Raw genomic sequence first — 55,947 nt, forward strand, 5'->3', positions numbered from 1 at the left:
CGACCGGCAGGCGCAGCTGGCAGCGGCGGCCTACGCGGACCGCATCCGAGACCTCGGTGTCTCGCCGGAGGACGCCGTGGCGCTCGTGGAGGCCGCGCTCCGCGCCTGAGCCGCCGGGCTCAGATGACGCTCTGGGACCAGGGGTCGGGGTTGCCGAACCGGTGCGCGGTGATCGAGATCGCCTGTTCGCGGAGGAAGGGCAGCAGCTCCACCCGTCCGGCCTGCGTGACCGGTCCCGCCCAGATCGCGATCTCGGGATCGCCGCCGAGCGCCTCTGCGAGTCGCTTCGCGAGCGGCTCAGGCTCGGAGGCCTCCGTTCCGGGTTCCGCTTCCGCGACCGTCTCGGGACGCGGACCGACGATCCGCACCCGGGTCGCGACCGGCGGCTCCTGGCCCAGCTCGCCCGTGTCGATCGACCCGCGGGCCGCCATCCGGGTCAGCCACTGCTCGTCGGTCTCCAGCGAGACGGGGATGCTCAGCTCGGACAACCAGTCGCGGACCTCGCGCGGCAGCCGCCCACCGAGGCTGACGGTGAACCGCGACCGCGACCGCACCGCGGCGATGAGGACCCGCAGCGCATCGCCCAGGTCGGCCCCCGACGCGACGCGTACCGCGACCGGAACCGGCCGGTAGCGCAGGAGGTTCCGTTCCACGCCGAGCTGCGAGACGTCCTTCACCTCGCCGAACTCGTTCCCCCACGCGATCGCGTCACTGAGCGCCGACCGTCGCAGCACGTCGAAGGCCTCGTAGGTGAGCGACGGCTGGGCCGCCTCGATGAGCTTCACGATGCGGGTGTCGAGCCCGCGGAGGTGCAGGCTGCGGCTCGCCGATCCCGGATCCGGTCGCCACTCGCCGAGCCCGAACAGGTAGTTGGGGCCGCCGGCCTTCGTGCCGGTCCCGACCGACGAACGCTTCCACCCGCCGAAGGGCTGGCGCTGCACGATCGCACCGGTGATGCCCCGGTTGACGTACAGGTTGCCCGCCTCGACGGTGTCGAGCCATTCCCCGAGATCGACCGGGTCGAGGGTGTGCAGGCCCGCGGTCAGTCCGTAGGGGGTCGCGTTCTGCAGGGCGATCGCCTCGGTGAGGTTCGCGGCCTGCATGACACCGAGGACCGGCCCGAAGTACTCGGTCACGTGGAAGGGCGAGCCCGGCTGGACACCGGTGCGGACCCCCGGCGACCAGAGGCGCTCGCTCGGCTGGCCGAAGTTGACCGAGGAGTCGTCGAGCAGCTTCGGCTCGACGAGCCACTTCTCGCCGAGGCGCAGCTCGGTGAGCCCGGCGAGGAGCTTCTCCCCCGCCGGCTCGACGATCGGCCCCATCTGCGTCCGCGCATCGGACGGCCAGCCGACCCGGAGCGAGCGGACGGCGTCCTCGAGCTGTCGCAGGAAGCGGTCGGACCGTGCCACCGAGCCGACGAGGATCACGAGCGACGCGGCCGAGCACTTCTGCCCCGCGTGCCCGAAGGCGCTCTTCACGATGTCGGCGACGGCGAGGTCGAGGTCGGCACTGGGCGTGACGATGATCGCGTTCTTCCCGCTCGTCTCCGCCAGCAGCGGCAGGTCGGCACGCCACCCACGGAACAGCTGCGCCGTTTCGAAGGAGCCGGTCAGGATCACCCGGTCGACGGCCGGATGGGACACGAGCCGACGTCCGAGGTCGCCCTCCGCCACATCGGCGAGCACGAGGAGGTCGCGCGGCACCCCGGCGTCCCACAGTGCCTCGACGACCACGGCTGCGCACCGCTTCGCCTGTGGAGCGGGCTTGATGATCACGCCGCTGCCGGCGGCGAGCGCCGCGAGGACGCCTCCGGCCGGGATGGCGACGGGGAAGTTCCAGGGCGGCGTCACGACCGTGAGCGCGGAGGGGACGAAGCTCGCGCCGTGCACACTCTCGAGCAGGGGCGCGTTGGCCGCGTAGTAGTGCGCGAAGTCGACGGCCTCGCTCACCTCGGGATCGGCCTCGGCGATCGTCTTGCCGGTCTCGCTCGCCATGACCTCGATGAGGTCTGCCCGACGGGAGGCGAGGACCCGAGCTGCAGCGTGCAGGACGGCGGCCCGTTCGGCGGCGGGGCGGGCTCCCCATCGCTCACCGGCGGCGCGGACCATCGTGATCGTGCGTTCGAGGACGCGTGGGTCGTCGATGGCCGCGGCCGCGACCGCTGCGCCACCGAGGGTCGACTGCGGGACGCGCGCCAGGATCGACGCTCCCCACACCCGGTTCGCCGCGAGCGAGGGGTCGGTGTCGGCGGCGTTCTCGAAGCCCGGGGCGCCGTCGACGACACCACCGCGCTCCGAGCGGGAGAAGACCGCCGTCTCGACGTACGCCGAGGACGGATCGGCGTGGAAGCGGTCCTCGCCACCGCTCGATCCGCGTTCCAGCCCGAGGACCTGCTGCGTGAGTCCCGCGTCGGGCGCCTGTGCGGGATCGCGGAAGCGGTCGTCCCCGTCGTTGTCAGGCAGCGGTGCCTCCGGGCCCTCCGCGGCGCGGTCCTGCGTCCGGTTGGGGGTGGGCACCTGCCCGGCGGTCTCTCCGAGGGCGTCGACCGACGCGAGGAACCGGCGTCGCTCGCGCGCGAACAGGGTCGGCTTCTCGGCGAGCTCGAACACCGCCGACATGAAGTTCTCCTCGCTGGCGTTCTCCTCCAGACGGCGGACGAGGTAGGAGATCGCGACGTCGAACTCCTTCGGGTTCACGACGGGCGTGTACAGCAGCACCGTCCCGACGTCCCGCTTGATGGCTTCGACCTGACCGGTCGCCATCCCCAGCAGCATCTCGAAGTCCACCCGCTCGCGGACACCGCGGTCGCCCGCGAGGAGCCATGCGTAGGCGATGTCGAAGAGGTTGTGCCCGGCGACCCCGACCCGCACGACGTCCGTGTGCGCCGGCGTGAGCGCCCAGTCGAGCACGCGCTTGTAGTTGGTGTCGGTCTCGCGCTTCGATCCGGTCGTCGCGAGCGGCCAGCCGTGGATCGCCGCGTCGACCCGCTCCATCGCGAGGTTCGCGCCTTTCACCAGCCGCACCTTGATGGGCGCGCCACCGGCGGCCACGCGCTGCTTCGACCAGGCGGTGAGCTGCATCATCGCCTCGAGGGCGTCGGGCAGGTAGGCCTGGATGACGATGCCGGCCTGGTACTGCAGCAGCTGCGGCTGGTCGAGGAGTCGGGTGAAGACCGCGATGGTGAGGTCGAGGTCGCGGTACTCCTCCATGTCGAGGTTGATGAAGGTGCCGGTCGCGAGCCCCTCCTCGTAGAGCGGCGCGAGGCGACGGACGATGCGGTCGACGACCTGCTCGAACGACCACATGGAGAGTTGGCTGGCGATCGACGAGACCTTGATGGACACGTAGTCGACGTCGGGGCGTTGCAGGAGCTCGCGGGTGCCGGCGAGCCGTTTCGCCGCCTCGCCCTCGCCGAGGACGGCCTCCCCGAGGAGGTTCAGGTTGAGCCGTGAACCGTCGGCGCGCAGCTTCGCGATCGCGTTGCCGAGCTCACGAGGACGGCTGTCGACGATGAGGTGGCCGACCATGCCCCGGAGGACGCGGCGTGCGGCGGGGACGACGACCCAGGGCAGGACCGGACCGACCAGACCGCCCGTGCGGACGGCGGCCTGCTCGTACCAGGGCAGGAACCGCGGCGTCCGACCGGCGAGGGCGGCGAGGGCGTTCCCGGCGACGAGCGGGTCCTCCGGGCGCATGACGCCGTCGACGAACCCGACGGTGAATTCGAGACCGTTGGGATCGCGCAGCACGCCGGCGAGCCGCTCGGCGGCGGGATCGGTCGGAGCTTCCGCCCCTTCGTCGACCCATTTCGACGCGAGGGCGATCGCACGATCCGCGAGTCCGACCGGTTCGGTGGGACCCTCGTTCGCAACGTTCGCCATGCTGCTCAGCCTATGCTCCGATCCGGTGATCCCAGCTGAGGCTCGCGAGTACACGCCCGGCGGCTGAGCACCCCGGTCGGTCACCGCCCTTCGACAAGCTCAGGGACCGGAGGACCACGTCGCTGGTGCAGCCTCCCCGGTCACTGAGCACCCCACCCCCGGTCACTGAGCCTGTCGAAGTGCGCCTGCGAATAGGGTGTGGTCATGCACTCCGTCGAGCAGTACGACGCCGTCATCGTCGGCGGCGGGCACAACGGCCTCACCGCCGCCGCCTACCTCGCACGCGCGGGCAAGCGCGTCCTCCTCCTCGAGCGCCTCGACCATACGGGTGGAGCAGCCGTCTCGGAACGTCCGTTCCCCGGCGTGGACGCACGTCTGTCCCGGTACTCGTACCTCGTCAGCCTGCTGCCCCAGCAGATCATCGACGACCTCGGGCTCGACGTCCGGCTCGTCCGGCGCCGCTTCTCCTCGTACACGCCCGACCCCGACGAACCCGGGCACGGGGCTCCTGATCGACAACCGTGACGACGACGCCACCGTCGCGTCGTTCGCGTCGATCGGGTATCCGGAGGACGCCGCGGGCATCGCCGAACTGCACCGTCGGATCGGTCACCTGGCCTCGGTGCTCTGGCCGACGGTGCTCGAGCCGCTCCGCAGCCGTTCCGATGCGCGTGACGCGGCGATCGCCGCCGCCGCGGACCTCGGGGTGCCGGCCGCGGAGGTCGCGTCGATCTGGTCGGCGGTGTTCGATGAGCCGATCGGCCGTGCCATCGAGGACGCCGCGCGTTCCGACCTCGTCCGCGGTGTCGTCTTCACGGATGCGCTCATCGGCACCTTCGCCCGCGCCGACGACCCGACCTTGCAGCAGAACATCTGCTTCCTCTACCACCTGATCGGCGGCGGGACCGGCGACTGGGACGTCCCGGTCGGCGGCATGGGCGCGGTCACGGACGCGCTGCGCCGCGCGGCCGAGGAGGCCGGTGCCGAGATCCGGACGCTCGCCGAGGTGACGTCCATCCAGCCGGAGCACGGGCTCGTCGCCTACGTGGACCTCGCCGCGGAAGCGGAGCTCGAGGCGACCGAACCGATGGCGACGCTGGACCGGTTCCGGCCTCGTCCCGGGGTCGTCGTCCGCGGCGAGTGGATCCTGTCGGGTGCGGCTCCGGCGGTGCTGGAGCGCCTCCTCGACCCGGCGGCGGAGCAACGGGCGGCCGCGGCCGCGTACGCCGCGTGGTCGGCAGCGCGGGGGACGCCGGTGCAGTGGAGTGATGCCGACGCGATCCTCGGCACGGCGCCAGCGCCGGAGGACGGTGTCCCGCATCCCGAGGGCGCCCAGGTGAAGGTGAACCTGTTGCTGCGGCGGCTCCCCGAGCTCCTCGACCCGGCCGTCGATCCGGCGGCAGCCTTCGGCGGCACCTTCCACATCAACGAGGGCTGGGCGCAGCTGGAGCACGCCTACCTCGAGGCGGAGGCCGGCCGGATCCCCGACCCGCTACCCTGCGAGATCTACTGCCACACGCTGAGCGACCCCAGCATCCTCTCGCCGGAGCTGCAGGCCTCGGGGGCGCAGACGCTCACCGTGTTCGGGCTCCATGTGCCGCATCGGCTCGCGGTCGCTGCGGACGCGATCCCCGGCGGCCACGACGCCTTCCGCGACGCACTGCAGGCCGCGGTACTGCGATCGTTGGACTCGGTGATCGCGGAACCCATCGAGGACCTGCTGCTGCTCGACGCCGAGGGGCGGCCCTGCATCGAGACGCGGACGACGCTCGACCTCGAGCGCTCGCTGGCGATGCCGGGCGGGAACATCTTCCACGGCCCGCTGTCGTGGCCGTTCCTGGAGGACGACGCCCCACGGACGACAGCGGCCGAGCGGTGGGGGGTCGCGACGGCGCACCCGCGCGTCCTGCTCTGCGGCGCCGGGGCCCGACGCGGTGGCGCGGTCAGCGGACTCGGAGGGCACAACGCCGCGATGGCCGTCCTGGACGCCTGACCTGCACGCCGCAGAACGCGTCGCCGCGCTCAGTGGTGGCGGTGGTCCTGGATGGTGATCTTCGGGCCACGACGTGGCTTGTGGATGCCACTCCGGCCGATGAGCCGCAGCACCCGCTGCCGGTGACCAGCCCAAGGAGCGAGCAGCTCGAGCATGCCGTCGTCGTCCACGGGTGAGCCGGTGAGCGCCTGACCCACCGAGGCCGCGAGGTGGTAGTCGCCGACACTCACGGCGTCGGGATCGCCGTGAGCTCGGAGCGTCACCTCGGCGGCCGTCCACACGCCGATGCCCGGCAGGCTCTGGAGGCGCCGCGACGCGTCGTCGGGGTGCTCGTCGATCGTCCGCTCGATCGCGGAGGCGAGTCGTGACGACCGCACGACCGTCTCCGAGCGCTGCGGCCCGACACCCGCCGTATGCCACTCCCAGCTCGGGATCATCCGCCAGGTCTCGGCGGACGGCGCGACGACCATGCCCTCCGGTGCTGGACCGGGGGCGGCATCGCCATGTCGGCGCACGAGCAACCGCCACGCACGCCACGCTTCGAGTGCGGTCACCTTCTGCTCGAGGATCGACGGCACGAGCATCTCGAACACGAGCCGGTTGCGGCTCAACCGCAGTCCCGGGTTCCGCCGGGACACCTCGGTGAGGAGCGGGCTCCGGCTCACGTCGAGTTCCGACCAGTCGTCGTCCCGACCGAGCAGCTCCGGCACTCCGGCGATCATCCACTCGGCACCCGGACCCCAGGCGGCCGCCTCGACCTCGCCGTCGCGGACCGTCGAGACGTACAGGGTCGCGCCGCCCTGTGGGGTGCGTGCCGTCAGCCAGACCCCGCCAGGCGTGCGGCGGTAGCAGGGGCCGTCGCCTCCCCGGGCGATGAGGCGCAGGGTGCTGTGGACGTCGAGTGGACCGCTCGGGCGGTACACCGTCCGCATCGGTTCCGCCTCGCGCGGCACCGGTCCGGTCGGCTGCAGCGCGGCCTCGACGGACGACAGCGATGGAGCGGCGAACGATGTGGAGGCGGACATGGTGGTCACCCTACGTGGTGACCACCGACATCCGGCGACGCCGACGACGGTCGAGGATCGCGAAGACGCCCCGACCGCCGCCGATCCGCTATCGCACCAGGCGGAAGTCATACCCGGCCTGATCGATGAACGTTCCGTTCACGCGTTGCTCGACGCGTCCGCCCTGGTAGCGGCCCGGGAGGTAGTCCCGACTCCATTCGACGGTCCACGAGCCCGAGGAATCGGCCTTCGTCGTCCCGAGTCGGGTGCCCCAGGCTCCGATGATCTCGATGTCGGCCAGCGGTGTCGCCGTGCCGGTGAACACCGGCCGCGTACCGGTGAGGGTGTCGCCGATCCTCGGCGACGTCACCCTGAGGACGGATGCGACGGTGAAGTCGTAGACGGAGCGGTGCGTCTCGACGCCGCCGACGATCTGTCGGACGGTGCCACCCGCGTACCGGGCGGGGAGCAGCGACTTGTTCCAGCTGATCGTCCAGCGTCCACTCGCAGCGACGGCCTCGGTGGTGCCGACGAGATCGCCCCAGGCGCTCCAGATCTCGAGCCTCGCGCCAGGCTGTGCCGTGCCGCTGAACTCGGGCACCGACGAGGAGATGACGCCACCGCTCGCGGGCGACTCCACGACGAGCGGTGCGACGCCCGCGCGGGCGGCCACGGTGAAGTCGTACGGCGCGCGAGACTGCTCGACGCCGTCGATCTCCTGGCGCACGGAGCCGCCGCTGTACCGACCGGGGGTCAGGCTCTTGTTGATCGGCGCCACCCAGCGACGGTCGTCTCCGACCTCGGCTGCAGCGATCTCCGTACCCCAGGCACCGATCACCCGGATGGTCGCGCCCGGCTCTCCACGACCGCTGAACACCGGGTCTGCGGTCTCGACGGTCTCCCCGATGGCGGGCGAGAGCAGGGTGACGTCCTCGACCGGGCCCGGCTCGGGCGCGGGCTCCCGATAGGTGAACCGGAGCGGTGCCGTGGTGCGCTGTTCCCCGAAGACCTGCGTCGCGGTCGCGGTGTACGCGCGCGGCTCGAGCGTCCGGAGTGACTGCTGACTCCAGGCGCCGGTGTCATCCACCTCGACGTCGACCAGTGTCACACCCGTCGCGTCGTCGAGGACGGTCACCCGCGCGCCCGGTTCTCCGAGACCGGAGAACACCGGACGCGGATCGTCCACCGTGGCGTCGAGTGCGGGCGTTCGGACCGTCACCGCTGTGACGACGCGGTAGGTCAGCGACCAGTTCGCGGTCGAGTCGTCAGAGCGTTGACGAACGGTGCCGGACTGCGCTCCGGGCGCGAGATCGCGGGTCGGAACGGGCAGACCAGGTGCCCGCTGCGGTGACGGTCGCCGTGGCGAGTGGTCCGCCGGACGAGTCGAGGACCTCGACGACCGCATCGGGCGTGCCTCGCCCGCTGAACACGGGACGTGGCTCCCGGACGACGGAACCGGGCGTCGGCGCTTCGAGGGTGACCGGGATGGCGACGGGGACGGGATCGAGTCCCTCCGGGGTGACCCGGTCGGCATCCACGACCGAGCCGAAGCCGCCCACGGCCAGCCTGCCGTCGAACTGACGGAGGAAGCCACCTGCTCCGCCGTTCGAGACGAGGCCGTATCCGCTGACACGGTCGTTCGCGAACTCCTCCCAGCCCCATTGCTGCGCGGTCGAGCCGGTGCAGACCGCCGGGTACACGTACTTGTAGGCCTGCGACGGATCAGGCTGGAGGCACCTCGTGACGCCTCCGACCGTGGTCGTGACCGGACCGGACGCGTCCACCGACGGGAACGTCCAGCGGCCGGATGCGGCGAGCGCCTGGTCGAGCGTGGCGTGCAGCGTCACCCTGGCCGGGTTCAGGACGTCCGTCGAGCCACCGACCGCGAAGAAGGCGTCCGAACCGGAGGGGAACGCCTGGCCGACGAACCTGCCCTCGACCGAGGACACCGCCGGGGTCGTGTCAGGCGCCGGCCCGGCGGCTCGGGCGGCCGGACCGGTGAGCAGACTCACCGTCATGCCGAGCAGACTCACGATGGCGATGGGGATGGGGAGTTTCATGGGCGATGGGCGACCTTTCGCAAGGGTGCGCCCGAGACGACCCGAGGGAGAGCCGTCCGGACGCACCGGCGGAGCGTTCGCGAACGAACGCGGTCAGCCTACAAGTATTCCAGTTGCTTAATCCAGTATGTCGACCGACTCTTCCGGTTCACCAGTCGCTCGGAGCCGACGCCTTCGTGGGCGGCAGGGCGACATCCCTCGCCCACTGCGCCTGCCACGCAGGGAGGTCGGTTGGAGCCGGGCCGGTGAGCTCGATGAGCTCCGAGAGCGCCACCACGCCGCCCGAGCGCTTGAGGAACCGACCTCGCACGAGGGCCTGGGTGTAGATCTCCCCGCCCACGACCACCCGGTGTTCGATGAACACACCCTTGTCGTCATAGCCCGTGACCCGGGTCTCGACGGCGAAACGCTGCCAGGGCTGCAGCGACTTCCGGAAGGTGATGCTCTCGCTCGACACCACCGGGTACCAGCCCAGGTGCTTGAAGCGATCCCAGAGTCCGTTCCGGATCAGGAGGTCGAACCGGCCGAGGTCGAAGATCGACAGGTAGACACCGTTGTTCATGTGGCCGAGGACGTCGAGGTCGGTCGGCAGCACGCGCAACCGGATCCGACCGACGTCCCAGGTGTCGAGGCGCTCGCCTCGGCGGGCTCGACGGCGGGACTGCAGGAACATGGCGATGGTGCGGAAGATGAGGTGCACGGATGCGACCGTATCCCGCCGGCGCGGCGTCGTACACCATGGTTGTCCCGACTCGACAACACCCGGGTCCTGGGACGCCTGGCGACGTGTGGCGTCCGACACACCTGGACCGGATCGCCGACGGTCAGTCAGCGGCGACGGTGTTGCCCTCCCCACTGTCGGTGACCACCGGCGCCGACGAGGTCGCGACCTTGTTGCCGTTGGCTCCCTCGACGAACGTGACGTTGTCGACGGTCGAGACGTTCACGAGGGTGATGGAGCTGTTGAACGAGAGGTTCACGACGGCTCCCGTCACGGTCACGATGCTGTTGGAGGCCTCCACGACGACGTTCTCGCAGTCGCCGTCGATGGTCACGTTCGAGCTGTCGTCGACGATGGTCGCCGTGCCGTCGACGCACTCACCGGTGACGTCGGGGATCGTGTACTCGGAACCGGTGGTGGATTCGGCGGCAGCCGTCGGTGACGCGCTCGTCGTCGACGTCGCATCCGCGTCGGTGCATCCGGCGAGGGCGATGACGGCGAGGCCCGCGGCGGCGAGGAGGGTGGGTTGCTTGGACATGGGTGCTCCTTCGGAGGCTCGGTAGGGGGAGGCAGGAGCCGCCGGCCCGGTGCAGTGACACCGGGCCAGGCGGCCCGATGGTCAGCTCACTGGGTGAGGGTGAAGTCGTACCCGGACGAGGCGATGACCTTGCCGCCGACGGTCTCGGTCACCGTGCCGCCGGAAGTAGCGCGCCGGGAGATAGTCACGCGGCCAGGTGATGGTCCACTCCCCGGTCCGCGGGTCGGCGATCGCGGAGCCGAGGTCGGTGCCCCACGCGCCCGTGATCTGCACCCGCGCCCCGGGGTTCGCCGCACCGGTGAACACCGGCCTGGTGCCGGTGAGGGTGTCGCCGACTCTCGGCGAGGTGACGACGAGTCGGGGCTGGACGATCGTGAAGTCGTAGACGAAGGTGTGCGTCGGCACCCCGTCCACGAACTGCTTCACGGTGCCTCCGGCATACCGGCTCGGCAGGAGGCTCTTGTTCCAGGTGATCGACCAAGCACCGCTCGCGTCGACCCGCTCCACTGAGCCGAGGACGTCGCCCCACGCGCCACGGATCTCGATGCGCGACCCCGGCTCGCCGGTCCCACGGAACACTGGGGTCGTCTCACTGATCGTCTCGCCGCGCCTCGGCGACTCGACCACCAGAGGGGGCGATCGGCTCGTCCGGCGCCCGGACGATGTTCGCCGTGAAGTCGGCGATCGTGATGCGGGAGGAACCGTAGGTGACCTTGCCGCCCGTGGCCTCGCCGACGGGAGCGTCGTCGTTCGCCCGCAGCGTGAACCTCAGCGTGGTCGTGCCGACCGGCAAGACACCCCCGAAGCCCAACGCGTCGAGCGTGAAGGCCGGGTGGTCGACCGCGGTGATCCGCGTGTACACCGGGTGGTAGACGTCGATACGCTGACCACCGGCATCGGCGTTGAACGTCGCCGCCACCTCCACGGACTGACCGGGGGCGAGCGTCGGCGTGGGGATCGAGGCGCCGGGCGCGAGCGGCGACGGGACCGTGAAGTCGAAACGCACCTGGACATCCGACCCGGTCCCGCTCTGGGTCGCGGTTCCCGTGTAGCGGCCGGGCTCGAGCTGGATCGACGGAACCGACCAGGAGGTCGAGTCCAGGGGGACGTTCGTGCTCGCGAGCAGGGCCTGCGCGTCGGTGCGGATCGAGATGGACGATCCGGGCTGCCCGATACCGCTGAACGTGGGGGTCGGCGTGTCCACCGTGGCGCCGATCGCCGGGGTCCGCAGTTCGAACGGCTCGATCGGGGCCAGCTGCGACTCCACGACGACATCGGTGAGCGCGTCCATCGTGAGCTCGACGAAGGTGTCGTTGTCCGTCCCGCCCAAGGAGTACGGACTCGACACCGGGTACAGGGCGTAGCCGGCCACCCACGTGTTCGAGACGTACCGCCACTCGAAGTCCTGCGACGGGGAACCGGTGCACGTCCGGGCTGCGACGAGCGCGCGGGAGCCGTCGCCGGCGGGCGTCAGGCAGAGCGTCGAGGACGTTCCCGTGCCGGTGATCGGCCCGGCCGCACCGACGGCAGGGAGGGAATACGTCCCCGCGAGCGACGCTGCTCCGCCCACCGAGGACGAGTACAGCCGCTGGACGTTGCGACCCGACTCCGGCGAGGAGAGCCCGACGTACGCCGAGGATCCGCTGGAACGGTTCTGCAGGACGAGCTTGCCGATCACCCTCGACGTGCCTGCCGAAGGGGCCACGGCGTCCGACGCACCGGGGGCATCCCCGGTGCCGAACGCGTCACCGGGTGCGTCGTCGTGCTCCTGCGGGTCCGCGATGGACCCGACGGGCGGAGCAGCGGACGCCGGACCCGGGAGTCCCACCGCGGTGAGCAGGATGGTCGCGGCGGCCAGGGCCGAGAGCGTGGAGCGCCGGAGTAGGGAGCGCGGAGCACGGATCAGAGCAGTCACGAGGACCGAGGCTACTCATCTGGAATATCGCCGTGGGGGCTGCCGCCGAATCTGTGGAGAACTCGTCCTCAGTCGGTCGGCACGTGCCGCTCGTCTGGCCCGACGTACTCGGACAGCGGACGGATGAGCGCGTTCGACGCCAGCTGCTCGGCGATGTGCGCCGTCCACCCGACGATCCGAGCGGCGACGAACAGCGGCGTGAACGTGGCCGTGTCGAACCCGATCAGGTTGTACGCCGGGCCCGAGGGGTAGTCGAGGTTCGGCTTGATGTTCTTCCGCGCGACCATGTCCGCTTCGAGCGTCGTGTACAGCTCGAGGATCTCGGGCTTGCCGTAGTGCTCGGCGAGCCGCTCGAGCGCCTTGAGCATCGTCGGCACGCGCGAGTCGCCGTTCTTGTAGACCCGGTGTCCGAAGCCCATGATCTTGCGCTTCTCGGCGAGCGCCGCGTCGAGCCAGGCGCTGGCCTGGTCAGCCGTCCCGATCTCGTCGAAGACGTGCATGACGGCCTCGTTCGCCCCACCGTGCAGGGCGCCCTTGAGCGCGCCGATCGCACCGGTGACCGCCGAGTACAGGTCGCTGAGGGTCGAGGTGATGACCCGGGCGGTGAACGTCGACGCGTTGAAGGAGTGCTCCGCGTAGAGGATCATCGAGACGTCGAACGCCTCGACGACGACCGGATCGGCCTCTTCGCCGAAGGTCATGAAGAGGAAGTTCGCGCTGTAGCCGAGGTCGTCGCGCGGCGGGACGAGCTCGAGGCCGTGGCGGCGGCGCTGGTCGTAGGCGACGATCGCCGGCAGCTTCGCGTACAGGCTCGCGGCCTTCACCGCGTTGGCCTCGGGGGTGTTGGTCTCGGCGGTCGGGTCGTTCGCGCCGATCACGCTGACGGCCGTGCGGAGGGCGTCCATCGGGTGGCTCTCGGTCGGGAGGAGGTCGATGGCCGCCTTGACGTTGTCGTCGAGCGCGCGCTGGCCCCGCTCCAACGCCGTGAACTCCGCGAGTTCGGCGTCCGTGGGCAGTTCACCGTTCCAGAGCAGGTACGCGACCTGCTCGAAGCTGCAGTGCTCGGCGAGTTCCTGGACCGGATACCCGCGGTAGAGCAGGGAGTTCGTCTCCGGGTTCACCTTCGAGACGCTCGTCACGTCGACGACGACGCCGGCGAGACCCTTCTTGATGTCGCTGGTCGCTTCGGTCATGCGTTGCTCCTTTGCGTACTGCCTGCGCGCGTCCTGCGCGCGTCGGTCGAGCTTGGCACCCGGCTCGCCCCTCGACAAGCTCGGGGAGCGGAGACCCAGGTGGTGTTCACCGGTGCGGGGACGCCTACCGGTCGATGGTGAAGTTGAAGACCGAGGTGTCGAAGCGGTTGTAGCCCTCGTAGTCGATCAGTTCGTAGAGGTCGGCACGGTGCTGCATCTCACCGAGCTTGCTCGTGAGCGAGCCCTCGTCGTTCAGCGTGTCGAGCGCGCGACCGGCGGCGCCCATCGCGATGCGGAGGAGCGACACCGGCCAGATGACGAGGTTCACGCCCACATCGGCGAGCTGCTGAGTCGTGAACAGCTCGCTCTTGCCGAACTCCGTCATGTTGGCGAGGATCGGCACGTCGACCGCGTCGCGGACGGCGGCGAACTCCTCGAGCGACCGCATCGCCTCGGGGAAGATCGCGTCGGCTCCGGCGTCGACGAGCTGCTTGGCCCGGTCGATCGCGGCGTCGAGCCCGTCGACGGCGGCGATGTCGGTGCGCGCCATGATGAGCAGGTTCGGGTCTCGCCGGGCGTCCACGGCGGCACGGATCCGGCCGAGCGCAGTGGAGGTGTCGACGACCTGCTTGCCGTCGAGGTGGCCGCAGCGCTTCGGGTTGACCTGGTCCTCGATGTGGAGCCCGGCGAGCCCGGCGTCCTCGATCTCCTGGACGGTGCGTGCGACGTTCATCGGCTCCCCGAAGCCGGTGTCGGCGTCGACGATCGCGGGCAGCTCGGTCATCCGGGCGATCTGCTTGGCGCGACCGGCGACCTCGGTGAGGGTCGTCAGTCCGATGTCGGGCAGCCCGAGGTCGGCGGAGAGCACCGCGCCGGAGATGTAGACGCCGTCGAAGCCCTTCTGTTCGATGAGCCTCGCCGAGAGCGGGTTGAACGCGCCCGGGAAGCGCAGCAGCTCACCGGTGGCGAGTCGCTCGCGGAACAGCCGGCGCTTCTCGGCCGGCGTGGTCTCGCTGTACAGCATCAGCGCAGTCCCTTCTGGAGGTCGGCCGGCATCAGAACAGGCCGGTCGGGTGGGGTGCCGAGGCGAGGACCCCGGAGGCGGCCTGGATGCTCAGCTGCTTGACCTCGTCGGCGTCGAGTTCCGGGAGACGTTCGGCGAGCGCGAGGAAACGCTCGATCTCCTCCGGGTCGAGGACGTCGGCGGCGAGCGTGCGGAACTTGTGGACGTAGTCGGCGCGCGCGAACGGCCGGGCGCCGAGCGGGTGGGCGTCGGCGACGGCGATCTCGTCGACGATGGTCGACCCGTCCGTGAGCGTGATCTCGATGCGCCCGCCGAACGCCTGTTCCGCCGGGTCCAGCGAGTGGTAGCGGCGCGTCCACTCAGCGTCCTCCGCCGTCGAGATCCGGTGCCACAGCTCGACGGTGTCGGCGCGGGTGGCGCGCTCGGGACGGTAGGAGTCGACGTGGTGCCACGCGCCGTCCTGCAGCGCCACCGCGACGATGTAGGGGATGGAGTGGTCGAGCGTCTCGCGCGACGCCGTCGGGTCGTACTTCTGCGGGTCGTTCGCGCCGGAGCCGATGACGTAGTGCGTGTGGTGCGAGGTGTGGAGGACGATGCGGTCCACGGCTCCGGGGGCGAGGACTTCCGGGTGCTCGTGGTGCAGCTTGCGGGCGAGGTCGATCCACGCCTGCGCCTGGTACTCCGCCGAGTGCTCCTTCGTGAAGGAGTCGAGGATCGCGAGCTTCGGCTCACCGGCGCCGGGCAACGGGACGTCGTACGAGGCGTCGGGGCCGTCGAGCAGCCAGGCGACCACGCCGTCCTCGCCCTCGTAGATCGGCGACGGGCTGGTCTCGCCGCGCATCGCCCGGTCGACGGCCTCGACCGCCATCTTGCCGGCGAACGCGGGAGCGTGCGCCTTCCAGGTGGAGATCTCGCCCTTGCGCGACTGGCGGGTGGCCGTCGTGGTGTGGAGTGCCTGGCCGATCGCCTGGTGGATGGTGGCCTGATCGAGGCCGAGCATCGTGCCGATGCCGGCCGCGGCGCTCGGGCCGAGGTGTGCGACGTGGTCGATCTTGTGTCGGTGCAGGCTGATCGCCTTCGCGAGGTCGATCTGGATCTCGTAGCCGGTCGCGATCCCGCGGACGAGGTCGGCGCCCGTGCAGCCGACGTGCTGGGCCACCGCGACGATGGGCGGGATGTTGTCGCCCGGGTGCGAGTACTCGGCGGCGAGGAAGGTGTCGTGGAAGTCGAGCTCGCGCACGGCGACGCCGTTGGCCCAGGCCGCCCATTCCGGGGAGACGCGGCGGGCGAGGTCGGGCCCGAACACGGTGGCACCGTCGCCGCCGGTGCTGACGGGGTGGCTGAGCGCCTGGGCGCGAGCCGAGGAGACGGGCCGGCGCGTGAGCGAGGCGGCTGCGACGGCGGCGTTGTCGATCACGCGGTTGATGATCATGTCGACGACCTCGGGCGTCACCTCCACCGGATCGGTCGCGACGCGGGCGAGCTGCCAGGCGAGCTGTCCTTCGCGGGCGAGGTTCTCGTCACTGCGGTGGACGCGCAAGTGGTGCTGGATCACGGGTGTTCCTTTCGGGTGCGGCCCGTCCGAGTGTGCTGCGGGGCGTCGCGTCCTCCAGCCTACGCCCGCGGGTCCGTGGCGCCGCAGCAGGAGAACCGCCCGGGAACAGGACATTTCGCGTGGAACGGTCCTGCTGTCGCGCTGTTCTCCTGGCACCGTGGAATACCAGCTTCGTTCTCCGCATCCACCCAGCCCGCGTACACCGCGCATACGGCGGCCACGGACAGAGTGACACGCGTACCGACCCCTCACGAACCGAAGGAGACGACCGTGCCGATGCACACCCCTGGGGCACCGCAGACCCCGCACCTGTTCGGCGACGTGATCCGAGCCGAGGCGCTCCACTACACCGAACTGTTCGCGGAGAAGCCGTTCGTGCCGGCCCTGCTGCTCTACTGCTCGAACGGTGCGTACCGCATCCTGTCGCCGGGCGAGGACCACCCCGGCAGTTACGTCGCCGAAGGGCCGCTGTCCGCGGAGCGGGTGCGCGTGAACTTCATCTCGTGGCCGTCCGAGGACTGGAACCGGAACGTCGCCTTCCACGTGCTCGACTTCGACCGGACGACCGGAGGGTTCACCCAGCGACTGCGGCTCCCGGGCGATCCCGAGCCGAAGCACCAGGCCGGCCGCCACACCGAGGTCACCGACCTCGGTGCCTGGGACGCGGACACGACGTGGGAGACGGCCGAGCCGCTCCTCCACGAGACCTTCGAGGCACTCGCCCGCGGCTGACGGAGCGAGCGGTGGGCCGAGCGAGCGGCTGGCCGTCACCGGACGGGACGAACCAGCGTGTCCGGACGATCGCCGACGGTCGGGGTCAGGCGGCGAGCAGCTGCGGGTCGGCAGCGGGGCGCAGCGGGGTGATCGTCGCGTCGGCGAGCGCGTCCTCGGCGAGGGGCAGCTCGACGACGATCGGAGCCGCCGCGGTCTCGAAGCGGTCGGCGATGTCGAACATGAGCGCGTCGAGGCGGGTGCGGAGCGCGTCGGCGATGGTCACCACCACCTCGGAGGAGGCGTCCTTCCGGCCGCGTTCGATCTCCGACAGGTAGGGCGTCGAGACGGCTGCGGCGGTCGCGACGTCCTGCAGGGTGCGCCCCTGTTCGAGTCGACGCGTGCGCAGGGCCGCGCCGAGGGCTTCGCGGTACAACATGGCGACTCCTTCCGGCTGCGGGCGCGGGCTCCGTGACCGCGTGCTCTCACTGTAGGCGCGGCTCGGCCAGGCTCGGGGAGCCCGCGTTCTGCCGTCAGCGGACAGGGCGGGCCGGCCGCTACAGGAAGATGTCGGGGTAGAGCTCCGACTCGTCGACGCCCGGCGAGTACTTCGCGAGGTCGGTGACCCCGGCCTCCGCGAGGACGTCCTCCACGATGAGCGACCGACCCGTGAGCTCACGCGCCGACGCCGTCAGGACCTCGTAGGCCGCGTCGGCGTAGATCTCCGGGGTGCGACTCTTCGCCAGGAGGGCCTCGCCGCCGAGGATGTTGCCGACCGCCGCCGTCTTGATCGTCGTCTTCGGCCAGAGCGTGTTCGCGGCGATGCCGTCGCGTCCGAACTCGGCCGCGAGACCGAGCGTCACCATCGACATGCCGTACTTCGCGAGCGTGTAGCCGGTGTGCGCGCCGAGCCACTTCGGGTCGAGGTTGAGCGGCGGCGACAGCGACAGGATGTGCGGGTTCTCCGCGTCCTTCAGCATGGGGATGGCCGCCCGCGACAGCATGAACGTGCCACGCACGTTCACGTCCTGCATGAGGTCGTACCGCTTCGCATCGAGGTCGAGGGTCCGCGCGAGGCTGATGACGCTCGCGTTGTTGACGACGATGTCGATGCCGCCGAACTCACCGGCCGTCTCGAACACGGCCCGGGTGATGTCGTCGTCGTTCCGGACGTCGCCGAGGATCGGGAGCGCCTGCCCACCGGCCTCGCGGATCGCGTCCGCTGCGGTGTGGATCGTCCCCTCGAGGCGGGGATCGGGGGTGTCGGTCTTGGCGAGGATCGCGACGTTCGCGCCGTCGCGGGCCGCACGCAGGGCGATCGCGAGGCCGATGCCGCGGCTGCCGCCCGACATGAGGATGGTCTTGCCGGCGAGGGTGGTCATGCGGTGGGCTCCTTCGGGGTGGTGGTGGTCGACGCGGCGGCGCGCTTCGCCGACGCGGCGGCGAACGCCGCGACGCGCGCGACCGACTCGGGCGTCTCGATCGCCGCGCCGATCGTGCGGGCTTCGTCGTCGAGGGCGTCCTGGTAGCCGCGGCCGACGCTCTCGCGCAGCAGCCGCCGCGCCTGACCGAACGCGGCCGTGGCTCCGGCCAACCAGAACGCGGCCACCTCGCGTGCACGGGCGTCGAGCTGCTCGGCGGGGACCACCTCGGTCACGAGCCCCCAGTCGAGCGCCTCCTCGGCGCTCAGCATCCGCGGGCCGAGGGTGAGCTCGAGCGCCCGACGCATCCCGACCGCCTCGGGCAGCAGGGTGCTCACGCCGCAGTCCGGAGTGAGGCCGATGTCGGCGTACTTGCTGACGAACTTCGCCCGGTCGGACGCGATGATCACGTCGGCGACGAGCATGAACCCCAGCCCACCGCCCGCGACAGCCCCCTGGACGGCGGCGACGATCGGCTTCGCGACCGACTGCAGCGTCCGGTGGCCCTCGTGGATGATGTCGGCGAGCTCGGTGACGAAGGCGCCCGTCGATCCCTGCGCTGCCGTCACCCATCCGCGACATCGCGAGGACGTCGCCACCCGCGCAGAACGCCGGACCGTTGGCGTCGAACAGGACCGCCCGGACGTCGTCGCGCTCCGCGATCTCGAGGGCGAGGTCGCGCCACCGTCTGGCCGCACGGTCGTCGATCGCGTTGAGGCTCGCGGGCCGGTTGAGCGTGAGGTGCGCGAGGCCGTCGCTCACCTCGAAGAGGATGGTGTCGTCGCTGGTCACGGAGTGGCTCCCTGGTCGGTGGATGGGTTCGTCGGCATCGGAGAGCCGGTCATTTCGGCGCCATCCGGATCGCGCCGTCGAGGCGGATCGTCTCACCGTTGAGGTAGCCGTTCTCGACGATGTGCAGCGCGAGCGCGGCGTACTCGTCGGGGCGGCCGAGGCGGGCCGGGTACGGCACCTGGTGCCCGAGCGACTCCTGCGCCGCCTCGGGCAGTCCGGCGAGCATGGGCGTCTCCATGATGCCGGGCGCGATCGTCACGACCCGGATCCCGAAACGCGCCAGCTCGCGGGCGATCGGCAGCGTCATCGAGTGCACCGCCCCCTTGGACGCGGCGTAGGCGGGCTGGCCGATCTGTCCGTCGAAGGCGGCGACGGACGCGGTGTTGATGATGACGCCGCGGTCTCCTGCGCCGTCGACGGGATCACCGTCCGGATCGTTGTGCTGCATCGCGTCGGCGGTCAGCCGGATGACGTTGAAGGTGCCGAGGACGTTGACGCGCAGGACGCGTTCGAAGGCACCGAGGTCCGCCGGGCCGTCGCGGCCGAGCACCTTCGCCGGTGGTGCGATGCCGGCGCAGTTCACGACGACCCGCAGCGGTCCACGCGACACCGCCGCTTCGACCGCCGCCTGCACCTGCTCACCGTCGGTGACGTCGGCGGGCACGAAGGTCGCGAACCCGCCGAGCTCCTCGGCCCGCTCCGCCCCGGGTGAACCGGGGAGGTCGACGAGCACGACGCGCGCGCCGGCACCGGCCAGCCGCGTCGCGGTCGCGAATCCGAGTCCCGAGGCGCCGCCGGTGACGATCGCCGAACTGCCGGTCACATCCATGTGCGTGGTTCCCTTCACGTGGTGGGCGCGCCCATCAGAGGCGCTCGATGATCGTCGCGTTGGCCATACCGCCGCCCTCGCACATCGTCTGCAGCCCGTAGCGGCCGCCGGTCGCCTCGAGCTGGCCGAGGAGGGTGGCGAGGAGCTTCGTCCCGGAGGCGCCGAGCGGGTGCCCGAGGGCGATCGCCCCACCCCGCGGATTGAGCCGGTCGTCGTCCACCCCGAACTCGCGTTGCCACGCGAGCGGGACGGACGCGAACGCCTCGTTGACCTCGAACGCGTCGATGTCGTCGATGCCGAGCCCGCTGCGCTCCAGGATGCGGCGGGTGGCGGGGAGGATGCCGGTGAGCATCTCGATCGGGTCGCTCCCGACCGCGGCGAAGGAGACGAAGCGCGCACGCGGCGTCAGCCCCAGCTCGAGCGCCCGGACCTCGCTCATGATGAGCGCGGCGGAGGCGCCGTCGGTGAGCGGTGAGGCGTTCCCCGGGGTGATCCGCCAGGCGATCTCGGGGAAGCGCGCCGCGAGCCGCTCGTCGCGGAAGACGGCGGGGAGTCCGGCGAGCGCCTCGGGGGTCGTCCCGGCACGGACCGTCTCGTCGGTCGTGACGACGGAACCGTCGGGGAGGGTGACGGCGACGACCTCGCCGTCGAACCCGCCGGACGCCCAGGTCGCGGCGGCGCGCTCGTGGGAGCGGGCGGCGAAGGCGTCGAGCTCCTCGCGGCTGAGGTTCCAGCGGGCGGCGATGAGTTCGGCGGAGACACCCTGGCCGACGAGGCCATCGGGGAAGCGGGCTCGGAGGGCGGAGCCGAAGGGGTCTGCCCCCTGCACGTTGGAGCCCATCGGCGCCCGACTCATCGATTCGACACCGCAGGCGATGACGACGTCGTTGCCGGCCGACATGACGCTCTGCGCGGCGAAGGTGGTGGCCTGCTGGCTGGAGCCGCACTGCCGGTCGATGGTGGTGCCGGGCGTCTCCTGCGGGAGGCCTGCGGCGAGCGCCGCGTTCCGCGCGATGTTCTGCCCCTGCTCGCCGGACTGGGTGACGCAGCCGGCGTAGACGTCCTCGACGACCGCGGGATCGATGCCGGTCCGCTCCACGAGCGCACGGATCGTGCCGGCGAGGAGGTCCGTCGGGTGCACGGCGTTCAGCGCACCGCCCGGTTTGCCCCGGCCGGACGGCGTCCGGATCGCGTCGACGATCACTGCAGTGCGCATAGCCATCTCCTTCGAGGTCTGCGTCCACCCTAGGCCTGGCGCCTGCGCGGACGGCGGCGGTTGTGGCCCTTCGACAAGCGAGGGGCCGGAACGTCCGTGTCCGCTGGACCGGCCCGACGATCCGCGGTCGGCGCCACGTACGATTGAGCGGTGGCCGACCCGAAGATCCTCCTGTACTACGCGTTCGCTCCCCTGGCGGACCCGGAGGCGATCCGGCTGTGGCAGCGCGACCTCTGCGAGTCACTCGGTCTCCGTGGCCGCATCCTCATCTCGAAGGACGGCATCAACGGCACCGTCGGCGGCGAGCTCGACGCCTGCAAGCTCTACGTCCGGAAGACGAAGGAGCACCCCGCGTTCCGCGACCTCGACGTGAAGTGGAGCGACGGCTCCGGCTTCGACGAGGACGACCCCGTGCGCACGGCCAGGCACCGACCCGCGCCCTGGCGTCGGAGTAGCGACTTCCCGAAGCTCAGCGTGAAGGTGCGCGAGGAGATCGTGTCCTTCGGCGCCCCCGGTGAGCTCGTGGTGGACGAGCACGGCGTCACCGGCGGCGGGGTGCACCTGCAGCCGACGGAACTGCACGAGCTCGTCGCGGAGCGCGGCGACGACGTCGTGTTCTTCGACGGCCGGAACGCCTTCGAGGCCGAGATCGGGCGGTTCGCCGGTGCGGTCGTGCCCGACGTCGCGACCACCCGGGACTTCGTCGCCGAACTCGACAGCGGCAAGTACGACCACCTGAAGGACAAGCCGGTCGTCACCTACTGCACGGGCGGCATCCGCTGCGAGGTGCTCTCGGGACTCATGCGCTCTCGCGGCTTCGGCGAGGTGTACCAGCTCGACGGCGGCATCGTCCGGTACGGCGAGCAGTTCGGCGACGACGGCCTGTGGGAGGGATCCCTGTACGTGTTCGACAAGCGGGGCTCGCTCGAGTTCAGTGATCATGCGGCCGTCATCGGGCACTGCGTCGTCTGCGACGCGTCGACGAAGCACCTGCAGAACTGCGCGGACCCCTCCTGCAAGACGCAGTTGGTCGTGTGCGAGGCGCACGCGGACGGGCCCGACGGCGGCCCGCGATGCGCCGTGCACACCGGGGCCGACGTCTCCACCGATGCTCGCACCGGCCGGCCCGCCTGAGCCGCCACCGTCATGACCGCCCACTTCCGCCTCCGCACCGAGCTCGCCGGGACGATGCAGCAGGCCTTCGACCTCTCGCGGTCGATCGACGCCCACCTCGGCTCGATGGCGGACACCGGTGAACGGGCGGTCGGCGGCGTGACCTCCGGGCTGATCGGCCTCGGTGAGACCGTCACCTGGCGGGCGAAGCACTTCGGTGTGCCGTGGACGATGACGAGTCGGATCACCGCGTTCGAGGAACCCCACCGGTTCACCGATGAACAGGTGTCCGGTCCGTTCCGGACGTTCCGCCACGTCCACCTCTTCGAACCGCTCGAGCGCCCGATGGGGACGGCGCGGACCATCATGCTCGACGACGTCACGTTCTCGGCGCCGTTCGGTCCGCTCGGGGTCGTGGCCGAACACGTCGCGCTCACCCGGCACCTGCGACGGCTCATCGAGTCGCGGAACCGGTGGTTGGCTGAGGCACTTCGACAAGCTCAGTGACCGATAGGTGCGGCTCAGTGACCGGAGGGTGCGGCGGTCCGGTCCCTGAGCCTGTCGAAGGGCGGATACCTCGACATCGAGACAACCCGACACCTGTCGTGCCGCGCCCTGACCGCGCACATCCGCCCCTGCCAAGATGGAGCCATGGGTGCTCGCACGAAGTCGAAACTGGCCATCATCGGGGCGGGGAGCGTCGGTTCGTCCCTCGCCTACGCCTCGCTCATCCGCGGCAGCGCCCGGCGGGTGGCGCTCTACGACATCGACGGCAAGCGGGCCTCGGCCGAGGTCCTCGACCTCGCCCACGGGACGCAGTTCACCGGGTCGAGCAGCATCACGGGCGGTGACGACATCTCGGTCGTCGCCGATGCGGACGTCGTCGTGATCACGGCCGGCGCGAAGCAGGAACCCGGCCAGACCCGACTCGACCTCGCTGGCACGAACATCCGCATCCTCGAGCAGCTGCTCCCGAAACTCGTCGAGCACGCACCGGACGCCGTCTACATGCTCGTCACGAACCCGTGCGACGTCCTCACCGTCGCCGCCCAGCAGATCACGGGGCTGCCGCGCGAACGCGTCTTCTCCTCCGGCACCGTCCTCGACACCTCCCGGCTGCGCTGGTTGCTCGCTGAGCGCGCGGGTGTCGCGACCTCGGCGGTGCACGCACTCATCGTCGGCGAGCACGGCGACAGCGAACTGCCGCTGTGGTCGCAGGCGACCATCGGCCCCGTCCCGATCCTCGACTGGGAGCTGCCCGACGGCTCGCGCTTCACGGAGCAGCAGCTCGACGAGATCGCGACCGACGTCCGGACGGCCGCCTATCGCGTCATCGAGGGCAAGGGCGCGACGAACTACGCGATCGGGCTCTCCGGGTGCACGCATCGTCGAGGCCATCCTCGGCGACGAGCACGCGATCCTGCCGGTGAGCACCGTGCTCGACGGGTACCACGGCGTCAGCGGGGTCGCCCTGTCGGTGCCGAGCATCGTCGACCGTTCGGGCGTGCGCTCGGTGGTCGAGGTCGCGATGTCGCCCCGCGAGGAACAGCAGTTCGCCGACTCGGCCGCTGCCGTCCGCGCGTCGCTCGACTCCCTCGGGCTGTAGCAGCCGACCTCCTCCTCGACTCCGCCGTCCCTGTCTCAGGAGAGGTGCGGCGCGCCGCCCCGATGCGCGCCGGCCACGCCGGGCATCTCCTGAGACGGGGCCACCGGCGCCTTCACCGGGATCTCCCCCGAGCGGCCGATGCGCAACCGGTGTCGGCCCCGATAGCGTTGCAGGACGAGGCGCGGATCCGGCCGCGCCCCTGGGGAGGCACCGGATGACCGCTGGCGTGACGATCGAGTTCGATGGACTCTCGAAATCCTTCGGGGCGGTGCAGGCGGTCGACGACTTGACGTTCCACGTGGAACCGGGCAAGGTCACCGGCTTCCTCGGCCCGAACGGCGCCGGGAAGACGACGACCCTGCGCATGCTGCTCGGCCTCGTGCAACCGACGTCGGGGAGGGCGACCTTCGGCGGTGTCCCCTACGCCAAGCTGCCGGTCCCAGCAGCGACCGTCGGAGCGGCTCTCGAGGCGGCGAGCTTCGTCCCCGGCCGCACCGCCCGGAACCATCTGCGCGTGCACGCCTCGGCAGCGCGTCTGCCGGCGAGCCGGGTGGACGTCGTGCTCGCGCAGGTCGGCCTGCTCGAGGTCGCAGACCGACGCGTCGCCGGGTACTCGCTCGGCATGCGCCAGCGGCTCGGTCTCGCGACCGCGCTCCTCGGCGACCCCGGTGTGCTCGTCCTCGACGAACCGATCAACGGGCTCGACCCCGAGGGGATCAAGTGGATCCGCGGCTTCCTCACCGCACTCGCGGCCGAGGGTCGGACCGTCCTCATCAGCTCGCACCTGCTCAGCGAGGTGCAGCAGTCCGTCGACGAGGTCGTGATCATCGCGAAGGGACGGCTTGCGCACGTGGGCACGCTCGCGAGCCTCGACGCCGCCGACACCCTGCGCGTCGTCGTGAACTCCCCGGAGCACGAGCGGCTCGCCACGGCGCTGACCGCCGCGGGGTACACCTTCGACCAGGCCCGCGCGGGGCTCGTCGTGCACGATGTGGAGGCGATCGACATCGGCCGGGTCGCGCTCGCCGCCGGCATTCCGCTCAGTGCGTTGTCGCGGCATCGATCAGGGCTCGAGGATTCGTTCCTCGCGCTCGTCAGCGGTGGGGAGGACCACGCATGACCTCACTACTGGCAGCCATCCGCTCCGAGTTCCTCAAGGTGTTCACCACCCGCGTGTGGTGGGGCCTCGCGCTCATCCTGTTCGTGTACGTCGGGTTCGCCGCGGCCGGGGCGGCGCTCCTCTTCGCCAACATCCCGGGCGCGGCCGAGTCCAGCGGGGCCGGGGCGCAGGCGACGAGCGAGATGCTCACCCAACCCGGTCTCATCTACGGCTTCGCGACGAGCATCGGGTACGTCTTCCCCGTCCTGCTCGGTGCGCTCGCCACGACCGGCGAGTTCCGGCATCAGAGCCTGACGCCGACGTTCCTCGCCAACCCGAACCGCGGCCACGTCCTCGTCGGCAAGGTCCTGGCACTGACCGGGGTCGGCGCGCTGTACGGCGTGATCGCGCTGGTCGCGTCCGTCGGTCTCGGCGGCGGCGCCCTGGCCATCAGCGGCATCGATCCGATGCTGACCGACCCCGACACCTGGGCGCTCATCGGCCGTGCGGTGCTCGCGATGGCCCTGTGGGGTGCGATCGGCGTCGGTCTCGGGGCGGTGCTGCCGAGCCAGGTGGGCGCGATCATCGTCGTGCTGGCCTTCACGCAGTTCGTCGAGCCGCTGCTGCGCCTGGCCTCCTCATTCTCCGAGGTCACCGCGTCCATCGGCCGGTTCCTGCCGGGTGCTGCGACGGACGCGCTCGTCGGACCGAGCTTCTACTCGATGATGTCCGCTCAGCAGGACGCGCTGACCTGGTGGCAGGGCGGACTCGTCCTCCTCGGCATCGGGGTCGTCGTCGCGCTCATCGGCTACGCCACGACCTGGCGCCGCGACGTCACCTAGGCACGGCGCGCGCGACGGCTCAAGCCAGCCAGCCTCTCGCCGGCGAGGCGTAGGCTCGACGGACAGCCACCGACCGGTCACCGCACCGGAGACAGGAGCACCATGGGCCGCGCATACCTCGTCGAGCAGGTCGAGCACGAGGGTGGCAAACCCACCCGGACGGTCGACCTCCGCGACCTCCCCGACGCCTCGCTGCCCGACGCCGCCGTCACCGTCGACGTCGAGTACTCGAGCATCAACTACAAGGACGCCCTCGTCCTCACCGGGAAGCCGGGCGTCGTGCGGTCGTTCCCGATGGTCGCGGGCATCGACCTCGTGGGCGTCGTCGCGGCGTCGAGTGATCCCGCGTGGAGCGCCGGCGACCGCGTGGCCCTGTTCGGCGACGGCCTGAGCGAGACCCGGTACGGCGGGCTGTCCGAGCGTGCGAAGGTGCGGTCCGACGCGCTCGTCCGCGTCCCCGACCACGTCTCGAGCGCACAGGCCGCCGCGATCGGCACCGCCGGGTACACCGCGGCCCTCGCCGTGCTCGCGCTCGAGCACGGCAGCGCGACCTCCGGTGCCGTCCGCGTCGGCGGGCTCCCCGTGCTCGTCACGGGAGCGGGTGGCGGGGTCGGAAGCATCGCGATCGCACTGCTGGCCGCCGCCGGCTTCGAGGTCACCGCCTCGACCGGGCGGGTCGACGAGCTGGGTGACGCCCTGCGGCGGCTCGGAGCGACGTCGATCGTCGACCGTGCCGAGTTCGCCGAGGCCGGCCGCCCACTCGGCAGCCAGCGCTGGGCGGGAGCCGTCGACTCCGTCGGCGGTCAGACGCTCGCGACGGTCCTGTCGCAGGTCGAGTACGGCGGGACGGTCGCCGCCTGTGGGCTCGCCGGCGGGTCCGACCTCCCGACGTCGGTCATGCCGTTCATCCTCCGCGGGGTCACGCTCGCGGGCGTGAACTCCGTCGAGGCACCGCTCCCCCTGCGGCAGGCCGCCTGGGAGCGCGTGACCACCGCGCTCGACCTCGACGTGCTCGACACCCTGACCGAGACGGTCTCCCTCACCGAGGCGACGGATGCGGCGGAGCGGGTCCTCGCAGGCTCCGTCCACGGCCGGATCGTCGTCGACGTCCGCGCCTGATCGGACCCAAGGAACAGGCCCGGCCGTCCCCAACTCAGGAGAACCGCGGCGCGGCGCACGCCCACCCGGGCGACACACCGGCCGACTCCTGAGACAGGGACACTACCGAACCGGCACGACCGAACTCAGGAGAGTTGCGGCGCGGCGCACGCCCACCCGGGCGACACACCCGCCGACTCCTGAGACAGGGACACCGCCCAGCGCTCCAGGAACGCGACAGCGGCCGGTGCCCGAAGGCGACCGGCCGCTGCCGACGGGACTGCTGAGACTCAGTAGCCGGCGGTCGACATGACCGAGCCGAGCGCGACGGCGTAGAAGATGCCGCCGATGATGCCGAGCACGACGAGGATGATGCCGATGATGACACCGATCTTGGCGAGCTGGTTCGGGTAGCCGGCGTCCTTCGACTGCTTCTGCGCGACGAGGCTGATGATCAGGCCGACGAGCGGCACGACGATCGCGAGGATGAGGCCGACGAGGCCGAGCGTCTTGCCCGGGTAGTCGGCGGGCAGGGCGCCGCCCGGCTGCTGCGGGGCGTTGTACTGGGGTGCGTTGGTCATGATGGTTCCTCTCGAGGATGGTAGATGCGCCACGGGCGCGAGCCAACAGTAGTGGGTTAGATACCCGACAGGCGATGGGGACAACTCCCCAATCGCCCGGATGTCACCGGGCTACGGGCAGGTGATGGTGGTCGTGCCGTCGGTGTGGACACCGCTCCCGAGGGAGGCGCACGCCTCGTTGAACGCCGCAGCACCGATCGCGATACCCGCGATGGTCGCGATGATCGCGATGACGATGAAGACGATCGACAGGATGAGGCCGACCTTCGCCAGCGTGTTCTTGACTCCCGCGTTCTTCGACTGCACCAGGGCGACGATGCTGAGGATGAGGCCGATCGGCGGGGCGAGGAACGCGAGGATCAGGCCGACGATGCCGAGCGTCTTGCCGGCGGTCGCGTCGCCGGAGGGAGCTGCGCCGCCGGAGTACGCGGGAGCCGCGCCGTACTGGTCCTTCGGGGGCTGCGGCGCCTGGGGAGCCTGCGGCGGCTGGCCGGGGTATTCACCGGGAGGAGGAGTCGACATGGCTGTGGTCCTTTCGAACAGGCGGATCTACGGAGGTTCGAGCGGGCCCAGAATACCGGTCAGACGTCGTTTTGTGCCCTGTTCGAGGCAAATGATTGCGTACGGCCCTGATCAGCGCCAGGATGCGCGGCGCACCGCGTCCTCGCCCACGATCCGGATCCGGCCGAGACCGCCGTGCGTCCGGCAGCTCGTCCTAGTGCAGGTCGAGGGCGGCGATGAGCTCGGCGCTGCGACGGGTCGTGATGATGAGCCGCGAGTACTCCGCGTCTTCGAGATCGATGACGACCGACGGTTTGGTGCCCTTGATCACCAGGAAGTCCATACCACCGTGGAACTTCCACTGGCCGATGGCGAGCGTCAACGGGATCGCGGTGCCCGGCGCACGGATGCCCCGGACCCAGATCCACGGGTCGTCGGTGATGGTGGCGGAACGGATGCTCGACCGTGGCACGACGACGTTGCTCCGACGCAGCGAGAGCGCCTTGTCGTACGCGGACAGCTCGATCTCCAGTCGGTCGGGGTGCAGACGCAAGGAGGCCATGCCTCTAGTCTGCCAACCCCCACCGACGTTCGCGTTGCCGGAAGTTCACAAAGCGGTAACGCATGGTCTGTGCAGCGTCCGACGTCGCCTGCGGAGCGACCGTCCGACTCAGCGGATGGCCGCCGCAGCCGCACGGGCCGCTGCGGGCAGGGCGTCGACGATACGCCCGATCGCCTCGTCGTCGTGCGCCGCGGAGACGAACCAGGCCTCGTACACGCTCGGCGGGAGCGACACCCCCGCGTCGAGCATGCGGTGGAAGAACGCCGGGTAGCGGAAGGCGTCCTGCCGCAGGACCGCGGCGTAATCGGTCGGTGCCGTCTCGCTGAAGGCGAAGGAGAACAGGTTCCCGGCGCGTTGCACGGTGTGCGCGACCCCGGCCTCCGTGAGCGCGTTCGAGGTCGCCTCGGACACGATCGCGGCCGCCGCGTCGACCCGACGGTAGACGTCCTGGTCGGCGAGGCGCAGCGTCTCGATGCCGGCGGCGAGGGCCACCGGGTTCCCCGAGAGCGTCCCGGCCTGGTAGACCGGGCCGGTCGGTGCGAGCAGGTCCATGAGCTCGGCGCGCCCACCCAGCGCAGCGAGGGGCATGCCGCCGCCGATGACCTTGCCGAAGGTGAAGAGGTCGGGCTGGTACACGCCGACGGGGATGCTGATGGCACCGGTCGAGTTCGCGACGGCGTGGTTGCCGGCCTCCCAGGCCTCGGCACCCGGGACGGGCTCCGTGCCGGGCGCGACGGCGGCGAGTCCGCGGTTGTCGAGCCCCCACCAACCGGCGGAGGAGACGCGGAACCCGGTGAGCACCTCGTCGATGATGACCAGCGCGCCGTACTCGTGCGCGAGCTTCACGACGCTCGCGTTGAACCCGGGAGCCGGCGGGACGACGCCCATGTTGGCGGAGGCCGCCTCCATGATGATCGCGGCGATGTCCTGGCCACGCTCGGCGAAGACCTCGCGGAGTGCCGACCGGTCGTTGTACGGGACGACGATCGTCTGGGCGGCCGTCTCGGGAGTGACCCCGGCGGACCCCGGCAGGGCGAGGGTCGCGACGCCCGACCCCGCTTCGGCGAGCAGGCCGTCGGAGTGGCCGTGGTAGTGCCCGGCGAACTTCACGATGAGGCTGCGACCGGTGGCACCGCGCGCGAGGCGGATGGCCGTCATGGTCGCCTCGGTGCCGGTGGAGACCATGCGCAGCTTCTCGATCGGCGCGACACCGGACGCCTGGACGCGCTCCTTGACGAGCTCCGCGAGCTCGGTCTCGGCCGGGGTGGACGCGCCGAAGGAGAGGCCGCGGGCCGCAGCGGCCTGCACGGCCTCGACGACCTGCGGGTGCGCGTGTCCGAGGAGCGCGGGGCCCCACGCGCTCACGAGGTCGACGTACTGCACGCCCTCGGAGTCGGTGATGTAGGGGCCGGTCGCGGACACCATGAACCGCGGCGTGCCGCCGACGGAGCGGAAGGCACGGACGGGCGAGTTCACCCCACCGGGGATCGACCGCTGGGCTCTGGCGAATGCTGCGTCGTTCATCGGGTTCCTCCTGCACGCAGACCGCGCGCCTCATCCAACCAACCGGCGAGTTCGACGGCCCAGTAGCTCAGGACGGCCTCGGCTCCGGCGCGCTTGATGGACAGCACCGACTCCTCGATCGCGCGTCGGCGGTCGATCCAGCCCTGCCGGGCGGCGGCCTCGATCATCGCGTACTCGCCGGACACCTGGTACGCCCAGACCGGGATCGACACCGTGTCCGCCACGTCGGCCAGGACGTCGAGGAAGCTCCCTGCGGGCTTCACCATGACGATGTCGGCGCCCTCTGCCTCGTCGATGAGCGCCTCGCGCAGACCCTCACGACGGTTGGCGGGGTCGAGCTGGTAGGTGCGGCGATCGCCCTGCAGCTGCGAGTCGACGGCCTCGCGGAAGGGGCCGTAGAGCGCGGACGCGAACTTCGCCGAGTAGGCGAGGATGATCGTGTCGTCGAACCCGGCGGCGTCGAGCGTCTCGCGCACGGCGGCGACCTGGCCGTCCATCATGCCCGAGAGGCCGAGGAGGGCCGAGCCGGACTCCGCCTGGGCCAGCGCCATGTCGCGGTAGCGGTCGAGCGTGCGGTCGTTGTCGACGCGCCCGCGGTCGTCGAGGACACCGCAGTGTCCGTGATCGGTGAACTCGTCGAGGCAGAGGTCGGTCTGCACGACCAGGGCGTCGCCCACCTCGGCGACGAGCGCGCGGGTCGCGACGTTGAGGATGCCGTCGGGGTCGGTCGCGCCGGAACCCACGGCGTCGCGCTCGGCCGGGACGCCGAAGAGCATGACCCCACCGATGCCGGCCGCGGCCGCCTCAGCCGCGGCGCGCTTGGCGCTGTCGACGGTGTGCTGCCGGACACCCGGCATCGAGGAGATCTCGACCGGCTCGGAGACGCCCTCCCGCACGAACATGGGGAGCACCAGCTCCGCCGGGTCGAGTCGCGTCTCGCTGACGAGGCGACGGATGGCCGGCTGCTGCCGGAGACGACGGGGACGGGTCTCGGGAATGCTCACCCGTCCAGCCTACGCGCCGCTGCCGACGCGCCCTCCCGGTTCGCGCAGGGCGTGAAGCCGGTCAGCGGATCCCGTCGCCGGCGTCCTCGTCGCGGTTCCGGCTGAGCGCCACGGACACGATCGCCTCGATCAGCGAGTCGACCGTCTGCTGCTCCGCCACGACGTCGACCCGGAGCCCGTAGCCTCGGGCGTCACGAGCCGTGCGGGGTCCGATCGCCGCGATGACGGTGCTCTCGGGGATCTCGGGGAACTGCGAACGGACCTGCTCCGCCACGCTGCCCGAGGTGACGAGGATGGCACGCACCCGGCCGCTGGCGACGTCGGCGACGATCTTCTCGGCCACCGGGACACCGACCGTGCGGTAGGCCACGACGGACTGGACGTCGTGTCCGGCGGCGATCAGGCCCTCCGTGAGGAGCGGCTTGGCGATGGCCGAGCGGAGCGTGAGGATGCGCTTCGGGTGCGGTTCGAGCGCCGTGAGCTCCTGCACCATGCCCTTGGCGGAGTTGTCCTTCGCCGGCACGAGGTCGACGCTGTAGCCGACGGCGGTGAGCGCGGCAGCGGTCGTCTCGCCGACGGCGGCGACCCTCGTCGTCTCGGGGATCCGGATCCGCTGCGAGGACAGCACGTCGACCGTGGTCGCGCTCGTCACGGTCAGCCAGTCGAACTCGCCCGCCTCGAGCGCCGCGAGCGCGGCCCCGAGGGTCTCCGGGTCGTCGGTGCTGGCGAAGTTGATCATCGGGGCGACGACGGGCGACCCGCCCTTGCCACGGACCGTCCCGGCGACCGAGTCGCCCCACGGACCGCCGCGCGGCACGAGGACGCGCCACCCGCCGAGCGGCTTGGTGGCGGTGGGAACGGTGTTCGACTTCGTCCAGTCCTTCACGCAGCGCCTCCCAGCGGGGCGAGGTCGGCTGCGCCGGCCTCGATGAGCTCGTCTGCGAGCGAGACACCGAGTGCGTCGGCCGCCTGGAGCAGCTCGCGTCCGTGTCCGTCGCCGGAGAAGCCCTCCGCGCGGCTCTCCAGGTGGATCATCTCGGTGCCGTCGAGCGAGTAGACGGCGGCCTGCAGGACGAGGTCCTCGTCGTCGAGCCAGGCTGCCGCGCCGACGGGGGCCGAGCAACCGGCCTCGAGCCGACGGAGCACGGCCCGTTCCGCCGTGGCCTGCCAGCGGCTCGGCGCGTGGTCGAGCAACGCGATGGAACCGGCGATGGACGATTCGTCGTCGTCGAGGCACTCGATCGCGAGCGCCCCCTGCCCCGGCGCGGTCGGCCAGGTGTCGAGGTCGAAGAGCCCGGTCACGGCGTCGAGGCGTCCGAGGCGGGTGAGACCGGCGGCCGCGAGGACGACGGCGTCGAGGTCGTCGTCGATGCGGCGCAGGCGGGTGTCGATGTTGCCGCGGATGTCGACGACCTCGAGGTCGGGCCGGATGCGCTTCAGCTGGGCGATCCGACGCGGTGAGCCGGTGCCGATCCTGGCACCCTGCGGCAGGTCGTCGAGCGAGCGGTCGTCCGAGGCGCACAGGGCGTCGCGCGGATCCTCGCGCATCGGCATGGCGGCGATCGTGAAGCCCTCGGCCGGAGCCGTCGGCAGGTCCTTCAAGGAGTGCACGACGAGATCGCACGCGCCGTCGAGCAGGGCGTCGCGGAGCGCGTTGACGAACACACCCGTCCCGCCGATGGTCGAGAGCGACTCGCGACTCGTGTCGCCCTGCGTCGTGACGGTGACGATCTCGACGTCCTCACCGGTGGCCGCCGTGAGGGCGTCGGCCACATGACCGGTCTGCGCCAGCGCCAGGGCGCTGCCGCGGGTTCCGATGCGAAGGGTCATGGGGCGATCCCCGAGAACGCCGGTTTGAAGCCCAGCCGGGCGTTCTCGCAGCACCCGGGGCGGCAGACGTCGTACCAGGGGCCGAGGTCGGTCATGTGCGGTCGTTCCTCGACGGGCGTGCCGTCGCGGCGCTCGAGGACGAGGTCGACGAGTCCCTTGACGTAGGCGGCGGCGGTGCCAGGCGTCGGGACGCGGACGGCGGCCAGGCCGTGCTCGCCGGCCGTCTCGATGGCCTCGTTGTCGAGGTCCCACATGACCTCCATGTGGTCGCTCACGAAGCCGAGCGGCACGATGACGATCGCCTTGCGGCCGGCGGCGGGCAGCTCGGCGATCGCGTCGTTGATGTCGGGCTCGAGCCACGGCATGCTCGGCGGGCCCGAGCGGGACTGGTAGACGAGCTGCCACGGCACCGAGACACCGCTGCCGACCGCGCCACCGAGGACACCGGCCTCACGGAGCTGGTCGATGGCGTTCGCCATGACGACCTCGGCCACCGCGAGGTGCTGGGCCTCGTACGCGCCGTGGTCGCCGAAGCCGCGGAAGTCGGGGCCGGAGCGCGCGGCGTCGCCGGTGGGGATCGAGTGCGTCGCGAAGAGCACCTCGATCTCCGTCTCGGCGGAGAGCTCGGGCTGTTCGCGCAGGTACTCGGCGATCGCGTCACGGACACCGTCGATGAACGGGGTCACGAAGCCGGGGTGGTCGAAGAACTGACGCACCTTGTCGATCTGGATCTCGCCCTGGAGGTTCGTCTCGTCGACGGCGATCGCGAAGTCCTCGCGGTACTGCCGACAGCTCGAGTACGAGGAGTAGGCGCTCGTGGCGATCGCGATGAGCTTCGTGAAGCCGCGCTCGTGCGCCTCGGTCAGCGCGTCGCGCAGGTACGGGTCCCAGTTGCGGTTGCCCCAGAGGACCGGGAGGTCGATGCCACGTGAGGCGAGTTCGAGCTCCAGGGCCGCCTTGAGCGCACGGTTCTGGTCGTTGATCGGGCTGACGCCGCCGAAGTGGCGGTAGTGGTGCGCGACCTCTTCGAGACGCTCCTCGGGGATCCCGCGCCCGCGCGTGACGTTGCGGAGGAACGGGATGACGTCGTCCTGGCCCTCAGGCCCGCCGAAGCCGGCGAGGAGGATGGCGTCGTAGTCCGTCGGCTCGGAGACGTGCTCAGGACCGGCCGCTGCAGCGTCGGTCGCGCCGCGGACGATGCGCTCGGGGGCCTCGGCTCCGGTGCTCCCCAGGTTCATGGCGGCCATCAGCGCACCACCTCCAATGCCTCGGCGGGCGTGATACGGCGGCCCGTGAAGAACGGCACCTCTTCGCGCACGTGGCGGCGCGCTTCGGTGTTGCGCAGGTCGCGCATGAGGTCGACGAGTTCGACGACGTCGTCGGCCTCGAGCGGCAGGAGCCACTCGTAGTCGCCGAGGGCGAAGGAGGCGACGGTGTTGGCGAGCACACCCGTGAACGCCGCGCCCTGACGGCCGTGCTCGGCGAGCATCTTGCGACGCTCCTCCTCCGGCAGGAGGTACCACTCGTAGCTGCGCACGAAGGGGTACAGGCAGAGCCAGCCCTTCGGCTCGATGCCGCGGAGGAACCCGGGGACGTGCTGCCGGTTGAACTCGGCGTCGCGGTGGACGCCCATGGCGTTCCAGGTGGGCGCCAGCGAACCGAGGATGGCGGTGCGGCGCAGCTCCCGGAGGCCGGCCTGCAGGCCCTCGGCGGTGTCGCCGTGGAGCCACAGCATGAGGTCGGCGTCGGCGCGGAGGCCGGAGACGTCGTAGATGCCGCGCAGGGTCACGCCCTGGGCTTCGACGAGCGCGATGGATGCTTCGAGTTCGGAGACATGCTCTTCGCCGAGCGGCAGCGCACTCGCCGGCTCGCGGCGCAGGACAGCCCAGAGGGTGAATCCTGAGGGGCCAGTCGGGGTGGCTGAGTCGGTCGGGTGGTGCGATGCCTCGGCAGAGGCCGGGTGAGTCATAGTCCTATCCTCACCCAGTTCGGTCGATTGGGCAAAAGGGGCAGGTCACGATTGACACCGAGCCCAGCCTCACCGCCGATACAGTCGGGTGATGATCAGCGAGCAGCCTCCCGTCGAGTACCACGTCGCCAGAGCGGCCGAGATGGATCCGGTGACGCTCTACCGCGTGCTGAAGATCCGCGTCGACGTCTTCGTCGTCGAGCAGACGGCGCTCTTCGCCGATCTCGACGGACGCGACATCGAGGACGGGACCCTCATCGCCTGGGCGCAGGAGGGCGACGAGGTGCTCGCGACGATCCGGATCCTGACCGAGGCCGAGCACTCGGAGATCGGACGGGTGGCCACCGCGTTCACCGCCCGCGGGCGGGGTCTCGCCGCGGAACTGATCCGCCGCGCCGTCGCCGACCACGGGCATCGGGAACTCCGCATGGGCGCCCAGAAACGCCTCGCCGACTGGTACGGCCGGTTCGGATTCGAGATCAGCGGCCCCGACTACGTGGAGGACGACATCGTGCACGTCCCGATGACGCGCGTGGCCACCCCGAGGGACTGACCGGCGGCGGGACGCGTCAGCGCGCGATGGCGCGGACGATGCCCCACACGGCCAGCCCGGCCGCACCGGCGAGGCCCGCGACACCGGCGTAGAAGACCGCCGGGCGTTCGACCTTGACGGTCGCGATCTGCACGATGGCACGACGCTTGGCGCGGTGCACCTGCTTCGGGACGTTGAGCTTGTCCTCGATCGCGTTCAGCGTGGCGACGAGCTCGGCGCGAGCCTGCTCGGGCGAGGGCGTCGCCCCCGGGAACTGGTCAACGGTCATACTCGCCGAGTCCCTTCACTGCCTTGATGTCTTCCTTCACGTTGTCCATCGGGCTCGGGTCCTCGTTGATCTTCTTGAAGTACCGCAGCGCGATGAGCACGAGGACCGCCGCGACGAGGACGAAGAGCACGAAGACGCAGAGCGCCGCCAGCCACGAGGGCATGACGAGCGCGAGCGCGAGGATCAGCACGGCGACGAGCACGCCGACCGCGAAGAACAGGAACACCGCGGCACCGGCGACGAACGCCGCTCCGATGCCCGCGTACTTGCCCTTGTGGGCCAGCTGCGTCTTGAGGTTGGCGATCTCGGCCTTGACCAGGTTCGAGACGACCCCGGGCAGCTGGCCGACGAGGGTCAGGAGGGATTCGTCGCGCTTGTCGTAGCGCGGCTCCGAGCGGTTGCGGTCACTCATGAACGGCATCGTCGGTGCTACTCGCCGCTCTTGGGCTTCGGTGCCGTCGTCTTGGGCGCGGCAGGCTTGCGCACTGCGGGCTTCGAGGCCGACGACGTCGAGGTGCCGGAGGCCGTGCGTGCGTCCTTGACCGTCTCGGACACGTCCTGGACGGTGTCTTCGGTCTTCGACTCAGCCTTGCGGTGCACTGAGCCTGTCGAAGTGTCGAGCTTCTGGCCGGGCGTCGAGCCCTGCTGGCTGACGACCTTCGCGACGGCGCTGACGCCGCTCCACAGAGCCGCGGGGACCTCGCTGATGCGTGCCTTGGCGAAGTCCTCGACCTTGCCGCGCTGCGCGCGCACCGGCTTCGCGTTCCACAGCTTGACCCACTGCGTCTTGATCTGCTCGTAGCGTTCGCGTCCGGCGCGGGTACCGAGCACGTAGCCCGTGAGCCCACCGACGACGAACATGACCTTGCCCTTCATGGCGCCTCCGTCTGTTCGAGTGGTGCTGTGATGCTGCATCCAACGGGACCAGCGTAGTCGGGTGTCACTCCGACGCCACCATCCGGTCGGGGGTTGACAGGAAAAGATGCCGGGTCGGGCATATGGGCGTGTCTACCGCTGCAGCGCCTGATGGCGGAGTCGTGCCGCCGCCTCGTGGGCGTCGGGCACCACCGAGGCGAGCCCCGTGCCCGACAACCAGGCACCCGTGACCGCGAGGTCGGGCACCTCGGCCACTGCTTCCCGGATGGCCGTCGAGCGTTCGCGCTGGCCGCGGGCGGCGGTCGGCTGCGTCCCCGTCCAGGAGATGCGGTGGAAGCCGCGGACGCTGCCCGGGTCGAGCTGGACGCCGAGCATCGCGGACGCGTCGTGCAACGCCGTCGAGAGCAGCTCCTCGTCGGTCAACGCGCTCGTCGCGTCGGCTTCGCCCTGACGACCGAAGGACAGGCGGACGACGTGGCGGTGCTCGCCCTGCTCCTTCGCGCGGTCGGCGAGCCAGGCCCACTTCGCCGTCGCATGGGTGAGCGCCTTGGCGTGGAGCGTCGAGCCGGGTGCGACGAGCAGCCCGGAGCCACGCGGTGCGGCGTCGAGTGCCGGTTCGTCGAGCACGATCGTCACGAGCTCGATCGGCGCCGGCAGGACCGGGTCGCCCGCGTCGTCGCCGGCGGCGGGGAGGTCGCGGAGCGCCGGCCCGACGTCGGCCAGCAGGTTGCGGGCCGGCTGCTCGGGCGTCGCGATGAGGACCAGATCGGCCTCGAGCACCCGGCCGTCGGTCAGGGCGACGTACCAGGGGGCCTTCGACGCGCCGGCGGCCGCGGGACGCTCGCTCATCCGCGGGAGGCCGGCGTCGCCGAGGCCGACACCCGGTCCGTCCACGTCGATGTCGAACGGGTTCCGGGAGATCGCCGTGACGGCGACGCCGGTGATGAGCGTCGACCCCCACCGCTCGAGCTCGGCGGTCAAGCCGTCGACGAGGACGGTCATGCCACCGTCGAGGCCACCGACCGCGGCACCGGCGGGCGCGTTCTCCCGGAGAGCCGCGACGGCGAGGGACAGCGCCCCGGTGCGGGTCAGCGCGGCGTTCAGCCCGGGAGCCGCGCGGTCGACGTCGAGGTCGTCTGGAGCGGCCGAGTAGACGCCCGAGGTGACCGGTGCGACGAGGAGGTCGTGGACGGCCGCGCCCATGCGCTTCCGGACGAGCGCACCGAGGTTGTGCTCGGTGCCGATCGTGAGCGGCGGGCGGATGCGGTCGAGGTAGGCGCGCAGGGCACCCTTCCAGCCGATGACCCGACGGACGTCGTCGGCGAGGGGGTTCGTCGGGATGCCCAGCAGCCCCGCCTTGGGGAGCGGGACACTCCGCTGCGGCTGTCCGGGCTTGGCGACGTGCAACCAGGCCCCGGCCCGGTTGGGACGCACGACGCGGTCGGTCAGGCCCAGCTGCTCGATGAGCTCGGCGACCGAGCCACCGCGCGTCGCGAAGCTCTCGGCACCGACGTCGACGCGGAGACCTGCGACCTCGGCGGCCGCGAGCGCGCCACCGAACGACTCCTGCGCGTCGACGACCGTCACCGAGATGCCGACCTTGGCGCAGTCGACCGCGCCGACGAGTCCGGCCACACCACCGCCGATGACGACGAGACGCTTCGGCTCGAGACTCATGCGGGCTGCCAATCGTGGGCGAGGGCGACGATGCGGGTCAGGACGTCCGGGTCGGTCTCGGGCGGGACCCCGTGGCCGAGGTTGAGGACGTGCGACGGCGCCGCCGTCCCGCGCTGGAGGATGTCGAGGACGTGCGCCTCGAGGACCGGCCATGGGGCTGCGAGCAGTGCCGGGTCGATGTTGCCCTGCACGGGGACGCCGCCACCGAGACGTCGGATGCCCTCGTCGAGCGCCAGCCGGTAGTCGATCCCGACCACGTCGGCGCCGACCCGGTGCATCGCACCGAGCAGCTCGCCCGTCCCGACGCCGAAGTGCACCTTCGGGACCGGGAGGTCGGCGACGTGCGCGAGCGCGGCCCGGGAGGCCGGGGCGACGTGACGCTCGTAGTCCTCGAGGGAGAGCGCCCCCGCCCACGAGTCGAAGAGCTGCGCGGCCGACGCACCGGCGAGCACCTGGGCGCGGAGGAAGCGACCGGTGACGTCCGCGCACCAGGCCATGAGCTTCGCCCACGACTCCGGGTCGGCGTGCATGAGGGTGCGGGCGGCGAGGTGGTCCTTCGACGGTCCGCCCTCGACGAGATAGGCGGCGAGCGTGAACGGCGCACCCGCGAAGCCGATGAGCGGCGTGCGGCCGTCGCCGATCCCCGCGAGCCCGGCGACGGTGAGCGCGACGCCCTCGCGGATCGGTGCAAGCGTGTCGTCGAGGACGGCCGGGTCGAGCGCGACGAGCGCGTCGACCTCGGCGGCCGTCCGAACCGCCGACCCCATGACGGGACCACGGCCCGGCACGATCTCGACCGCGACCCCGGCCTGCTTCAGCGGCACCACGATGTCGCTGAAGAAGATGGCCGCGTCCGTCCCGTGCCGTCGGATGGGCTGGAGGGTGATCTCGCTCGCCATCGCCGGGTCGAGGCAGGCGTCGAGCATGGCCGTCCCGATCCGCAACTCGCGGTACTCGGGCAGCGACCGGCCGGCCTGACGCATGAACCAGACGGGCGTCCGCTCGGGACGGGTGCCGCGGTACGCGGTGATGAGCGGCGACGACTGGGTCACGCCGGTGACGAGGGGGTGTTCGGGTGGGAGACTCACCCCTCCATCCTCCCATCTCCGCCCTGAGAGGGAGGGGGACGCGTGCGACCGGGTGAGGGTCACCTGGGTGGCTTCCCGGAGAGGCCGACGTGCCCGCTCGGGTAGACTCATCGGGTGCTCATGTGTGTGACGGCGAGCCATAAGAACGCCACCTTCGACCTCCTCGAACGACTCTCAGTCGGTGCCGAGGGCGTTGCCGCGCGCCTGGTCGAGCACCACGAGTGCGTCTCGGGTGCCGTCGTCGTGGCCACCTGCAACCGGTTCGAGGCGTACATCGACCTCGACGAGCCCGTCACCGCCGCCGCATCCGTCGCCTTCGAGGCCGCTGCGGAGGCCGTCAGCGAGACCACCGGCATCCCCGCCGAGCAGCTGCGGGAGGTGTTCGACCTCAGCGTCGGCACCGCGGCAGCCGAGCACCTCTTCGCCGTGTCGGCCGGACTCGAGTCCGTCGTCGTCGGTGAGGGCGAGATCGCCGGCCAGGTGCGGCGCTCCCTCGAGGCCGCTCGCGCCGGTGGCACCACCAGTTCCGAACTGGAGCGCCTGTTCCAGCGCGCGTCCCAGACCTCCCGTGGCATCAAGAACCGCACGCCGCTCGGGCGCGCCGGTCGCTCCATCGTGCGCCTCGCCCTCGACCTCGCGGAGAGCCGCATCGACGACTGGGCCACGCAGCGCGTGTTGCTCGTCGGCACCGGTGCGTACGCCGGCGCGAGCCTCGCCGCCCTCCGCGACCGCGGCGTCACCGACGTCCTCGTGTACTCGCCGTCCGGCCGCGCCGAGAAGTTCGCGCGCTCGCACGAGATCGGCTGGATCGGACACGACGACCTCGCCCGCACCACCGGCGAGGTCGACATCATCGTCACCTGCACCACCGCCGAGGGCCACGTGGTCGACGCCGAACTGCTCCGCGCGGGTCGCACGGCCGTCGCCGCCGACCACCGTGCGCGAGCCGCGGCTGCCACGGACGCACCGACGCTCTCGCTGGTCACCGCGTCCGACGCACCGGCCGCACCCGAGCCCACCGGGGTCTCCGCGCTCGTCCACGACGTCATCACCGAAGCCGCCGCCGAGTGCCCGGTGCCGCACGCGTCGGCACAGCTCGTCATCGACCTCGGCCTGCCGCGCAACGTCGACCCCGACGTCTCCACCGTCTCCGGTGTCGTCCTGCTCGACCTCGAGACCATCCGCATCCACGCGCCGCTCGAGGAGCTGCAGGCCACCGAGGTCGCGCGCTCCATCGTCAGCCGCGCCGCACAGAAGTTCGCCGCGGTCGGCGAGGAGCGCAGCCTCGAGCCCGCCGTCGTCGCACTCCGCAGCCACGTGCACGCACTCGTCGAGGCCGAGGTCGCCCGTGCGACCGCTCGCGGCGACGACGACGGTTCGACCGCCCGCGCACTGCGTCACCTCGCCGGAGTGCTGCTGCACGAACCGACGGTGCGCGCACGGAACCTCGCCCGCAACGGCGAGCAGGCCGCGTACACGACGGCGCTGCAGACGCTCTTCGGCATCGACGTCCCGCAGACACCGGCGGTCGTCGCGCCGGTCGCCGACACCGACTCGGCCGCCTCCGCCTCCTAGGCTTCCGACGGCACCGGGCTCTCGCGTCGGGTGGCTCCGGTCACCGAGCCGAACCCCGGTCACCGAGCCTGTCGAGGTGCGCGAACACGCGACCCGACCATGGACGTTCCTCGTGTGCCCTTCGACACTTCGACAGGCTCAGTGCGGCGCAGCTCAGGGACCGGAGAGGGTTGCCGCTCAGGGAACGGGTCACGCACCGCCCTTCGACCCGACAGGCTCAGTCGGGACCGGAGAGGGGTGCTACTCAGGTACGGGAGGAGGGTCACCGCCCAGGGACCGGGGCGGGAAGGGCGCTGGAACGACGAACGGGCACCGGCGCGATGCCGATGCCCGTCGTGATCCGCCTGCGGAGCAGGCCGTGGATCAGTAGTCGTAGTTGTAGTCGTACGAGCTCGCGGCGCCGATCGACGCCGGCGAAGATGAGGATGTAGAAGATGATGACGACGATGCCGGCGAGGACCGAGACGCCGCTCACGATGGTGCCGGCGAGGGCCAGGCCGCGGCCCTGCTCACCGGTGCGCTTGATCTGACCGAGCGCGATGATGCCGAGCACGAGGCCGACGACGCCGAACCCGACGAACGGGGCGATGAGCGAGATGATCGCCATGACGTTCGTCTTCGGGCCGGTCGGCTGCGCGTAGCCGTACGGCGCCTGGGGCTGTCCGTACGGAGCGGCGGGCTGGCCGTAGGGGTTCTGCTGCTGCCCGTAGGGTGCCTGCGGCTGGCCGTAGGGGTTCTGCTGCTCGCCGTAGGGCGCCTGCGGCTGACCGTACTTCGGCTGCTCGCCGTACTGCGGAGCCTGCTGGCCCGACTGCTCACCGTAGGGCGAGGGCTGGCCGTACTGCGGAGCCTGTTCGCCGTACTGCGGAGCCGGCGGAACCTGCGATTCGCCGTAGGCCGGCTGCTGGGGGTTCTGGCTCTGACCGTATGGGTCGTTCGGCTGGCCGGAGTTCGGATCAGTCATGAAGGTGCACCTCGCGCATAGGGGTTCGACGAACGGACTCATGCTTGCAGCGCGCCGTCGCCTTGTCAACACAGGGTAACCCGCGATCCCTGATGTTCACTGGGCTCGCGCGGCGGGCACCGGAGGCGGTGGCAAGATGGACGAGGGGGTGCGGATGGACGAGGAGTCGGTGGCGGAAGCCGAGGACGTCACGCTCGCCGATGCCCCGCCGGTCGCCGAGCGGCCTGGCGCGCTGACCATCGCCGGGATCGTCGCCGTCGACTGGGTCCACTCCGTCGTCTGGCACACGCGGGCCTTCTTCAGCGGCCGAATCCCGAGGGAGTACGCCCGAGGCGACGCGAGTCGCCCCGTCGTCGTCCTCATCCCCGGCGTGTACGAGACCTGGGCGTTCCTGAAGCCGGTCGCCGACCGCCTGAACGCCGACGGCTACCGGATCCGCATCGCCCGCGGCCTCGGATACAACCGCAAACCCATCCGCGACACGGCGGCCCGCTTCGCCCGCGCGCTCGGGCGGTTGCCGAAGCCCGCCGCCGGGTGCGTCATCGTCGCGCACAGCAAGGGAGGCCTCGTCGGAAAGGAGCTGCTCCTCACCGAACGCGAGCGGCTGGGCCTGCTCGGGGTCGTCGCGATCTGCTCGCCGTTCTCCGGGTCGGTGCTCGCGAAGTACGTCGTCGACCCGAGCCTCCGCGCCTTCCTCCCGACGGACGAGACCATCGTCGCGCTCGGCGCCCCGCACGACGTCAACGCCGACATCGTCTCGATCTACAGCACCTTCGACCCGCACGTGCCGTCCAGCAGCGTGCTGCCCGGAGCGACGAACGTGCTCCTCCCGGTGCCGGGTCACTTCGTGATCCTCAGCACGGACGAGCTCAAGGACGCCGTGGAACTCGCCGTCGACGGGTTCGCCGATCGGGTGCGGCCCGCACTCGACACCGAGAGCCCGGCCGACCGGTGAGCCGCGCACCCGAGAGCTCGGGCAGCGCGCTCCCCGACATCCTCGTGTCCGCGGTCGCGATCGTCCGCGGACGGCGGGTGCTCATGGTGACGGCTCGCGGCCGCGACGTCCTCTACATGCCGGGCGGGAAGATCGACGCGGGCGAGACGCCCGCCGAGGCCGCCGTCCGGGAGGCACGCGAGGAGGTCGCGGTCGAGATCGATCCGGCGCGGGTGTCGCCGTTGTTCACGGTGGTCACGCAGGCGCACGGCGAGCCCGACGGCCGGCTCGTGCGGATGCACGTCTTCGCGGCCGAGACGCACGAGACACCGACGCCCTCCGCCGAGGTGAGCGCGGTCCACTGGGTGGGCACGGAGTCACTCGACCGCTGCCCACCTGCGGGACGCGACGTGCTCGAGCGCCTGGCGGCGGCGGGGCTCATCGACTGAGGAGCCCTCCGACAGGGGATCCTGCCCTTCGACAAGCTCAGGGACCGATGACAACTGGGACCGGCAGCACACGATCAGCCATCCCGGTCACTGAGCTTGTCGAAGTGCCCACGGAGACGCCCTTCGACAGGCTCAGGGACCGGCGGAGGTGAGCCCTTCGACACGCTCAGGGACCGGTCAACCTGGGACCGGAGGAGTGAGACCGGCTCAGTGCACGTACTCGAGGAGGTCCTGGCCGAGGATCCGAACGGCGTCGACCACCCCGAGGCGCGTGCCGAGCTCCGTGTCGTCGTAGCTCGTGCACACGGCGTAGCTCACGGCGCCGTTCGGGCCGCGGAGGATACCCGCCTCGGCTCGCACGCCGACCCCGGAACCGGTCTTGTTGAAGAGCTGGATGCCGTGGTCGGGCTCACGGTGGGCCAATGGGTCGAGCCCGAAGCCCGAGGCGACGAGCGAGAGGTCGGTGTTGAGCGACAACCAGGCCAGGACCCGGCGGCTCGTGGTCGCGTCGACGATCTCGCCCGTCGCGAGTGCCTGGAACAGCCAGGCGAGTTCGCGGGCGGAACCGACGGAGAGCTGCGGTGCGTTGTCGGGGCCGCGGTGGTCGCGGACGATGTCGAGGAGGGCCGTGCGCTTCAGCCCGATCTCCTCGGCACGGTGGCGGACGGCGTCGAGACCGATGTGGCGGAGCAGGACGTTCGTGGCGAGGTTGTCGCTCGTCGCGCCGACGAGGGCCGCGAGGTCGGCGACCGGGAGGGACGGCGCCTGCAGGTGCTGCCAGATCCCGGAGTCGGCGACGGCGTCGAGTGGCTCGCGGTCGAGGATGGTGAGCCCGCTGAAGTCGGCGTCGCCCAGGCGGGCCGCGACCTCGATGAGGAGGAGGACCTTGCCGATCGAGGCAGTGGGCACGACGACGTGGTCGTCGGCCGACATGAGCATCTCGCCGGTGGTGATGTCGTTGATCCGGAGGCTGACCTGCGCGCCCGACGCGGCCAGCTCACCGAGGGCGCTGAACCCGCGGGTGAAGGGTTCGATCTGGGCGGAGGCACGGTGGCGCCCTCGACGCGCATCGCGCGAACGGCGACGTTCCGACTCGTGCACTCGTGAAGCCACGGCTGACCGAACTCCTCTGCTCCAGATGGTGATCCCGACGATCCTGCGGGTGTGGACCTGCCCCGGTCAGCCCACTCGACGGCCGTCCGACGACCCGCGCAGCGGGCCTCCGGATGTGCCGTCCACGGTATCGTAAGCGCCCTTCGCGCTGGCTGCGAATCTGGGCCTGGGAACGTCGTTCCCGGGCGCGTCGGTCCGACATCCGTCGCTTCCATCGCCCGCGAATCCGGTCGGTCCACCGCCCGGATCCCGTCGGGTCCAGAGCCTGATCAGGGGCGAGCGCGGGCTGGGAACTGGGTCGCGAACTTGCCGCCGCTGACGTCGATCAGCGCACCGGTGACGTAGCCCGCCTGGTCGCTCGCGAGGAACCGGACGACGTTCGCGACGTCCTCCGGTTCCTCCCATCGGCGCACCGAGAGCGTGTCGAGGAGTTCGTCCTGCTGCGCCGTCGGGAGCTCGGCGAAACCGTTCATCGCCGTCGGCACCATGCCGGGGGCGTAGGCGTTCACCGTGATGCCCCACGGCCCCAGCTCGCTCGCGAGGACCCTGGTGAGCTGCACCACCGCGGACTTCGACGCCGCGTAGGCCGCGCTGCCGACGCTCGGGATGACCGCCGCGAAGCTCGCGGCGTTGATGATGCGCCCGGAACGCTGTTCCTTCAGATACGGGATGACCGCCTTCGACACCCGGAAGACGCCGCCGACGTTGACGTCGAAGCACCTCGTCCACGCGGCGTCGCTCGTCTCCTCGAGCAGCGACTGCACGTTGACCCCGGCGTTGTTCACGAGGACGTCGATCCCTCCGAGCCCGGCGGCAGCCGCCGCGACCGCGCTCGACACCGATTCCTCGGAACGCACGTCGCATGCGATGGCGACGAGGTCGCCGTGGTGGGACGCCACGAGCGCGTCCAGGGAGGAGACGTCGAGGTCGAGCACCGCGACGCGGGACCCCTCGGCGAGGAAGGACTCCACGAGGGCGAGCCCGATTCCGCGAGCACCTCCGGTCACGATCACCCGTCGATCCGTCAGGTCCAGCAGCATCGGTGTCTCCCGTCGTTTGAGCGCGTCCGTCGACGCGTCGACCCGGTGTCGACGGCAGCGTGCGCACCAGGCGAGTAAAACATACTTATGATCGATCAGCTCGATACACTGGCGTCATGACGGATCGAGTGCTCTGGGTGACGGGTGGCGGCAGCGGCATGGGGCAGGCCGTGGCGGTGTCTGCCGCTGAGGCGGGCTGGCGCGTCGCCGTGACGGGGCGACGCCGCGAGGCGCTCCTCGAGACCGTCGAGGCCGTCACCTCCGCCGGCGGTGTGGCCGTCGCCGCGGAGGCCGACGCGACGGACCCCGCTTCGCTCACCCGAGCCCACGAACGCATCGTCGCCGAGCTCGGCCCGGTCGACGACCTCGTCACCGCGGCGGGCCTGAACGCACCACGGCGTCGGTGGGACGACCAGTCGATGACGGAGTTCGCCGCGATCGTCGACACCAACCTCACCTCGGTCGCCCGGACGATCGATCTCGCACTGCCCACCATCCGTGACGCACAGGGACGGATCATCGTCATCTCCTCCTTCGCCGGTTGGCGCTTCTCGACGAAGGGTGGCGTCGCCTACAGCGCGAGCAAGACCGCGCTCGCCTCGCTCTGCGCGACCCTCAACGAGGAGGAGGGACTCCGCGGCGTCGGCGCCACCCACCTCTGCCCGGGCGACGTCGACACCCCGTTCCTCTCCATGCGGCCGCAGGTGCCGGACGCGTCGGCGCGCGAGACGATGCTGACACCCGAGGACATCGGCCGCGCCGTGCGGTTCATCCTCGACGGCCCGCCACACGTGCGGATCGATGAGCTCGTGATCTCCCCCACCCGTCCGTCAGCACGGGCGTGAGTCGCGCACCGGGGACATCGGCCTTCGAACGGACGCTCGACCGGATCGGCACCGACATCGTCGACGGCGGACTGCCCGCCGGCACGGTGTGCACGGTGGACGAGCTGGTCGACCGCTCTGGGCACTCGCGGTCCGTGGTCCGGGAGGCGACCCGCGTGCTCTCCGGCATGGGACTCCTCGCCAGCAAGGCGCACGTCGGCCACACCGTGCAGCCGTCGTCGAGCTGGGACTGGTTGCAGCCTCGGGTGCTCCGCTGGGCGTTGGCGAGCGGACGACGGGAGTCCACCCTCCTCGCGATCCGCGAACTCCGCACCGCGACCGAGCCGGAGTCGGCACGGCTCGCGGCCGAGCGACGCAGCGACGACGACGCCCGCGAGCTCCGCGTGACGAGTGAGGCGCTCCGCGCGGCCGCGGTTCGCCAGGATCCGATCGCGTTCCTCGAGGCCGACCTCCTGCTGCATCGCCTCATCCGGCGCGCGGCGGCGAACCCGATCCTCGACCGGGTCGGCGACGCCGTCGACGAGGCCCTCCGGGATCGTGTGGACCAGCTGCCCGGCGACGGCATCGACCACCACGACGCGGCGTTGCACACGGACCTCGCGTCGGCGATCGAGGCGCAGGACGGCGAGCGGGCCGCCGCGACGATGCGCGTGATCATCCTCCGCACGGCCTGACGGCGGCGATGCCCGACCGCCGCCTCGCACTCACGGTTCTCGCAGCTTCGTGAAACACGTCCGTCACGCAGGTAACGACCGTGTTGCAGTGCTGGAAAATATTTGCAAGCTTCCTGTACTTATTGAATACTGTTTCCACACCCACTGAAAACAGCAGGGATCGACCGCGGTTTCCCGGTCACTCCGGATCCCGGGCCAACGACGGCTCGGACTCCCGATCCCAGAATCGAGGAGCAGCACCATGCGCAAGCGCACCCTTCCGCTGGCCGTCCTCGCCACCGCGGCACTCGGCCTCACCGCCTGTGCCGGTGGCGGTTCCGGCTCAGGCGACGTCTCGGCAGACGGCCAGACGCTCACCGTCTGGATCATGCAGGGCACCAACCCCGACTCCGAGGCCTTCTTCAAGGAGGTCGGCTCGGCCTTCAAGAAGGAGACCGGCGCCACCCTCAAGGTCGAGTACGTGCAGTGGGCCGACGCCCACGACCGCTTCGTGACGTCGATCGCCGGGAACACCACCCCCGACGTCGCCGAGACGGGCACCACCTGGACGGCCGAGTTCGCCGATGCCGGCGCCCTCGCCCCCATCGGCGACTACGTCGACAAGGCCGGCCTGAAGGACGACCTCGTCAAGGGCCTCGCCGACTCCGGTACGTACGACGGCGAGCTCTACGGCATGCCGTGGTACGCCGGCGTCCGCTCGATCGTCTACCGCACCGACGTCTTCGAGGAGCTCGGCCTCAAGGCGCCGACCACCTGGCAGGAGATCATCGACGCCGGCACCGCGATCAAGGCCGCCAAGCCCGACATGATCCCGTTCCCCGTCCCCGGTGACGCCGAGTTCACGGCGTACCCCTGGGTCTGGGGCGCCGGCGGCGAGGTCTCCGAGCTCGACGGCGACACCTGGAAGTCGGGGCTCGCGAGCGACGACTCACGCAAGGGCATCCAGTTCTGGACCGACCTGGCCACCAAGTACGACCTCTCCTCCTCAGGTGCCACCACCTGGAAGGAGACGGACGTCCTCGACAACTTCGTGCAGGACAAGGTCGCCATGGCGATCATGGGCTCCTGGACCCCGGCGACGATCGTCCAGAAGAACCCGGAGCTCGAGGGCAAGTTCGCCGCCATCCCGATCCCGGGTGAAGACGGCGGCATGTCGCCCTCCGTGCTCGGCGGTTCGCACCTCAGCATGTTCAACACCTCGAAGAACAAGGACCTCGCGTTCCAGTTCATCGAGATGATGACCACCGGCAAGTTCGCCTCCGAGTGGGCCGAGCAGACCGGCTACTTCCCCGGCCAGACCTCGCTCCTCAGTGACTCGACCGAGAGCGACGACCCGCTGGTGAAGCCCTTCGCCGAGCAGTTCGTCGACGGCGGCGCTTCCCTCCCCGTGACCCCGAAGTTCGGTGCGGTGCAGGCGAAGAAGACCACCAACGCGATGATCCAGGCCATCCTCTCCGGAAGCAAGTCGGTCGACCAGGCGACGACCGATGCCGCCAAGGAGATGGACGACATCATGAACGGCAAGTAGCCGATCGTGTCGACCCTCACCCCGCCCACGGTCACCCGCGAAGCCCCCGCTTCGCGGGTGGCCGGGGGCCCCTCCCCCAAGCGGCTGCGCCTCCTGATGCGCACCCGCCCCTGGCTGCTGCTCGCGCCGGCGCTCCTCATCCTCGCCGTGCTCCTCCTCTGGCCGCTCATCCGCGTCGTCCTGTTCTCCCTGCAGGACTACGGCCTGCGCGAGATCGTCAGCGGCGACACCAACTTCAACGGCGGCGCCAACTACGCCGAGGTCTTCGCCGACCCGACCCTCTGGACCGTCGTCCTCCCGAACACCGTCTTCTTCGCCGCGGCCGCCGTCATCGGTACGGTCGTCCTCGGCACCCTCGTCGCCCTGCTCATGGCGAACCTCGGCTCCTTCTGGCGCACCATCGTCGGCAGCGCCATCATGGTCGCCTGGGCGATGCCCGCCGTCACCGGCACCTACGTCTGGGTCTGGATCTTCGACGCCGACCGCGGCATCGTCAACCAGACGCTCATGGGGCTCGGGCTCATGGACGAGCCCTTCAACTGGTTCACGAACCAGTTCACGTTCTACGGCATCGCGCTGCTGAACGTGATCCACCACGGCTTCCCGTTCGTGGCCATCACCGTCCTCGCCGGCCTGCTCGGCGTGTCCAAGGAGATGCTGGAAGCCGCCGAGATGGACGGGGCGGGCGCGTTCCGTCGCTTCTTCCAGATCACCTTCCCGTCGCTGCGCCAGGTGTTCTCGGTCGTGATCATCCTGTCGACCATCTGGGACTTCAAGGTGTTCGCGCAGATCTACCTCATGCCGGGTGGTTCCGGCTCGAACCGCGAGGTGTTGAACCTCGGCGTGTGGTCGTACGTGGAGTCCTTCGGGCAGAACCGCTACGGCTTCGGCTCCGCGATCGCGGTGCTGTTGACGCTCGTCCTGCTCGGCATCACGATCGTCTACATCCGCGCCCTCATGAAGGAGGACGAACTGTGACCACCCACGCTCCCGCCCCCACCGCCGCCCGTCGACCGGCTGAAGGACCGGGCACCGACCGGTCCACCAAGCCGCAGGTCCCGATGCACCGGAAGGCGAGCGGTCGGAAGATCCGCTCGAACACCGTCAAGGCGATCCTCGTCACCCTCCTGCTCGTGTTCACGCTGTTCCCGGCGTACTGGATGCTGTCGAGCGCGTTCGACGCGCAGGCGTCGAGCGGCGGCCAGTCCTTCTTCCCGAAGGAGTTGTCGTTCACGAACTTCGAGTCGGTGCTGACCGACGGCGGGTTCGCGGTCTTCCTCCGCAACTCCGCGATCGTCGCCGGTGCGACGGTGCTCATCTCCGCCGCCGTCGCGCTCCTGGCGTCGGTCGCGGTCGCCCGCTTCCGGTTCAAGTTCCGCACCGCGGTGCTGCTCATGATCCTCGTCGTGCAGATGGTGCCGCTCGAGGCGCTCGTGATCCCGCTGTTCGTGCAGATCCGCGACCTGCAGCTGCTCAACACGCTGCTCGGGCTCATCATCGTGTACGTCGCGCTCGCACTGCCGTTCGGCATCTGGATGCTGCGCGGCTTCGTCGCGGCGGTGCCCGTGGAGCTCGAAGAGGCGGCGTTCCTCGACGGCGCCAGCTGGTGGCGCATGTTCCGCTCGATCATGCTCCCGCTCGTGGCCCCCGGCCTCGTCGCGACGAGCGTGTTCAGCTTCATCACGGCCTGGAACGAGTTCATCTTCGCGATGACCCTGCTCGGCGGCTCGACGGAGAACTACACGGTGGCCATCGGCCTCAAGCAGTTCTTCGGCCTGAACTCCAACGACTGGGGTTCGGTCATGGCGGCGTCGACCATCATCACGATCCCGGTCATGATCTTCTTCATCCTCGTGCAGCGCCGCCTCTCGGGCGGACTGGTGTCCGGAGCGGTGAAGGGATGATCGACCCCGACGTCGCGCGGCTCGTCCGGGGCGTCCTCTGGCCGGGCTTCCTCGGCCGGACCGCCCCGGACTGGCTGCTGCGCGAGCTGGACGGCGGCCTCGCGGGCGTCGTGTACTTCGGGCAGAACCTCTCCTCGGACCCCGCGGAGGTCGCGGCGCTGTCGGCCGAACTCCGCGACCACCGGCCCGAGATCCTCATCGGCGTCGACGAGGAGGGCGGCAACGTCTCCCGCCTCGAGGCGCAGACGGGCTCCACCCTGCCCGGGCATGCGCAGCTCGGTGCACTCGACGACGTCGAGACGACGCGCGCGGTGGGTGCGGCACTCGCCGAGCGGCTCCACGCCGCCGGGGCGAACGTCGCCCTCGCGCCCGTCGCCGATGTGAACACCAACCCAGCGAACCCGGTGATCGGGGTGCGCTCGTTCGGCCCCACCGCCGAGCTCGTCTCCCGCCACGTCGCCGCGATGGTCGACGGATTGCAGGCCGGCGGGGTCGCCGCGTGTGTCAAGCACTACCCCGGCCACGGCGACACGGCGAGCGACTCGCACCTGGATCTGCCCCGCATCGACCTGGACCTGGCGGAGCTCGAAGCCGAGCACCTGCCACCGTTCGACGCGGCGATCGCCGCCGGCGTCGCGAGTGTCATGACCGCCCACATCGTCGTCCCGGCGTTCGGTGACGCCCCGGCGACGCTCAACCCGATCCCCCTCCGTCGGCTGCGCGAAAGCGGCTTCGACGGCGTGATCATCTCCGACGCGCTCGACATGGCCGCCATCCGGTCCACCACCGGCTCAGGACGCGGGGCGGTCCTCGCCCTCGAGGCCGGGGTCGACCTGCTCTGCATCGGCAACCCGTCCAACCTCGGGCCGAAGCAGGGCGCGACGACCGACGAGGACGACTACCTCGAGGTGTTCGAGGCGGTCTGCGCCGCAGTCGCCGACGGCGAGCTCGATCGAGCGATCGTCGAGCGCGCGGCCGCCCGTGTGGCGTGGCTCGCGCGGTCCGTCAGCCCTTCCCCGGTCCCTGAGCTTGTCGAAGGGCGCTTCTCCGACGCCATCCGGCGGGTCGTGCGCGTCCGGGGCGAGGTCGCCATCGACGGCCTCGGCGATCACCCTCGTCGACCTCCGCGACCGACCGACGTTCGCCGTCGCCTCGGCCCACGATCCGTTCGCCGAGTCACTCGCCGAACGGTTCGACGTCACCCGGCTCGCTGCCGGCCCGAGCCTCCGGACACCGGATCCAGCACGCCGAGGCGCCCGCCTCCGACGAGCTGACCCTCCTGCTCGCGACGATCCCCGCCGACGACGGGGTCGTCCTCCTCGCGGACCGCCTCGGCGACGACACCCCGCAGCGGCTCGCGGTGGACCGCGTCGCGCTGGTCCGCCCGGACGCCGTCGTCGTGAGCGTCGGGCTGCCGATCTCCGAGGACGCCGTCCTGCCCCTGCCGGTGATCGACACGCTCGCGGCCTCCCGGGCGTCCGCCGACCGGGTCACCGAACTCCTCACCGCGGCCTCCACCGCGGCGCCGATGCGCCATCAGTACGACCAGCACCACCGGAACGGATCATGAACCACCTCGCAGCACCCGTCCTCGCCATCGATCTCGGGAAGACCTCCTGCCGCGCCCGTATCACGAGCGGATCCGGCGACGACCTGACCGTCCTCGCGGAGGCCCGCGGCCACGGTGCACCGGGCCTCGCCGACCACGAGGGTGCGGAGCTGTCCGCCCGCGCAGTCCTCGAGACGGTCGCGCACCTTCCGGCGGACCTCCTCGCCGAGGTGCAGCACGTCGGGTATCGGCGCCGCCGGGGTGGAGGCGGCACCGCACGAGGTCGCCGCGTTCACCGCCGAGCTTCGCCTGGCGCTCGGAGCGACGATCGCCGTCGTGAACGACGCCCTGGCAGCCCACGCCGGCGCCTTCGCCGGTGGTCCCGGCACGGTACTCATCGCCGGCACCGGATCCGTCGTGTTCGACGTCGACGCCGACGGCTCCGTGAAGCAGATCGACGGGTGGGGTCCCTGGCTCGGAGACGAGGGCAGCGGTCGATGGATCGGGCAGCAGGGCCTCGAGGCGTGCATGCGTGCCTTCGACGGGCGCGGCCCCGCGACCACGTTGCTCGCCGACGCCGAGGCGCTCATCGGGTCGATCCCCGCGCTCCCCCGCTGGGTCTCCAGCACCGGAGCACCGGCCCGCCAACTCGGCACCTTCGCGCCCACGGTCATCATCCGAGCCGAGGAGGGCGACGCCGTCGCCGCGGACATCGTCGACGCCGCCTGCGCCCACCTCGCCGTGAGCGCCGCCGCCGCCGGCACGGGCGCCGTGTGCGTCGTCGGCGGGATCGCCTCCCACCCCTACGTCGCCGCACATCTCGCGACGGCCATGCACGAGGTCGGCGTCGACCTCGTCGCACCCCGCGGTGACGCGCTCGACGGAGCCAGGCTCGTCGCACTCGACACCGCGATCTCCTACGACGGAAGGGTCGTGCGCGACGATGTCCACGCAGTCTGAGAGCGCCTCACCACCGGTCCCTGAGCCTGTCGAAGGGCCTGGGCCGATCACCGCAGGGCTGACCTCCGACCGCGACACCATCCGCGCGGAGCTCGCCACCCTCTCGACGGAGCAGGTGAACGAGCGACACCCCGACCTCGACGCCCTCTCCACGCGGGAACTCGTCGCCGCGATGAACGAGGACAACCGTTCCGTCCCCGACGCCATCGCGGCCGTCGAACCCGAGATCGCCGAGGCCGTCGAAGCGATCGTCGAGCGCCTCCGCCGGGGCGGACGACTCGTCTACCTGGGCGCCGGGACCGCCGGACGGATGGGCATCCTCGACGCGAGTGAGGCGCCACCCACGTTCGGGACCGACCCCGGCCTCATCGTCGGACTCATCGCGGGTGGTCCGGGCGCCATCCAGCAGGCGGTGGAGAACGCCGAGGACCGCGACGACCTCGGTCGGGCGGATCTGGAATCGCTGTCGATCACCGCGGACGACGCCGTCGTGGGTGTCTCCGCATCCGGTCGCACGCCCTACGTCCTGGGCGCCCTCGAGTACGCGCGCTCGATCGGTGCGATCACCATCGGCCTGTCGTGCAACGCCGGCTCCCCACTCGCCCGGGACGCGGACATCGGCATCGAGGCGGTCGTCGGTCCGGAGCTCCTCACCGGATCGACCCGGCTGAAGGCGGGGACGGCGCAGAAGCTCGTGCTCAACATGCTGTCGACGATCACGATGGTGCGGCTCGGGAAGACGTACCGGAACCTCATGGTCGACCTCCTCACCACGAACGAGAAGCTGCGGGCGCGGGCGGAACGCACGGTCATGCTGGCGACCGACGTCGACGCCGCCACGGCCGCGAAGACGCTCGCATCCGTGGACGGCTGGGTGAAGGCCGCTATCCTCGTCCTCGTGACCGGCATCGCCGCAGATGAAGCAGTCGCCCGCCTCCGTGGTGGCGACGGCTCCCTCAGCGCGGCCATCGCAGCGCACGCCGTCGAAGACCCGACGGGGGCCGCACCGGATGTCCACTGACGCGCTGCTCGTGCTCCGCCAGGCGATCCCTCGTCTGAGCGCCGCCGAGACGCGCGTCGCCGAGACCATCATCGGCACCCCCTCGCTCGTCGTCGAGTTGACCATCACCGAACTCGCGAAGGCCTGCGGCACCTCGCAGGCGACCGTCGCGCGGTTCTGCCAGACCATCGGGTACACCGGCTACCGGGAGTTCCGGGTGGCCGTCGCGACCTCCACGAGTCGCGAGCAGGCGGAGCGTGACCGGTTCGAGGTCGACGACGCCGACATCGACCCGGACGACTCGGTGGAGACGGTCGTCGCGAAGGTCGCGTACCAGGAGGTGCAGGCGATCGAGCTCACCGCCCGCTCGCTCGACCGCGACGCCCTGGACGCGGTCGTCGACGCCCTCCTCGTCGCCCCACGGATCGACATCATCGGCTTCGGGTCCTCGAACCTCACGGCGCAGGACCTCCACCAGAAGCTCTACCGGATCGGCATGCCGGCCAACACCTTCGTCGACGCCCACCTCGCACTGCCCTCGGCCGCCCTCCTCGGGCCCGGTGGGGTCGCCATCGGCATCTCGCACTCCGGGCTCACGGTCGAGACCGAGCAGGCGATGCAGCTCGCGCGGGCCGCCGGCGCGACGACCGTGTGCATCACGAACTTCCCCGACTCCCCCATCGCCAGCCGCTGCGACCTCGTCCTCGCGACGCAGGCGAGGGAGAGCCGATACCGCTCGGGTGCGATGTCCTCGCGCATCGCCCAGCTCGCGCTCGTCGACCTGCTCTTCATCCGCGTCGCCCAGCGTCGCTACGACGCCGCGGCGGAGTCGCTCCGCGTCACCTACGAGTCGATCCAGGACCACCGCATCGACACCTGAGTTCGGAGATCACGGCAGCAGCGAGACGCCCGTGTGCTCGGCGAGGGCGAGCAGCAGCTCGTCCTGGAACGCCTCGTCGCGGACCGCGCGGTGCGGCTCCTCGCGTCGCTGGTGGTGCCAGTAGCCGGAGGTGTCGGCGCCACGCCCTTCGGCGAGCGCCACCTGGGTCCGGTGCCCGAGTTCCAGGTCGTCGGGCGCGTTCGGGCCGCCCATCCGTGTCGGCACCCACCCCGGGTCGACCGCGTTGCTGAACACCCCGGGACGCACTCGCGCGATGGCCGCCGCGAGGACGGTCACGAGGAGTTTGCTGTCGGAGTAGCTCGCCGTCCTCGTGGAACCCGACCAGTCGAGACCGTCGAGCGTCGCGGTACCGCCGCGGTGCATGCTGCTGCTGAGGAACACGAGTCGCCGCGCGGGGACGAGGGCGCTCAGCAGGTAGGGCGCGACCACGTTGACCGGTAGGACGGCCGCTCCGTCGAGGACGCCGGCGTTGTGGATGATCGCGTCCACGGGACCGGCAGCTGCGACCTGCTCCGCGAGCTCCTGGACGCCGTCGAGGGTGGCGAGGTCACCGGTGACGAGGTGCGCGGAGGGCTCGTCGAGCAGCCGGACCTCGTCGGCTCGGGCGAGGCTCCGGGCATGGACGAGCACCTCGTGCCCGTGCTCGACCAGCTCGGTCGCGGCACCGAGCCCCAGGCCGACGGCGGCACCGGTCACGAGGATGCGCGCCATCAGCGACCCCCTGCCCGTCCGGCCTCGCTGGTGTCGGGCTCGTTCGTGACCGCCGCAGCGTCACGCTGCTCCGCCTCCCGCTGGGACGCCGCCCAGTTCGCGAGCAACTGCAGACGCTCGGCGGACGGTGAGCCGGGCTCCGCCGTGTAGACGAGCACGACGTGGCCTGGGTCGGCCGTGATCGCGAGCTCCTCGTAGGCGAAGGTCATCTCGCCGACGATCGGGTGGTTGAACCGCTTCGTTCCCGTGCCGTGGGTGCGCACGTTGTGCGCTCCCCAGAGGGTGCGGAAGGCGTCGCTCCGGGTCGACAGCTCACCGACGAGGTCGTGCAGTCCCTTGTCGTGCGGGTCCCGGCCGGCCTCGGCACGCATGACCGACACGCACATCTCGGCGAAGACGTCCCAGTCGGGGTAGAAGTCCCGGGAGGCCGGGTCGAGGAACTGGAACCGGGCGAGGTTCGGGGTGCGCCCGCCGTCGCCGATGACGGGCGAGTAGAACGCGCGCCCGAGCTCGTTGGTCGCGAGCAGGTCCTGGTGGGTGTTGCGGACGAAGGCGATGCCGTCGGTGATCGCGTCGAGCATCCAGTGCAGGCTCGGCCGGGTCGCGGGGTTCTTGGCCGCCCGGCGACGCGGCCGACCGGAGAGCGGGACACCGTCGGCCGCGCGGGCGAGGTCGAACAGGTGGGTGCGTTCCGCCTCGTCGAGCTGGAGCGCCCGGGCGATGGCGTCGAGGACGGTCGACGACGCTCCGGCGATC

Annotated in this window: 56 protein-coding genes and 3 pseudogenes (2 of these 59 cut by a window edge); 23 read left to right on the forward strand and 36 right to left on the reverse strand. The window is 71.0% G+C overall.

The window, feature by feature from the left end; genetic code table 11:
* Window positions 1-109, forward strand: partial view of a GntR family transcriptional regulator gene (locus AC5JOC_RS04560; RefSeq protein WP_079003587.1) — the 3' portion only. It extends 242 nt beyond the left edge of the window; the window shows 109 of its 351 coding nt (coding positions 243-351); its start codon lies beyond the left edge, outside the window; it ends in the stop codon at window positions 107-109.
* Window positions 110-119: 10 nt separating this feature from the next.
* On the opposite strand, the gene AC5JOC_RS04565 is transcribed toward AC5JOC_RS04560, so the two are convergent.
* Window positions 120-3,881, reverse strand: coding sequence for a proline dehydrogenase family protein (locus tag AC5JOC_RS04565; RefSeq protein WP_494245550.1), 3,762 nt, complete (start codon window positions 3,879-3,881; stop codon window positions 120-122).
* Between the two features lie 204 nt (window positions 3,882-4,085).
* On the opposite strand from AC5JOC_RS04565, the pseudogene AC5JOC_RS04570 reads away from it, so the two are divergent.
* Window positions 4,086-5,874 (forward strand): annotated as a pseudogene (locus AC5JOC_RS04570) (phytoene desaturase family protein).
* 29 nt (window positions 5,875-5,903) lie between these two features.
* On the opposite strand, the gene AC5JOC_RS04575 reads toward AC5JOC_RS04570, so the two are convergent.
* The 10 genes from AC5JOC_RS04575 to AC5JOC_RS04620 all read right to left on the reverse strand — a co-directional run bounded on the left by AC5JOC_RS04575 (window position 5,904) and on the right by AC5JOC_RS04620 (window position 15,884).
* A complete protein-coding gene (locus AC5JOC_RS04575) occupies window positions 5,904-6,899 on the reverse strand; it encodes a DNA-3-methyladenine glycosylase family protein (RefSeq protein ID WP_494245552.1) in 996 nt (331 codons plus the stop codon).
* Window positions 6,900-6,987: 88 nt separating this feature from the next.
* Window positions 6,988-8,097 (reverse strand): Ig-like domain-containing protein, encoded by a 1,110-nt coding sequence (locus AC5JOC_RS04580; protein WP_494245554.1) that lies wholly within the window; start codon window positions 8,095-8,097, stop codon window positions 6,988-6,990.
* A 46-nt stretch (window positions 8,098-8,143) separates the two neighbouring features.
* Entirely contained in the window at window positions 8,144-8,938 is a 795-nt protein-coding gene (locus AC5JOC_RS04585; protein ID WP_494245555.1) for a hypothetical protein, read from the reverse strand.
* A gap of 148 nt (window positions 8,939-9,086) precedes the next feature.
* Window positions 9,087-9,638 carry an acyl-CoA thioesterase gene (locus tag AC5JOC_RS04590; protein ID WP_494245556.1) on the reverse strand — a complete coding sequence of 184 codons (552 nt, stop codon included), beginning with the start codon at window positions 9,636-9,638 and terminating at the stop codon, window positions 9,087-9,089.
* 124 nt (window positions 9,639-9,762) lie between these two features.
* Window positions 9,763-10,197 (reverse strand): hypothetical protein, encoded by a 435-nt coding sequence (locus AC5JOC_RS04595; protein ID WP_494245558.1) that lies wholly within the window; start codon window positions 10,195-10,197, stop codon window positions 9,763-9,765.
* Window positions 10,198-10,278: 81 nt separating this feature from the next.
* Window positions 10,279-10,776 carry an Ig-like domain-containing protein gene (locus AC5JOC_RS04600; RefSeq protein ID WP_494245560.1) on the reverse strand — a complete coding sequence of 166 codons (498 nt, stop codon included), beginning with the start codon at window positions 10,774-10,776 and terminating at the stop codon, window positions 10,279-10,281.
* 10 nt (window positions 10,777-10,786) lie between these two features.
* Window positions 10,787-12,112, reverse strand: coding sequence for a hypothetical protein (locus AC5JOC_RS04605; RefSeq protein ID WP_494245561.1), 1,326 nt, complete (start codon window positions 12,110-12,112; stop codon window positions 10,787-10,789).
* 68 nt (window positions 12,113-12,180) lie between these two features.
* Window positions 12,181-13,305: a bifunctional 2-methylcitrate synthase/citrate synthase gene (locus AC5JOC_RS04610; protein WP_494245563.1), complete on the reverse strand. Its 1,125-nt coding sequence runs from the start codon at window positions 13,303-13,305 to the stop codon at window positions 12,181-12,183.
* Between the two features lie 124 nt (window positions 13,306-13,429).
* A complete protein-coding gene (prpB, locus tag AC5JOC_RS04615; RefSeq protein WP_124767637.1) occupies window positions 13,430-14,329 on the reverse strand; it encodes a methylisocitrate lyase in 900 nt (299 codons plus the stop codon).
* Between the two features lie 31 nt (window positions 14,330-14,360).
* Window positions 14,361-15,884, reverse strand: coding sequence for an MmgE/PrpD family protein (locus AC5JOC_RS04620; RefSeq protein ID WP_411557122.1), 1,524 nt, complete (start codon window positions 15,882-15,884; stop codon window positions 14,361-14,363).
* Window positions 15,885-16,154: 270 nt separating this feature from the next.
* On the opposite strand from AC5JOC_RS04620, the gene AC5JOC_RS04625 reads away from it, so the two are divergent.
* Window positions 16,155-16,616, forward strand: a complete 462-nt coding sequence (locus tag AC5JOC_RS04625) for a hypothetical protein (protein WP_463529734.1) — start codon at window positions 16,155-16,157, stop codon at window positions 16,614-16,616.
* 85 nt (window positions 16,617-16,701) lie between these two features.
* Here the strand turns inward: AC5JOC_RS04625 and AC5JOC_RS04630 are convergent, their stop codons facing one another.
* The 6 genes and pseudogenes from AC5JOC_RS04630 to AC5JOC_RS04655 form a co-directional block, all read right to left on the reverse strand.
* Window positions 16,702-17,034 carry a helix-turn-helix domain-containing protein gene (locus AC5JOC_RS04630; RefSeq protein ID WP_079706375.1) on the reverse strand — a complete coding sequence of 111 codons (333 nt, stop codon included), beginning with the start codon at window positions 17,032-17,034 and terminating at the stop codon, window positions 16,702-16,704.
* A gap of 118 nt (window positions 17,035-17,152) precedes the next feature.
* A complete protein-coding gene (locus AC5JOC_RS04635) occupies window positions 17,153-17,977 on the reverse strand; it encodes an SDR family oxidoreductase (RefSeq protein ID WP_064294896.1) in 825 nt (274 codons plus the stop codon).
* Window positions 17,974-18,585 carry an enoyl-CoA hydratase/isomerase family protein gene (locus tag AC5JOC_RS04640; protein ID WP_494245633.1) on the reverse strand — a complete coding sequence of 204 codons (612 nt, stop codon included), beginning with the start codon at window positions 18,583-18,585 and terminating at the stop codon, window positions 17,974-17,976. Before AC5JOC_RS04640 ends, AC5JOC_RS04635 begins: the two co-directional genes overlap by 4 nt.
* Window positions 18,586-18,643: 58 nt before the next feature.
* A pseudogene (locus tag AC5JOC_RS04645) lies at window positions 18,644-18,904 on the reverse strand (enoyl-CoA hydratase/isomerase family protein); the annotation flags it as partial.
* Window positions 18,858-19,637 carry a 3-hydroxyacyl-CoA dehydrogenase gene (locus tag AC5JOC_RS04650; RefSeq protein ID WP_071260445.1) on the reverse strand — a complete coding sequence of 260 codons (780 nt, stop codon included), beginning with the start codon at window positions 19,635-19,637 and terminating at the stop codon, window positions 18,858-18,860. The gene AC5JOC_RS04650 and the pseudogene AC5JOC_RS04645, both read right to left, overlap by 47 nt.
* 34 nt (window positions 19,638-19,671) lie before the next feature.
* A complete protein-coding gene (locus AC5JOC_RS04655; RefSeq protein WP_192006384.1) occupies window positions 19,672-20,853 on the reverse strand; it encodes a thiolase family protein in 1,182 nt (393 codons plus the stop codon).
* 150 nt (window positions 20,854-21,003) lie between these two features.
* Between AC5JOC_RS04655 and trhO the strand changes: the two genes are divergently transcribed.
* The 6 genes and pseudogenes from trhO to AC5JOC_RS04685 all read left to right on the forward strand — a co-directional run bounded on the left by trhO (window position 21,004) and on the right by AC5JOC_RS04685 (window position 26,632).
* Window positions 21,004-21,987, forward strand: coding sequence for an oxygen-dependent tRNA uridine(34) hydroxylase TrhO (trhO, locus tag AC5JOC_RS04660; RefSeq protein WP_124767643.1), 984 nt, complete (start codon window positions 21,004-21,006; stop codon window positions 21,985-21,987).
* Window positions 21,988-21,999: 12 nt separating this feature from the next.
* The gene (locus AC5JOC_RS04665) at window positions 22,000-22,473 is read left to right on the forward strand and encodes an SRPBCC family protein (protein ID WP_194644880.1); all 474 of its coding nucleotides are present in this window, start codon (window positions 22,000-22,002) and stop codon (window positions 22,471-22,473) included.
* Between the two features lie 144 nt (window positions 22,474-22,617).
* A pseudogene (locus AC5JOC_RS04670) lies at window positions 22,618-23,572 on the forward strand (L-lactate dehydrogenase).
* A gap of 214 nt (window positions 23,573-23,786) precedes the next feature.
* Window positions 23,787-24,692 (forward strand): ATP-binding cassette domain-containing protein, encoded by a 906-nt coding sequence (locus AC5JOC_RS04675; RefSeq protein WP_086475196.1) that lies wholly within the window; start codon window positions 23,787-23,789, stop codon window positions 24,690-24,692.
* Complete coding sequence (locus tag AC5JOC_RS04680; protein ID WP_079706366.1) at window positions 24,689-25,513, forward strand: ABC transporter permease subunit; 825 nt, start codon at window positions 24,689-24,691, stop codon at window positions 25,511-25,513. The genes AC5JOC_RS04675 and AC5JOC_RS04680 overlap by 4 nt, the downstream gene beginning before the upstream one ends.
* A 102-nt stretch (window positions 25,514-25,615) precedes the next feature.
* Window positions 25,616-26,632 carry an MDR family oxidoreductase gene (locus tag AC5JOC_RS04685; RefSeq protein ID WP_494245568.1) on the forward strand — a complete coding sequence of 339 codons (1,017 nt, stop codon included), beginning with the start codon at window positions 25,616-25,618 and terminating at the stop codon, window positions 26,630-26,632.
* Window positions 26,633-26,901: 269 nt separating this feature from the next.
* On the opposite strand, the gene AC5JOC_RS04690 is transcribed toward AC5JOC_RS04685, so the two are convergent.
* The 9 genes from AC5JOC_RS04690 to hemQ all read right to left on the reverse strand — a co-directional run bounded on the left by AC5JOC_RS04690 (window position 26,902) and on the right by hemQ (window position 34,582).
* Window positions 26,902-27,192, reverse strand: a complete 291-nt coding sequence (locus AC5JOC_RS04690; RefSeq protein ID WP_064294905.1) for a hypothetical protein — start codon at window positions 27,190-27,192, stop codon at window positions 26,902-26,904.
* Window positions 27,193-27,303: 111 nt separating this feature from the next.
* Window positions 27,304-27,714, reverse strand: a complete 411-nt coding sequence (locus AC5JOC_RS04695; RefSeq protein ID WP_138945552.1) for a DUF4190 domain-containing protein — start codon at window positions 27,712-27,714, stop codon at window positions 27,304-27,306.
* A 193-nt stretch (window positions 27,715-27,907) separates the two neighbouring features.
* Entirely contained in the window at window positions 27,908-28,255 is a 348-nt protein-coding gene (locus AC5JOC_RS04700; protein WP_064294907.1) for a hypothetical protein, read from the reverse strand.
* 108 nt (window positions 28,256-28,363) lie between these two features.
* Entirely contained in the window at window positions 28,364-29,779 is a 1,416-nt protein-coding gene (gene hemL, locus AC5JOC_RS04705; protein ID WP_426738848.1) for a glutamate-1-semialdehyde 2,1-aminomutase, read from the reverse strand.
* Window positions 29,776-30,783, reverse strand: a complete 1,008-nt coding sequence (gene hemB / locus AC5JOC_RS04710; protein ID WP_124767648.1) for a porphobilinogen synthase — start codon at window positions 30,781-30,783, stop codon at window positions 29,776-29,778. Before hemB ends, hemL begins: the two co-directional genes overlap by 4 nt.
* A gap of 61 nt (window positions 30,784-30,844) precedes the next feature.
* A complete protein-coding gene (locus tag AC5JOC_RS04715; RefSeq protein ID WP_079706361.1) occupies window positions 30,845-31,669 on the reverse strand; it encodes a uroporphyrinogen-III synthase in 825 nt (274 codons plus the stop codon).
* Window positions 31,666-32,613, reverse strand: a complete 948-nt coding sequence (gene hemC / locus AC5JOC_RS04720; RefSeq protein WP_085514301.1) for a hydroxymethylbilane synthase — start codon at window positions 32,611-32,613, stop codon at window positions 31,666-31,668. Before hemC ends, AC5JOC_RS04715 begins: the two co-directional genes overlap by 4 nt.
* Window positions 32,610-33,860 (reverse strand): ferrochelatase, encoded by a 1,251-nt coding sequence (locus tag AC5JOC_RS04725; protein ID WP_124767651.1) that lies wholly within the window; start codon window positions 33,858-33,860, stop codon window positions 32,610-32,612. The genes hemC and AC5JOC_RS04725 overlap by 4 nt, the downstream gene beginning before the upstream one ends.
* Window positions 33,860-34,582: a hydrogen peroxide-dependent heme synthase gene (hemQ, locus tag AC5JOC_RS04730; protein ID WP_064294913.1), complete on the reverse strand. Its 723-nt coding sequence runs from the start codon at window positions 34,580-34,582 to the stop codon at window positions 33,860-33,862. Before hemQ ends, AC5JOC_RS04725 begins: the two co-directional genes overlap by 1 nt.
* Window positions 34,583-34,673: 91 nt before the next feature.
* Between hemQ and AC5JOC_RS04735 the strand changes: the two genes are divergently transcribed.
* Window positions 34,674-35,135: a GNAT family N-acetyltransferase gene (locus tag AC5JOC_RS04735; RefSeq protein WP_124767653.1), complete on the forward strand. Its 462-nt coding sequence runs from the start codon at window positions 34,674-34,676 to the stop codon at window positions 35,133-35,135.
* Between the two features lie 16 nt (window positions 35,136-35,151).
* Here the strand turns inward: AC5JOC_RS04735 and AC5JOC_RS04740 are convergent, their stop codons facing one another.
* The 5 genes from AC5JOC_RS04740 to hemE all read right to left on the reverse strand — a co-directional run bounded on the left by AC5JOC_RS04740 (window position 35,152) and on the right by hemE (window position 39,044).
* Window positions 35,152-35,403 carry a DUF3618 domain-containing protein gene (locus tag AC5JOC_RS04740; protein ID WP_079003603.1) on the reverse strand — a complete coding sequence of 84 codons (252 nt, stop codon included), beginning with the start codon at window positions 35,401-35,403 and terminating at the stop codon, window positions 35,152-35,154.
* Entirely contained in the window at window positions 35,393-35,815 is a 423-nt protein-coding gene (locus tag AC5JOC_RS04745; RefSeq protein WP_064294953.1) for a phage holin family protein, read from the reverse strand. The genes AC5JOC_RS04740 and AC5JOC_RS04745 overlap by 11 nt, the downstream gene beginning before the upstream one ends.
* Before the next feature lie 17 nt (window positions 35,816-35,832).
* Complete coding sequence (locus AC5JOC_RS04750; protein WP_079706357.1) at window positions 35,833-36,279, reverse strand: hypothetical protein; 447 nt, start codon at window positions 36,277-36,279, stop codon at window positions 35,833-35,835.
* A gap of 132 nt (window positions 36,280-36,411) precedes the next feature.
* Window positions 36,412-37,956, reverse strand: coding sequence for a protoporphyrinogen/coproporphyrinogen oxidase (locus AC5JOC_RS04755; RefSeq protein WP_494245573.1), 1,545 nt, complete (start codon window positions 37,954-37,956; stop codon window positions 36,412-36,414).
* On the reverse strand, window positions 37,953-39,044 hold the full coding sequence (gene hemE / locus AC5JOC_RS04760) for a uroporphyrinogen decarboxylase (protein ID WP_370581909.1): 1,092 nt from the start codon (window positions 39,042-39,044) through the stop codon (window positions 37,953-37,955). Before hemE ends, AC5JOC_RS04755 begins: the two co-directional genes overlap by 4 nt.
* 114 nt (window positions 39,045-39,158) lie before the next feature.
* Here hemE and AC5JOC_RS04765 point away from each other — a divergent pair, with 114 nt between their 5' ends.
* Complete coding sequence (locus AC5JOC_RS04765; RefSeq protein ID WP_494245575.1) at window positions 39,159-40,619, forward strand: glutamyl-tRNA reductase; 1,461 nt, start codon at window positions 39,159-39,161, stop codon at window positions 40,617-40,619.
* Window positions 40,620-40,881: 262 nt separating this feature from the next.
* Here AC5JOC_RS04765 and AC5JOC_RS04770 read toward each other — a convergent pair whose 3' ends face one another.
* On the reverse strand, window positions 40,882-41,583 hold the full coding sequence (locus AC5JOC_RS04770; protein ID WP_494245576.1) for a DUF4190 domain-containing protein: 702 nt from the start codon (window positions 41,581-41,583) through the stop codon (window positions 40,882-40,884).
* 136 nt (window positions 41,584-41,719) lie between these two features.
* On the opposite strand from AC5JOC_RS04770, the gene AC5JOC_RS04775 reads away from it, so the two are divergent.
* Together AC5JOC_RS04775 and AC5JOC_RS04780 are read left to right on the forward strand one after the other, a co-directional pair.
* Window positions 41,720-42,538: an esterase/lipase family protein gene (locus AC5JOC_RS04775; protein WP_494245578.1), complete on the forward strand. Its 819-nt coding sequence runs from the start codon at window positions 41,720-41,722 to the stop codon at window positions 42,536-42,538.
* A complete protein-coding gene (locus AC5JOC_RS04780) occupies window positions 42,535-42,966 on the forward strand; it encodes an NUDIX hydrolase (RefSeq protein WP_342365758.1) in 432 nt (143 codons plus the stop codon). The genes AC5JOC_RS04775 and AC5JOC_RS04780 overlap by 4 nt, the downstream gene beginning before the upstream one ends.
* Window positions 42,967-43,173: 207 nt before the next feature.
* Here AC5JOC_RS04780 and AC5JOC_RS04785 read toward each other — a convergent pair whose 3' ends face one another.
* Together AC5JOC_RS04785 and AC5JOC_RS04790 are read right to left on the reverse strand one after the other, a co-directional pair.
* Window positions 43,174-44,079, reverse strand: coding sequence for a serine hydrolase (locus AC5JOC_RS04785; RefSeq protein WP_064294922.1), 906 nt, complete (start codon window positions 44,077-44,079; stop codon window positions 43,174-43,176).
* Between the two features lie 269 nt (window positions 44,080-44,348).
* Window positions 44,349-45,119, reverse strand: coding sequence for an SDR family NAD(P)-dependent oxidoreductase (locus AC5JOC_RS04790; protein WP_159876237.1), 771 nt, complete (start codon window positions 45,117-45,119; stop codon window positions 44,349-44,351).
* A 116-nt stretch (window positions 45,120-45,235) separates the two neighbouring features.
* Here AC5JOC_RS04790 and AC5JOC_RS04795 point away from each other — a divergent pair, with 116 nt between their 5' ends.
* From AC5JOC_RS04795 to AC5JOC_RS04840, 10 genes are all read left to right on the forward strand, one after another.
* Window positions 45,236-45,964 carry an SDR family oxidoreductase gene (locus AC5JOC_RS04795; protein ID WP_494245580.1) on the forward strand — a complete coding sequence of 243 codons (729 nt, stop codon included), beginning with the start codon at window positions 45,236-45,238 and terminating at the stop codon, window positions 45,962-45,964.
* Window positions 45,961-46,638, forward strand: coding sequence for a FadR/GntR family transcriptional regulator (locus tag AC5JOC_RS04800; protein ID WP_159876241.1), 678 nt, complete (start codon window positions 45,961-45,963; stop codon window positions 46,636-46,638). The genes AC5JOC_RS04795 and AC5JOC_RS04800 overlap by 4 nt, the downstream gene beginning before the upstream one ends.
* A gap of 241 nt (window positions 46,639-46,879) precedes the next feature.
* Window positions 46,880-48,166 carry a sugar ABC transporter substrate-binding protein gene (locus tag AC5JOC_RS04805; RefSeq protein WP_064294926.1) on the forward strand — a complete coding sequence of 429 codons (1,287 nt, stop codon included), beginning with the start codon at window positions 46,880-46,882 and terminating at the stop codon, window positions 48,164-48,166.
* Window positions 48,167-48,172: 6 nt separating this feature from the next.
* On the forward strand, window positions 48,173-49,144 hold the full coding sequence (locus AC5JOC_RS04810; RefSeq protein WP_370282131.1) for a carbohydrate ABC transporter permease: 972 nt from the start codon (window positions 48,173-48,175) through the stop codon (window positions 49,142-49,144).
* Window positions 49,145-49,227: 83 nt separating this feature from the next.
* Window positions 49,228-50,070 carry a carbohydrate ABC transporter permease gene (locus AC5JOC_RS04815; RefSeq protein ID WP_079706980.1) on the forward strand — a complete coding sequence of 281 codons (843 nt, stop codon included), beginning with the start codon at window positions 49,228-49,230 and terminating at the stop codon, window positions 50,068-50,070.
* On the forward strand, window positions 50,067-51,344 hold the full coding sequence (locus AC5JOC_RS04820) for a glycoside hydrolase family 3 protein (protein ID WP_494245582.1): 1,278 nt from the start codon (window positions 50,067-50,069) through the stop codon (window positions 51,342-51,344). Before AC5JOC_RS04815 ends, AC5JOC_RS04820 begins: the two co-directional genes overlap by 4 nt.
* Before the next feature lie 86 nt (window positions 51,345-51,430).
* The gene (locus tag AC5JOC_RS04825; protein WP_494245583.1) at window positions 51,431-51,640 is read left to right on the forward strand and encodes a hypothetical protein; all 210 of its coding nucleotides are present in this window, start codon (window positions 51,431-51,433) and stop codon (window positions 51,638-51,640) included.
* 141 nt (window positions 51,641-51,781) lie between these two features.
* Window positions 51,782-52,579, forward strand: a complete 798-nt coding sequence (locus AC5JOC_RS04830; protein WP_494245585.1) for a BadF/BadG/BcrA/BcrD ATPase family protein — start codon at window positions 51,782-51,784, stop codon at window positions 52,577-52,579.
* The gene (gene murQ / locus AC5JOC_RS04835; RefSeq protein WP_494245587.1) at window positions 52,563-53,600 is read left to right on the forward strand and encodes an N-acetylmuramic acid 6-phosphate etherase; all 1,038 of its coding nucleotides are present in this window, start codon (window positions 52,563-52,565) and stop codon (window positions 53,598-53,600) included. Before AC5JOC_RS04830 ends, murQ begins: the two co-directional genes overlap by 17 nt.
* Window positions 53,590-54,459 carry a MurR/RpiR family transcriptional regulator gene (locus tag AC5JOC_RS04840; RefSeq protein ID WP_085514317.1) on the forward strand — a complete coding sequence of 290 codons (870 nt, stop codon included), beginning with the start codon at window positions 53,590-53,592 and terminating at the stop codon, window positions 54,457-54,459. The genes murQ and AC5JOC_RS04840 overlap by 11 nt, the downstream gene beginning before the upstream one ends.
* A 9-nt stretch (window positions 54,460-54,468) precedes the next feature.
* On the opposite strand, the gene AC5JOC_RS04845 is transcribed toward AC5JOC_RS04840, so the two are convergent.
* Window positions 54,469-55,191, reverse strand: a complete 723-nt coding sequence (locus AC5JOC_RS04845) for an SDR family NAD(P)-dependent oxidoreductase (protein ID WP_159876247.1) — start codon at window positions 55,189-55,191, stop codon at window positions 54,469-54,471.
* Window positions 55,191-55,947, reverse strand: partial view of a helix-turn-helix domain-containing protein gene (locus AC5JOC_RS04850; RefSeq protein WP_191942060.1) — the 3' portion only. It continues 176 nt past the right edge of the window; the window shows 757 of its 933 coding nt (coding positions 177-933); its start codon lies beyond the right edge, outside the window — the gene reads right to left on this strand; the stop codon is at window positions 55,191-55,193. The genes AC5JOC_RS04845 and AC5JOC_RS04850 overlap by 1 nt, the downstream gene beginning before the upstream one ends.

The organism is Plantibacter sp., assembly GCF_059073635.1.

Coding starts and splice junctions, on each gene's coding strand:
- AC5JOC_RS04565 (WP_494245550.1), bottom strand. CDS start 3,881: ATGGCGAACGTTGCGAACGAGGGTCCCACCGAACCGGTCGGACTCGCG.
- AC5JOC_RS04575 (WP_494245552.1), bottom strand. CDS start 6,899: ATGTCCGCCTCCACATCGTTCGCCGCTCCATCGCTGTCGTCCGTCGAG.
- AC5JOC_RS04585 (WP_494245555.1), bottom strand. CDS start 8,938: ATGAAACTCCCCATCCCCATCGCCATCGTGAGTCTGCTCGGCATGACG.
- AC5JOC_RS04595 (WP_494245558.1), bottom strand. CDS start 10,197: ATGTCCAAGCAACCCACCCTCCTCGCCGCCGCGGGCCTCGCCGTCATC.
- AC5JOC_RS04610 (WP_494245563.1), bottom strand. CDS start 13,305: ATGACCGAAGCGACCAGCGACATCAAGAAGGGTCTCGCCGGCGTCGTC.
- prpB (WP_124767637.1), bottom strand. CDS start 14,329: ATGCTGTACAGCGAGACCACGCCGGCCGAGAAGCGCCGGCTGTTCCGC.
- AC5JOC_RS04630 (WP_079706375.1), bottom strand. CDS start 17,034: ATGTTGTACCGCGAAGCCCTCGGCGCGGCCCTGCGCACGCGTCGACTC.
- AC5JOC_RS04635 (WP_064294896.1), bottom strand. CDS start 17,977: ATGACCACCCTCGCCGGCAAGACCATCCTCATGTCGGGCGGCAGCCGC.
- AC5JOC_RS04650 (WP_071260445.1), bottom strand. CDS start 19,637: ATGGATGTGACCGGCAGTTCGGCGATCGTCACCGGCGGCGCCTCGGGA.
- AC5JOC_RS04655 (WP_192006384.1), bottom strand. CDS start 20,853: ATGCGCACTGCAGTGATCGTCGACGCGATCCGGACGCCGTCCGGCCGG.
- AC5JOC_RS04665 (WP_194644880.1), top strand. CDS start 22,000: ATGACCGCCCACTTCCGCCTCCGCACCGAGCTCGCCGGGACGATGCAG.
- AC5JOC_RS04675 (WP_086475196.1), top strand. CDS start 23,787: ATGACCGCTGGCGTGACGATCGAGTTCGATGGACTCTCGAAATCCTTC.
- AC5JOC_RS04680 (WP_079706366.1), top strand. CDS start 24,689: ATGACCTCACTACTGGCAGCCATCCGCTCCGAGTTCCTCAAGGTGTTC.
- AC5JOC_RS04685 (WP_494245568.1), top strand. CDS start 25,616: ATGGGCCGCGCATACCTCGTCGAGCAGGTCGAGCACGAGGGTGGCAAA.
- AC5JOC_RS04690 (WP_064294905.1), bottom strand. CDS start 27,192: ATGACCAACGCACCCCAGTACAACGCCCCGCAGCAGCCGGGCGGCGCC.
- AC5JOC_RS04695 (WP_138945552.1), bottom strand. CDS start 27,714: ATGTCGACTCCTCCTCCCGGTGAATACCCCGGCCAGCCGCCGCAGGCT.
- AC5JOC_RS04700 (WP_064294907.1), bottom strand. CDS start 28,255: ATGGCCTCCTTGCGTCTGCACCCCGACCGACTGGAGATCGAGCTGTCC.
- hemL (WP_426738848.1), bottom strand. CDS start 29,779: ATGAACGACGCAGCATTCGCCAGAGCCCAGCGGTCGATCCCCGGTGGG.
- hemC (WP_085514301.1), bottom strand. CDS start 32,613: ATGACCCTTCGCATCGGAACCCGCGGCAGCGCCCTGGCGCTGGCGCAG.
- AC5JOC_RS04725 (WP_124767651.1), bottom strand. CDS start 33,860: ATGGCCGCCATGAACCTGGGGAGCACCGGAGCCGAGGCCCCCGAGCGC.
- hemQ (WP_064294913.1), bottom strand. CDS start 34,582: ATGACTCACCCGGCCTCTGCCGAGGCATCGCACCACCCGACCGACTCA.
- AC5JOC_RS04735 (WP_124767653.1), top strand. CDS start 34,674: ATGATCAGCGAGCAGCCTCCCGTCGAGTACCACGTCGCCAGAGCGGCC.
- AC5JOC_RS04740 (WP_079003603.1), bottom strand. CDS start 35,403: ATGACCGTTGACCAGTTCCCGGGGGCGACGCCCTCGCCCGAGCAGGCT.
- AC5JOC_RS04745 (WP_064294953.1), bottom strand. CDS start 35,815: ATGAGTGACCGCAACCGCTCGGAGCCGCGCTACGACAAGCGCGACGAA.
- AC5JOC_RS04750 (WP_079706357.1), bottom strand. CDS start 36,279: ATGAAGGGCAAGGTCATGTTCGTCGTCGGTGGGCTCACGGGCTACGTG.
- AC5JOC_RS04755 (WP_494245573.1), bottom strand. CDS start 37,956: ATGAGTCTCGAGCCGAAGCGTCTCGTCGTCATCGGCGGTGGTGTGGCC.
- AC5JOC_RS04770 (WP_494245576.1), bottom strand. CDS start 41,583: ATGACTGATCCGAACTCCGGCCAGCCGAACGACCCATACGGTCAGAGC.
- AC5JOC_RS04775 (WP_494245578.1), top strand. CDS start 41,720: ATGGACGAGGGGGTGCGGATGGACGAGGAGTCGGTGGCGGAAGCCGAG.
- AC5JOC_RS04790 (WP_159876237.1), bottom strand. CDS start 45,119: ATGCTGCTGGACCTGACGGATCGACGGGTGATCGTGACCGGAGGTGCT.
- AC5JOC_RS04795 (WP_494245580.1), top strand. CDS start 45,236: ATGACGGATCGAGTGCTCTGGGTGACGGGTGGCGGCAGCGGCATGGGG.
- AC5JOC_RS04805 (WP_064294926.1), top strand. CDS start 46,880: ATGCGCAAGCGCACCCTTCCGCTGGCCGTCCTCGCCACCGCGGCACTC.
- AC5JOC_RS04815 (WP_079706980.1), top strand. CDS start 49,228: ATGCACCGGAAGGCGAGCGGTCGGAAGATCCGCTCGAACACCGTCAAG.
- AC5JOC_RS04820 (WP_494245582.1), top strand. CDS start 50,067: ATGATCGACCCCGACGTCGCGCGGCTCGTCCGGGGCGTCCTCTGGCCG.
- murQ (WP_494245587.1), top strand. CDS start 52,563: ATGTCCACGCAGTCTGAGAGCGCCTCACCACCGGTCCCTGAGCCTGTC.
- AC5JOC_RS04840 (WP_085514317.1), top strand. CDS start 53,590: ATGTCCACTGACGCGCTGCTCGTGCTCCGCCAGGCGATCCCTCGTCTG.
- AC5JOC_RS04845 (WP_159876247.1), bottom strand. CDS start 55,191: ATGGCGCGCATCCTCGTGACCGGTGCCGCCGTCGGCCTGGGGCTCGGT.